We start from the raw sequence: 55,267 nt of genomic DNA, 5'->3' as shown, positions 1-55,267 counted from the left end.
GCCGTGGTAGTCGGTTACACCGACCGTATCGGTTCCGACGCCTACAACCAGAAGCTGTCCGAAGCCCGTGCCCGCACCGTGGCCGACTTCCTGGTCGGCAAGGGTCTGCCGGCAGGCAAGGTCGCCATCGAAGGCCGTGGCGAAGCGAACCCGGTCACCGGCACCCAGTGTGACGGCGTCAAGGGCAAGAACCAGCTGATCGCCTGCCTGGCACCGGATCGCCGCGTCGAAGTGCGCGTCACCGGCGTGCAGGAAGTCCAGCAGTAAGCGGTCAACCCGCACCTGAAAAAAAGGGGCCGTACGGCCCCTTTTTTATTCATCAGTCAGCCCCTCCCACCCCCGTTCCGGGGCGAAACAGTTGTCACCTTCCTCACAGATTTTCCATACGGGGGCGCCACTTAAGTGGTTAAACGTCTCATATGGCCTATACATAATGTTGGTTATACATAACAAAGGGCTGGGAGCCCTATAACACCCAACATCGACGAGGAAACGCGATGAACATTAGACTGAAACCGGTATGGATTGCACTGGCATTGGCGACGGGAGCGGCACAGGCGGCGCCTATGCACGACTGGTATATAGGGGCGGGGGCGGGCTGGGCATGGGCCCATGATCTCGATGATTTCAGCAAGGATGTCAGCAACGATGACACTGCGTACAACGCCTTCGCCGGATACAACTTCACCGAAAACCTGGGCGCCGAACTGGGCTATCTGTCGGGCGGGGACTGGGACGTCAATGGTCACGAGTTCAGCAACCAGGGGGCGACCCTGTCGATCCTGGGCCGCCTGCCATTGAACGACATCTTCTCGGTGTTTGCCGAGGGTGGCGGCTACCTCTACAGCGTCAAGTCCATCAACGGCAGCGAGGACAACCTGGCGCCGCTGGCCGGGCTCGGCATGACCGCCAGGCTGCACGACTGGATCGACATCCAGGCCCGCTATCGCTACATGGTGCGGGTGGGGGATGACTCGGACAACGACAAGCTGGGCAGCGGCACCCAGCGCTGGGTCAGCGACATCAGCACCGCCACCCTGGAGCTGGTGCTGCACCCCAACCGCACCGTGGCCGCAGTGCCGGTGGCCGCCCCCCTGGTGGTGACCCCACCGCCGCCTCCCGAGCCGGTGGATCAGACCTTCAACCTGAGCTCTGACGTGCTGTTTGCCTTTGGCAAGGCCGAGCTCAAGCCGGAAGGCATGTCCGCCCTGGACGATCTCTACCAGCAGATAGTCGACGTCAAGCCCAAGGATGGCAACGCCCTGGTGATGGGCTATACCGACCGCATCGGCTCGGATGCCAACAATCAGGCACTGTCGGAGGCCCGCGCCAGCACGGTCGCCAACTTCCTCATCGGCAAGGGTCTGCCCGCCGACAAGGTGAGCATCCAGGGCAATGGCGAGAGCAATCCGGTCACCGGTACCCAGTGCGATGACGTCAAGGCGAGAGCCGCCCTCATCGACTGCCTGGCCCCGGATCGCCGGGTCGAGATCCGGGTGACCGGCGTGCAGGCCGCCGCACCAGCGGCCACCGAGCCCGCGGCCGAACCTGCTGCCGAACCTGCTGCCGAGCAACCGGCACAATAACCCCTCATCCGCCTCTGCCGTGCACAAAAAAAGGGATGCTTGCGCATCCCTTCTGCTTTTGCGGCCTCTTCGATCAGAACGAGGTGCGACGATAGCGGCGGTATTCCGGCCGCCAGAAGTTCGCTTCGATGGCCTGATCTATCACATCATCGGGGGTCTGTACCGCCTTGCCCTGCAGCATGGCGGTCTTGGCCACCATCTTGGCGATGTAGCGGGAGACCCGATGGATATCCGCCAGATCCGGCAGCAAGGAGCCCTCCTCTCCCTTCACCAGCGGCGAGCACTCCGCCAGCGCCCGGCTGGCGGACATCAGCATGGCGTCGGTCACCCGGGTGGCGCCCGAGGCGATGACGCCAAGGCCAATCCCCGGGAAGATGAAGGAGTTGTTGCACTGGGCGATGACGTAGCGCTTGCCCTTGTACTCCACCGGCGCGAACGGGCTGCCGGTGGCCACCAGCACCTGGCCGTCGGTCCAGCGGATGAGATCCGCCGGCGTCGCCTCCACCCGGGAGGTGGGGTTGGAGAGCGGGAAGATGATGGGGCGGGCGCAGTGCTTGTGCATGGTCTTGACCACCTCTTCGGTGAACAGGCCAGGCTGGCCGGAGACCCCGATCAGGATGTCCGGACGACCGTGCTCCATCACCTCCAGCAGGGAGATGTTGTCCCCCACCGGCCACTCCTTGATCCGCTCCAGCGGCTGGGAGAGCTTGCGCTGGAAGTCGAGCTGGTTGGGGATCTTGTCGGTGATGAGGCCGAAACGGTCCACCATGAAGACCCGGCCGCGGGCCTCCGCATCATTCAGCCCTTCGGCCTTCATCTGCGCCACTATCTGCTCGGCGATGCCGCAGCCGGCGCTGCCCGCACCGAGGAAGGCGACCCGCTTCTCGGAGAGCTTGGCTCCCGAGGCCTTGCAGGCGGCGATCAGGCTGCCGAGAGTCACGGCGGCGGTGCCTTGGATGTCGTCGTTGAAGCAGCACAGCTCGTCCTTGTAGCGGTTGAGCAGCGGGGTGGCATTGCCCTGGGCGAAGTCCTCGAACTGCAACAGGATCTCGGGCCAGCGGCGCTTGACCGCCTGGATGAAGGCATCGACGAACTCGTCGTACTCCTCGCCCGAGATGCGCGGATGGCGCCAGCCCATGTAGAAGGGATCGTTGAGCAGTTGCTGGTTGTTGGTGCCCACGTCCAGCACCACCGGCAGGCAGTAGGCGGGGGAGATGCCGCCGCAGGCGGTATAGAGGGAGAGCTTGCCGATGGGAATGCCCATGCCGCCGATGCCCTGATCCCCGAGGCCCAGGATCCGCTCGCCGTCGGTGACCACTATCACCTTGACGTTCTGCTTGGTGGCGTTTTGCAGCATGTCATCGATCCTGTCCTTGTCCGGATAGGAGATGAAGAGGCCGCGGGCGCGGCGGTAGATGTTGGAGAACTCCTCGCACGCCTTGCCCACGGTCGGGGTGTAGATGACCGGCAGCATCTCGGTCAGGTGGTTGTTCAGCAGGCGATAGAACAGGGTTTCGTTGGTGTCCTGGATGTTGCGCAGATAGATGTGCTTGTCCATGTCGTTGCCGAACGCCATGAACTGGCGATAGGCGCGTTCCGCCTGTTCTTCGATGGTTTCGATGTTCTGGGGCAGCAGGCCTTCCAGATTGAAGCTGCTGCGCTCCTCGCTGGTGAAGGCACTGCCCTTGTTGAGCAGCGGGGTCTCCAGCAGGGCCGGGCCGGCGTAGGGAATGTAGAGGGGACGTTTCTGATTATTATCTTCAAACATGGATCTGTACCTTGACTGTGTGGCCCGCCGATCCTATGGGCTTGGGCCAACAATTTCAAAGGGTTTGCACCTCAGTGACAACAGGTTTGCGACCCAGGCGACGAAAGGCGCCGGGGGTCTGACCAGTGAGGCGGCGAAAACGGTTCGCAAAGTTGGCGCCGTCGCTGTAACCGACCCGGCTGGCCAGCTCAGCCAGCGGCCAGTTGGTATAGAGCAGCAGCTGGCGCGCCTTGTTCATCCGAAGCTGAGTCAGCCAGGCCATGGGCCCCATGCCGAACACCTGCTGGCAGAGCCGATGCAGATGGGGCACAGAGCAGGCCATCTGGTCGGCCAGCAACGCCACGCTCCAGGGTTCATCGAGGCGCGCCTCCACCCGGCGAAACAGCGCCTGCAGCCTGAGCTCGGGGGTGCCGCGCACCTCCCCCTGCAGGGTCCTGTCCAGCAGGGCCAGCAACAGGCTGAGCAGCTGGGGCTGCAAGGGCGATCGCACCCCCTCCCCCTGCATCAGGCTGAGCAGATGGTAGAGCTGCGCCCCCTCCTCCCCCTGCCAGATCCGGTGGCCGAGCCGGTGCAGGTGCTGCCAGCGCGGCACGTCATCCAGCAGGATCCAGCTTGTCTGCCAGCCCTCGCCAATGAGCCTGAGCCCCCCCGGTACGGCCGCCGGCAGGAAGATGAGCGAGCCCGCGGGGATGGGCTGCTCCCCCTGATCAGTCAGCAGGGCCCCGCCCTCGTCGTGGCTCACCATCAGGATGTGGAACTCGGGTCTGTTGCGGCGAATGAGGTAGTGATCCCGCAAGCGGGAGAGGCCGGTCAGGAAGATGCCGGCCTCCCCCAGCAGGGGCAAGCCTTCACGCCCCAGCATCCGCTCCTCGCAGCCGGGAGCTATCTCAAGACACTCGCTGACAAATGCCATAACGCCTCAACATGATAGTTTTGAACAAGAAAGCCGAGAGGTGCTCACAGTGGCTCCTCCCGCTACTACCCCTATCATACCCATGACAAACCTTGCTTTTCACATACCCGGTTAACATAAATGAATTATTGGCAAGCGATTTTAAAACAAACCACCGATCGTGAGTTCATGACCCGACTGTGGCGGCTGGCCCTGCCGGTGTCGCTGCAATCCATGATGTTCTCCCTGCTCGGTCTCATCGACATCATGATGGTGAGCCAGCTTGGCACCACGGCTGTGGCGGCGGTCGGCTTGGGTAACCGGGTCTTCTTCTTCAACCTGCTGGTGATAGCGGGGCTCTCTGGCGGGGTCTCGGTGTTGGCGGCGCAATACTATGGCCGGGGCGAGCTGGCCGGGGTGCGCCGCTCCCTGGCCCTGGCCCTGGTGGGCGCCCTGCTGGTGAGCCTGCCGTTTGCCCTCGTCTATGTGCTCTCGCCGGGCAGCGTGCTCGGCTTTGCCAGCCAGGATCCCGCGCTGCGCCTGCTGGCCGACGAGTTCCTGATGATCACAGGTGCCACCATCCTCTGCACCGCCGTGGTGGTGCCCCTGGAGGCGGCCCTGCGCTCGGTGGGCAACGCGGCGGCGCCGACCCGGATCGGCATCATTGCCATCATCGCCAACGTCATCCTCAACTACGCCCTCATCTTCGGCAACTTCGGCTTCGAGGCCATGGGGGTCGCGGGCTCGGCCTGGGGCACCACGATTTCACGACTGCTGCAGACGGCGCTGCTGCTTGCCTATGTGTGGCGCCAGGAGCCGCGCCTGGTGCCGCGCCGACAGGACTGGTGGGACGCCTTTCGGCGCAAGGAGGTGGTGCGCTTCACCCTGATCGCCCTGCCGCTCCTGTTCCATGATGGGCTCTGGGCCTTCGGCATGCTGCTCTACGGCTTCCTCTACGCTCATCTGGGCACCGACTCCCTGGCCATAATGACCACCCTGGGTACCTTGGAGAGCATCCTTATCTCCCTCTTCTTCGGGCTGGCGGTGGCCTGCTCCACCCTGCTCGGTCACCGGCTCGGGGCCGAGGAGTACGAGGCGGCCTGGCAGCACTCCCAGCTGTTCCTGCTGCTCGCCCCCATAGGCGCCCTGCTGGTGGGGATAGCCGTCTGGCTGTTGCAGACCAACCTGCTGCAGTGGGTCGGCAACCTGCCGGGGGAGCTGATGGGGGAAGCGGGCCAGGTGCTTGCCATCATGTGCCTCGGCATGTTGCTCAAGGTGTTCAACATGGTGGGCATAGTCGGGGTGCTGCGCTCGGGGGGGGACGTGAACTACAGCATCTTCATCGACATAGTCGCCATGTGGTGCATAGGCCTGCCGCTGGCCTGGGTCGCGGTCAGTCTGCTGGGCTGGCCCCTCTCCTGGGTGGTGGCCGTGGTGCTGCTGGAGGAGCTGTGCAAGGTGCTGCTGGTGCAGCGCAGGATCCGCCAGCGTCACTGGCTCAAGAATCTGGTGATGGGGTGACGGCAGCCCGCAGCCGGGCAAAAAAGCGGGGTCATATCAATGACAGAAAATCCCCCCTTGCAGTATGCTAACCGCCTCTTCAATCAGCGGCGGGGCACACCACGCCCTGCCAGTAGTCGTTTAAGGAGACGCACATGCAACCACAAAAAGAGCTGATCACCGAGACTGCCCTGCTGGAGATGGCCAACGGCATCATCAAGAGCCACGAAGACTTCATCCACGGCATGCGTGCCGATGCGGTGGAGCAGAAGGGGGAGATCCTGGTGTTCAAGGGGGAGTTCTTCCTGGCCGAGGATGGCACCCCGACCGGCAAGACAATGGCGGTGTTCAACATGTTCAAGCTGCTGGCCCAGCAGTTGTCAGGCAAGTACCGGCTGAACTGATAGCGCCCCCTGACAAGATGCCGCCCTCAGGCGGCATCCGTCTTTGCGGACCCGGGCTTGCACGGCGTCTTCGCCAGCTCGCCCACCACGCAGTTTCGCCCCGCCATCTTGGCCATGTAGAGGCACTCGTCCGCCCGGTTGAGCAGCTCCTCGACGCTCTCCCCGCGCAGGGACAGGGTCAGGCCTATGCTCACCGTCACCTCCAGCAGTTCATCCGACGTCGGGCTCTTCACCAGCCGCGCCTCCACCGCCACCCTCAGTCGCTCGGCGATCCGTTTCGCCTGGGCCAGATCGGCGCAGTTGGGCAGCAGTATGGCAAACTCCTCGCCGCCGTAGCGACCGAGCACCATGCCGGGCTCCAGCTGCTCCGCCAGGGTCGCCGCCACCTCCTTGAGCACGGCATCCCCCGCCAGATGGCCGAAGGTGTCGTTGATGCGCTTGAATCTGTCCAGATCCAGCAGCAGCACGGCAAAGGATGCCTGCTTGCGGATCATGCTGACCCTGGCCTTCTCGAGCCGCTTCATCAGCAGGCGGCGGTTCATCATGCCGGTCAGCTCGTCCGTGGTGGACTCCCGATAGAGCTGCAGCAGCATGTTGAGCTGGCCGCACTGCACCCAGGCACTCGCCACCGTGAAGAGCCCCAGCAACCAGACCTGGTTGAGGGTCTGCACGCTCAGGAGCGGCTGGCCCACCAAGAGCCAGTTGCCCGCCAGCATGGTGATCAGTATGCCTCCCGCCAGTTGCAGGCTGAGGGAGAGCGGTATGGGGAAGATGGCAAACAGGCTGATGAGCAGATAGGGGAAGGCCATGTAGCCCGCCTGCAGCTCCTGATCCGTCCCGAAGCTGTGCAGACAGATGAGGGAGAAGAGCATCATCACCGCCATCAGGTAGCCCAGGGCCAGCTTCATGCGCTCGCGCTTGAAGTGGATGAGATAGGAGAGGGGGATCAGGGGAGAGAGGGCCAGCAGGCAGAAGATCCTGACCTGAAACAGCTCGTCAAACTGGGTGGCCGGCAGGGTCAGCCAGTCCACCAGCGCCCAGGCAGGCAAGCCCACCATCAGCAGGCAGGTGAGCAGGCGCAGACGCACCGTCATAAAGCCCATGCGGGTCAGGGTGAAATCTTCGGAGTGGGCACGGGCACTCCAGAACTCCGACAGCTTCAGCATCCAGAGTCTCCATTTTACAACTGAGGGCTCATTCTACACCGTCCCTCCCTGGATGCATCAGCATGTCCCCCATTTATAACGAGAACTGCCTCACACAAACCGGCGGATCATAATCGCCGCGCGCAAACGTTTCAACCCATCGAAAAATAAACCGGTTATTGCTCCAATTAGCGCTGGTCAGCCCAGGTTCAGCCACTAGAATAGCGCCCAATTTTCTCCCCCTCCCCACACTCAGAGGTATTTATGGAACAGGCTGCCGCCGTGCGCGCGACTCCAGAGACCCACCCCCCCAGGCGAGCCCACAGCGAGCTCATCTACGGCATAGACGAGGTTCCGCCCCTGCCCCAGACCCTGTTCGCCGCCCTGCAGCACATGCTCGCCATGTTTGTCGCCATCATCACTCCGCCCCTCATCATCGCCAATGCCCTGGGTCTCCCGGCCGCCGACACCCGCTACATCGTCTCCATGTCCCTGGTCATGTCCGGCATCGCCTCCTTCATCCAGACCCGCCGCTTCGGCCCCCTCGGTTCGGGCCTGCTCTCGGTGCAGGGCACCAGCTTCAACTTCCTCGGCCCCATCATCGCCTCCGGCCTGGCCCTCAAGCAGGCCGCCATGCCCACCGAGGATCTGCTGGGCACCCTGTTCGGCACCATGCTGGCGGCCGCCCTCACCATAGTGGTGATGAGCCGCTTCCTGCATCTGGTCAAGCGCATCATCACCCCCCTGGTGACCGGCATAGTGGTGCTGCTCATCGGCCTGACCCTGATCAAGGTGGGCCTCATCAGCATGGGTGGCGGCTATGCCGCGCTCTCGGACGGCAGCTTCGCCAGCCACACCAACCTCTTCCTCTCCCTGCTGGTGCTCGGCCTCATCGTGTTGCTGCAGCGCAGCCGCAACCCCTGGCTGCGCCTATCCGCCATCATGATCGCCATGCTGGCGGGTTACGCCGTCGCCCTGCTGCTGGGCAAGGTCAGCCCTCCCACCTTCGAGGGCCCCCTGGTGATGGTGCCCATCCCGCTTCACTACGGCATCGGCTTTGACTGGCAGCTGTTCGTGCCGCTCGCCATCATCTTCGTGGTGACGGCGCTGGAAGCCATAGGCGACATGACAGCCACCTCGGACATCTCCGGCGAGCCGCTGGACGGGCCCGTCTACATGGCGCGGATCAAGGGGGGCGTGCTGGCCGATGGCGCCAACTCCATGCTGGCGGCTGTCTTCTCCACCTTCCCCATGTCCACCTTCGCCCAGAACAACGGCGTCATCCAGCTGACCGGGGTCGCCAGCCGCCACGTCGGCCTCTTCATCGCCGCCATGCTGGCCCTGCTCGGCCTGTTCCCGGCGGTGGCCAGCCTGGTGCAGCAGATCCCCGAGCCCGTGCTGGGGGGCGCCACCATCGTCATGTTCGGCACCATAGCCGCCGCCGGGGTGCGCATCATCTCCCGCGAGGAGCTGGACCGCCGCGCCCTGATGATACTGGCGGTGTCGCTCGCCATGGGGCTGGGTGTCGCCCAGGTGCCCGAGGTGCTGCAGCACCTGCCGGAGCTGGCCAGAAGCGTGCTCTCCTACGGCGTCGCCACCGGCGGCCTCACCGCCATCGTGATGAACCTGCTGCTGCCCAAGCGCGGCGGCGCCCAGGCCTGACGCGCTCCAGAGCGAACAGGTAAAGCCCCGCCGTGCGGGGCTTTACCTTGTTTGTCGCCCCGGGTACTGTGCTGGCAGCCTCTGTTCAGGATGCCCTACATGCCCTATACCCTGCTTTCCCCCCTGCCCGCCCGCCACACCCCGGATCAGATACTGGCCGAGGAGCAGCGCTGGCTGCGGGAGTGCGCCCATGACGGCCAGCCCCGCGCCCACCTCTGGCAGGCGCCCCAATGCCTTATCGTCACCCGCAAGGACGTGCGCCTGCCCCGCTATCAGGCGGCCTGCGAGCAGCTCGCCAGCGAAGGCTGGCCCGTCCATGTGCGGGACAGCGGCGGCACCGCCGTGCCCCACGGGGCCGGCATCCTCAACATGTCTATCTTGCTGCCCCGTACCACCACGGATCTTGGCCACTACTACCATCTGCTAGGCGCGCCGCTGCTGGCCCTGCTGGGCGAATACAGTCTCGAGGGAAACTATGACTTCGTGCCCGGATCCTTTTGCGACGGCCAGTACAATCTGGTGATCGGGGGCCGCAAGGTCACCGGCACAGCCCAGCGCTGGCTGGCGCCGGGGCAGGATCACGGGGGCGCCGTGCTGGCCCAGGCCATGTTACTGGTGGCGGGGGATGTGGACGAAGGCACCCGGATGGCGAGCCGCTTCTACGAGCTGGCGGGCGGGGAGCTGCGCTTTGCACCCGGCACCTCCACTACCCTGGCGCAGCAGATCCATTGGCAGGGGAGCGAGGAAGCGCTGGTGGAGAGAGTGCGAGGGCGGCTGGCGCGACTGCTGACAGAGAGTCCGATGCCCTTACCCTGAGCCCTCGGAGGGGGCGCCTCCTCCATGCGCCATTCATAAAAAAGCCACAACCCGGGTCGTGGCTTTGCTTTTCCGCATTGGTCGGGCGCAGATTCAGGCGGTCTGCGGCTCGGGCTCGGACTCCGTATCGCTGTCCCGGTCCCGACTGAAGTAGGCCCGGGTCTCGGCGATCACCACGTGACGCAGGCCGATGAGGCCGATGAGGTTGGGTACCGCCATCAGGCCGTTGACGATGTCCGCCAGCAGCCAAATCAGGTCCAGATGGAGGAAGGCGCCGCTCGCCACCAGCACCAGATAGACGATGCGATAGGGCTTGATCGCCTTGACCCCGAACAGGTACTCGGTGCAGCGCTCGCCGTAGTAGTTCCAGCCGAGGATGGTGGTGAAGGCGAAGAACAGGAGGCCGATGCTCACCAGATACTGGCCTATGTGGGTATCCAGTCCCTGGGCAAAGGCCTGGCTGGTCATGGCGGCGCCACTCAAGTCCCCGCTCCACACGCCTGTCACCACCAGGGTCAGGCCCGTCATGGTGCAGATGATGATGGTGTCGATGAAGGTGCCGGTCATGGAGACCAGCCCCTGCTCCACACAGGAGTCCGTCTTGGCCGCCGCCGCGGCTATGGGGGCCGAGCCCAGCCCGGATTCGTTGGAGAAGACCCCCCGTGCCACCCCGGACTGGATCGCCAGCATGATGCCGGCCCCGACGAAGCCGCCGGTGGCCGCATGGCCGGTGAAGGCGCTCTCGATCACCAGCATGACGGCGTCGGGCAGGGCGCCGGCGTTGTTCACCAACACGCCGAGACAGGCGAGTATGTAGAAGATGGCCATGAAGGGGACCACCTTGCTCGACACGCTGGAGATGGACTGGATGCCCCCCAGGGTCACCAGGGCCACTATCAGGGTCAGCACCACCGCGGTCACTTCACGGGGTACCGAGAAGGAGAGGCTCATGGCATCACTGATGGCGTTGACCTGAGGGAAGGTGCCGATGCCGAAGAAGGCGACGCCTATGCCGAACAGGGCGAACAGCTTGGCCAGCGGCCTGGAGCCCAGCCCCTTCTCCAGATAGTACATGGGGCCGCCCGCCATCTGGCCGTTGGCATCCTGCTCGCGGTATTTGACCGCCAGCAGGCACTCGGCGTACTTGGTGGCCATGCCGAACAGGGCCGCCATCCACATCCAGAACAGGGCGCCGGGGCCGCCGAGCTTGATGGCGGTGGCGACACCGACGATGTTGCCTGTGCCTATGGTGGCGGAGAGGGCGGTGCACAGGGCGGCGAAGCTGGAGACATCCCCCTGCTTGCCCTGACCCTGATCCCGGCCAAAGACAAGCTTGAGGGCGAGCGGCAAGCGCACGACCTGAAGCAGACCCAATCGCCAGGTGAGATAGATACCGGTCCCGACCAGCAGGATCAGCAGGGGTGGACCCCAGACAAAGCTATCGATGGCGGCGAGCGCCGATTGAATTGATGACATGCATCCTCCTTAAAAAACAACGATTAAGGAGGAGAAGGATGATCTTCCCATTAGGTGTCGCGATCGGCCAGAGGCGATCGGATGCGGGCCAAAAACGTGCTCACACTCTTACTGCGAGGCCGTGATCAAGGCTCATGCGCTGCTCGGAAGCCTCATGTATTCACATACACTCCGGTTCCTGCGCTGCTCTTTACCTTGCTGACGACCTCTCGTGACAGATCGTGAACAGTTCTAAGCTCAGGTACAACCATCCCATCCCCTCTGTCCTTTTGCCTGAGAGTTTCCGGCGCCAGCCAGCCCTTGCGGGTCGTCATGGTGCCTTGCTCCTTCGGCGCCCGATCTAACGGGTCTCTCCAGAGTATCGTCCAGTAGCAGTCCACACCGGTTGCCCGGTACCTGAAAGATTCACTTCTTCGGTGGATGGTCCCCCATCGCTCTCCTGCTACCTTCATCCGAACTAGTTTGGATTAGGAAGCGGGCATGTTAATCCAAAAAATGTGAGCTGTCTCCCACTCGGCCAGCCTCGGCGCCGCTTTTTTCTGTCCAGGCCATGAGCGGAGCCATGTTAAATGCTCATTAACTATCAATAGCTTATGAAGTCTTCTCTGCCAATGCTGCGCACCGGCAGGGGCAGAGTGCCCCATATCAAGATGATGTTTCGTCTCGACCAGAAATACTTGCCAACATATCCAATCAAAATGCTTGCACACAAACTCAATAAGTCGATAATCCCGCGCATAACTAAGCACTTTGCAAGGGAGTTATGCATTGTGCCTGGTCGGTCCCTCCGGACCACTCGCCTGAGCCGGCCGTCGCCGGTTCAATCGCATATGGCTTGGGCATATCACGCCCCCTAAGGATGATCAAAAGAGAATGAACGAGACCCTGGTCGCACAAGATTATCGTCAGCTGGTTGAACAATTTGGCTCCCCCCTGCTGCTGCTCGACAAGGCAGCCGTCCGCAAACAGTATCGGGCCCTGGCCGCCGCCCTGCCCGATGTGCGCTTGCATTATGCACTCAAGCCCCTGCCCCATGAGGCTGTGGTCTCTGTCTTGAAGGAAGAGGGGGCCTGTTTCGATCTGGCCACCAATGGCGAAGTGGATCTGGTGCGCAGCCAAGGGGTTCGCCCGGGACGCTGCATTCACACCCATCCCATCAAGCGCGACAGCGACATCCGTTATGCGCTGGAATTCGGCTGTACCGTGTTCGTCTATGACAACCCGCTGGAGCTGGAGAAGTTCCTGCCCTACAAGGACGAGGTCAAACTGCTGCTGCGCGTCAGCTTCCCGAATCCCGAGACCAAGGTCGATCTCTCCAAGAAGTTCGGCTGCACCCCGGAGCAGGCGCTGCCGCTGCTGCAACTGGCCCAGGCCAAGGGGATCAAGGTGATGGGGCTGTCGTTCCACGTCGGCTCCCAGGTGCCCCACCCCCGTCGCCACGTCCAGGCCATCGACGCCTGCCGCGAGATCATGGAGCAGGCCTGGGATCTTGGCCTCAAGCCCTGGGTGCTGGACATCGGCGGCGGTTTCCCGGTCGACTATGAGGGCGGCGAGTTCGACATCGACGGCTTCTGCGCCCCGATCCGCGAGGCGCTGGCCAAGCTGCCCGCCACGGTACAGAAGATTGCCGAGCCGGGCCGTTTCATCAGCGCACCGGCCATGACCTCGGTCGCCAGCGTGATGGGCAAGGCCCACCGCGGCGACAAGATCTGGTACTACCTGGATGACGGCCTCTACGGCAGCTACAACGGTCAGCTCTATGACCACGTCACCTACCCGGTGAGCACCCCCTACGCCCAGGGCCAGCTGCACAATGCCGTGCTCTCCGGCCCCACCTGCGACAGCGTGGACGTCATTCGCGACGGCATCATGCTGCCGGATCTCGCCATCGGCGAGCTGGTCATAGGCCGGGTGATGGGTGCCTACACCTGGGCGTCGGCCTCCACCTTCAACTTCTTCCCCAAGGCGAGCATCCTCATCCTGGACAGCGCCCAGAAGCAAAAGCTGGTGGCAGTGGCCTGATCGGTTTGACCACGCAGTCAACATAGAGAAGGGGAGCCATTGGCTCCCCTTCTTGTTTGTCCTGTCATGCCCTATCAGAACTGGCTGGTCAACAGCCAACCGGTATAGGCGACGAAGATGCAGAGCAAGATGCCCCCTTCCACCCTGTTGATGCGGCCCTGTCCCTTGCGGCCCAGGCACATCACCAGCAGCAGCAGGGTCAGCCCCATCATCAGGCTCCAGTCGCGGGAGAGCACCGCAGGGTCCACGTCCAGAGGCGCTATGCCGGCGGCGATGCCCACCACGGCCAGGGTGTTGAACAGGTTGGATCCAAGCACGTTGCCGAGGGCCAGATCGTGCTCCTTCTTCTTGATGGCCATCAGGGAGGAGGCGAGCTCCGGCAGCGAGGTGCCCACCGCCACTATGGTCAGACCGATGATCAGGTCGCTGATGCCAAATGCCTGGGCTATGGTCACCGCGCCCCACACCAGCAGGCGGGAAGCACCCACCAGGAGTACCAGGCCGACGATCAACCAGAAGATGGCCTTCTTGAGCGGCATGGCTTCGCTGTCGAGCTCCACGTTCACGTCTTCGTCCAGGGCGTCTCCCTTGCCCTTGATCCCGGTCCAGATGGACCACCCCAGCAACGCGATGAAGACGCCACCCAGAATGAGGGCGTCGCCACGCCCCAGGTGACCATCGATGAGCAAGGCACCGGTCAGCAGGGTGATGCCGAGCAGTATGGGGATCTCCTTGCGCACCACCTGGGAGGAGACGGCGATGGGGCTGATGAGGGCTGTCAGCCCGAGAATGAGGGCGATGTTGGTGATGTTGGAACCATAGGCGTTGCCGAGCGCCAGGCCCGGGTTACCCTGCATGGATGCCAGGGCCGAGACCACCATCTCGGGAGCCGAGGTACCAAAACCGATGATCACCATGCCGATCAGCAGCGGCGGCATGCCGGCATAACGGGCGGTGGCGGCGGCGCCGTCCACAAATTTATCCGCACTCCAGACCAGCAACGCCAGTCCGGCAATCAGGGCAACAAAAGCCAGGGTCATATTCTTCCATCTCGTCGACTGCAAACACGAGAGCCAGGCGGCTAGCCTGGCTCCATCCAAACGCGGCCTCAGTGTATCGAGCCGCCTTGCTATTTCAAGCTGAAATCAAACGACGATTAACAATTCACAAGGCGGCCAGCAGGCTCTGTGCATCCGACACCTCGAACTTGCCGGGAGCCTCCACAAACAGTTGCTCGACCACGCCGTCATTGGCGATCAGGGCAAAGCGCTGAGCACGCAGGCCGCCGAAGGCGCCGGTCTCCTTGGCAAGGCCGAGGGCCCGGGTCCAGCTGCCGTCCCCATCCGCCAGCATGGTGATGGCGTCGGCATTCTGGGCCGCCTGCCACGCCCTCATCACGAAGGCATCGTTGACCGACAGACAATAGAGGGCATCGACGCCCTTGGCCTTGAACTGATCCGCCAGCACCACATAGCCGGGCAAGTGGGCGTTGGAGCAGGTGGGGGTGAAGGCCCCCGGCACCGCGAACAACACCACCTTCTTGCCCGCAAACAGGGCCTGGGTATCCTTCACCTGCTTGCCCTCGGCGCTGATGAAGGTAAATTCTCCTGCGGGCAGGGATTGACCGACCGTGATCATGATGACTCATCCTTCTGTGGTTCAAAGAGGCCCAGTCTACCCCAATCCACCCACAGGTGAACGGGTTCATCCGGGCGCAGTAAAGAGAACGCGCAACAAGCGTTTGCGGCCGCTAACCCTGGCCCGCTTGCGAACGTCGCGCCTGCCAGGTGGCGATGGCCAACAATGAATCCGGCGTGAATTCATCGGCCCGCTCAGCTATCTCGGCCAGGCTCATCCAGTGCACCTCGCTCACCTCTTCGGCCTGCAGTTGCAGCGGCCCCTGATAGTGACAGCTGAACAGACCGCCCCAGACCCGATAGCCTCCCCCGCTCGCCTCCCCTTCGGCGTAGAAGGTGCCAAAGTCGTGCAGGGGCACGTCGTGGATCCCCAGCTCTTCGGCCAGCTCGCGCCGGGCGGAGGGCTCCATCGCCTCCCCAGTGGTCACCACGCCACCGGCGCAGGCGTCCAGCATGCCGGGGCAAAAATCCTTGCTCGGAGTGCGCCGCTGCACCAGCACGCGCCCGGCCTCATCGAGCACCAGGATATAGCTGGCGCGATGGCGCAAATTCTCCTGACGCACCCGGGTGCGCTCGGCCACCCCGATCACCCTGTCCTGCTCGTCTACTACGTCCACCCACTCCACGTGCGGCACCTTGTCCATCCTGCGATGGCCGCAGTATATCGGGGCCGGGGCCGGGGGCTGCACTACTTTTTCAATGCCGGGAGCAGGGGGATGGCACGCCATAACAAGGATTCATACAAACCTTCATCAAGTGTCACATCAGTGTCATGGTGAGACGGCATAGTGTGCCCTGTCCAAACAACAGGGTCTCTTGCCATGAAGGTGTTCAAGCAGTTGTCTCCTCGTCGAATTGCCCGCTATATCAAAAGCTTCCATCACGGCAGCTTCATGGTAGAGGCACTGGGACGATTCGAGTTTCAGGGGGGAGTCATCGATGTGAAGACGCTGGACTGCCGTCAGGCATTGAGCCTGGCCCGGCAGATCAATCTGGCCGTGCGCGATCTGCGCACCAGTACCCTGTTGCCGGGCTGACATACTCCTTTCCGTTTGTAGTCTGCTTTCATGCATGTCTTTGCCCGCCGCTCACCGAGCCGGCGGGCTATTTTCAATGGGGTTGGCCCCGCCTGACCCGCCTCAGTGCTGCAGGATCTGGGAGAGAAACAGCTTGGTCCGCTCCGACTGGGGGTGGTCGAAGAACTGATCCGGCACGTTCTCCTCGATGATCTGGCCGCGGTCCATGAAGATCACCCGATCCGCCACCTGCTTGGCAAAGCCCATCTCGTGGGTGACGCAGAGCATGGTCATCCCCTCGTGGGCCAGCTCCACCATGACATCCAGCACCTCCCGCACCATCTCGGGATCCAGCGCCGAGGTCGGCTCGTCAAACAGCATCACCTGGGGATTCATGCAGAGGCTGCGAGCGATGGCGACCCGTTGCTGCTGACCGCCGGAGAGCTGGCCCGGGTACTTGAGGGCCTGCTCCGGGATCCTGACCCGGCGCAGGAAGGTCATGGCGATCTCCTCGGCCTCCTTGCGTGGCAACTGCTTGACCCAGATGGGGGCCAGGCAGCAGTTCTCCAGCACCGTCAGATGGGGGAAGAGGTTGAAGTGCTGGAACACCATGCCCACCTCCCGGCGTACTGTCTCTATGTTCTTGAGATCCGACGTCAGGGCCGTGCCCTTGACCAGGATGTCACCGCTCTGATGCTCCTCCAGCCGGTTGATGCAGCGGATCATGGTGGACTTGCCCGAGCCAGACGGCCCGCAGATGACGATCTTCTCCCCCCTGCCCACCTGCAGATTGATGTTGCGCAGCACATGAAACTCACCGTACCACTTGTTGACATCCTTGAGTTCTACCACAGCGTCCGTTTTCATCTCGAAACTACTCCTAATGCTTGTGACCGGTGTTGAGTTTGCGCTCCAGATAGATGGAGTAGCGGGACATGCCAAAACAGAACATCCAGAAGATCATGGCGATGAACACATAGGCCTCGGTGGAGAATCCCAGCCAGGCCGGATCCGCCAGCGCCACCTTGGAGATGGCCAGCAGATCGAACAGCCCTATGATCAGCACCAGGCTGGTGTCCTTGAACAGGGAGATAAAGGTGTTCACCAGGGAGGGAATGGTGATCTTGAGGGCCTGGGGCATGATGACCAGTCCCATCACCTTCCAGTAGGAGAGCCCCAGGGCTTCACCCGCCTCGTACTGTCCCTTGGGGATCGCCTGCAGCCCGCCCCTCACCACCTCGGCCACATAGGCCGCCTGGAACAGAATGATGCCGATGAGCGCCCTCAGCAGCTTGTCGAGCTCCACCTCGGTACTCATGAACAGCGGCAGCATGACGGAGGCCATGAAGAGCACCGTGATGAGCGGCACTGCCCGCCAGAACTCGATATAGACGGTGGAGAGGCTGGAGATGACCGGCATGTGGGAGCGGCGTCCCAATGCCAGCAGGATGCCGAACGGCAGGGCAACCACTATGCCCACCACCGCCAGCACCAGGGTCAGCATCAGGCCGCCCCAACGGTTGGTTTCCACCACCTCGAGACCGGCCCCGCCGTGGATCAGCACGAAGGCGATGACAGGGAACACCAGCAGGGTAAAGAGCGCCAGCCAGCCCTTGCGCGGGGTGCGCGGCCAGATCAGCAGCGCCAGCAGCACGGCCAGACCGGCGAAGGCCAGATTGATGCGCCAATACTGATCGACCGGGTAAAAGCCGTAGAGGTATTGCCCCAGACGGCTCTCGATAAAGACCCAGCAGGCCCCGCCCTGGGCGCAGTCGGCACGGCTGCTCCCCTGCCAGTTGGCGGAGAAGATAGCCCAGTCCAGCGCCGACCAGAGCAGTGGCAGCAGCAGGTAGGCCAGCACCAGGGTCAGCAGGCCGTTCCACCAGTTGGGGAAAAGGTTCTGCCTGATCCAGGCGACCAGCCCCCGGCGATGATTGGGAGGCGGCAGCGCCTCCTGCAACTCGTTCACAAACATGACAGCTCCCTAGCGCTCGACCAGCGTCATCCTGCGGTTGTAGATGTTCATCAGGACTGAGGTGGTGATACTGATGATGAGATAGACCCCCATGGTCATGGCGATCACCTCGATGGCCTGCCCGGTCTGGTTGAGGGTGGTGCCCATGAACACAGAGACGAGGTCCGGATAACCGATGGCGGTGGCCAGCGAGGAGTTCTTGGTGAGGTTCAGGTACTGGCTGGTCAGCGGGGGAATGATGACCCGCATCGCCTGGGGAATGACCACCAGCCGCAGCGTCTTGGTGGACGAGAGCCCGAGGGCGGAAGCGGCCTCGGTCTGCCCCTTGCTGATGGCCAGTATGCCGGATCGCACTATCTCGGCGATGAAGGCCGCCGTATAGATGGTGAGCGCCAGCAGCAGCGCCGCGAGTTCCGGCAACACCGTCAAGCCCCCCCGGAAGTTGAAGCCCTGCAGTATGGGCACGCTCCAGGAGAGCGGGCTGCCTGCCAGCAGGAAGGCGATGGCGGGGAGCAGGATCACCAGAGCGGCCGCACAGCGCCAGAACGGGAAGATCCTGCCGGTCAGCGCCTGACGGCGCCTTGCCCAGCGACTCAGCCCCCAGCTCAGGACGACAGCGACCAGCAGGGCCCAAAGCACATAGCCAAATCCCTCTTCAAACAAGGGTTTGGGCAGATAGAAGCCCCGCACGTTCAAGAAGGCGAGCCCTCCGAGCTCCACGCTCTCACGGGGAGACGGCAGGGTACGCAGCACCGAGAAGTACCAGAAGAAGATCTGCAGCAGCAGCGGAATGTTGCGAAACGTCTCTATGTAGACGGTGGCTATCTTGGCTACCAGCCAGTTGCGGGACAGACGCGCTATCCCGAGCACGAAGCCGAGCAGGGTGGCAAACAGGATGCCGAGCACCGAGACCAGCAGGGTATTGAGCAGGCCGACCACGAAGGTGCGACCGAAGCTATAGGTCTCGTCGTAGGGGATCAGGCTCTGCAGGATGCCGAACCCGGCGGTGTTGCCCAGAAAATCGAAACCTGTGGTGATGCCACGGGTCGCCAGATTGGTCAGGGCATTGTTGATGATGTAGAACAGAAACGCGAGAACGGCCGCAATGGCCAGGCACTGGAAGATCTGCGCCCGCACCTTAGCGTCATACCACCAGCGGCCCTGTTCTTTCCTATGGTTTGATGCTTGTATCGCCATGAGGATGACTCCGACAAAGCCAGGGCAAGGGGAAATGGGGGGCCAGGCCCCCCGACAGCTGTCTAGTTAGCGGATGGGCGGGGCATACATCAGGCCACCCTTGTTCCAGAGCGCGTTGATGCCGCGGTCGATCTTGAGGGGAGAGCCGGCGCCGACGTTGCGATCGAAGGACTCGCCGTAGTTGCCGACCTGCTTGACGATGTTGTAGGCCCACTTGTCATCCAGCCCCAGCACATTGCCCTTGGGCTCTTCCAGCCCCAGCAGGCGACGGATATCCGGGTTGGTGGATTTGAGCATCTCGTCCACGTTGGCGCTGGTCACACCGGCCTCTTCGGCGTTGAGCATGGCGTAGAGACTCCAGCGCACCACCTTGAACCACTGCTCGTCACCCTGGCGCACCGCCGGGCCCAGCGGCTCCTTGGAGATGACCTCGGGCAGCACCAGGGCATCTTCCGGCTTGGTCAGCTTGATCTTGAGGGAGTAGAGCTGGGATTGATCCGAGGTCAGCACGTCACAACGCCCCGCCTCGAAGCCCTTGACGGTCTGATCCGAGGTGTCGAACACCACAGGGGTATATTTCATGCCGCCGTTGGCGCGGAAGTAATCCGCCAGGTTGAGCTCTGTGGTAGTGCCGGACTGGATGCAGACGGCGGCTCCGTCCAGCTCCTTAGCGCTCTTGACCCCGAGGGACTTGTTGACCAGGAAGCCCTGACCATCGTAGTAGTTCACCCCGGCAAAGGTGAGGCCCAGCGAGCCGTCCCGGGTCAAAGTCCAGGTGGTATTGCGCGACAGCAGATCCACTTCACCGGATTGCAGGGCGGTGAAACGCTCCTTGGCGGTGAGGGAGACATACTTGACCTTGCTAGCATCCCCGAGCACGGCCGCGGCGACCGCACGGCACACGTCCACGTCGAGCCCTGTCCAGGTGCCCTTGGCGTCCGGGTTAGAGAACCCGGGCAGGCCATCACCGACCCCGCACTGCACGAACCCCTTCTTCTTCACGGCATCCAGGGTACCCTCTGCCCAGACATTGGCTGCCGCCAGCGACAGCACTATCACCATACCTGCCTTGTGTATCTGCTTCATGTCACTCTTCCCTGTGGTTTGATTCGAATTGGCACCCAAACCGAGCAAGATGCCATCGTTTCCCTGCTTTTTTGCAGCTTATCCAGCGCTTCAAAAACCTGTCAATCGGTGCAACCCGGCACAACTGTGGTGCAACAGCACAAAATATTCGAACGATGTGATATGCACTCTCAGAATCAAAAGTAGACCCTTATTCACCAAATAGCCTGCTGTTAAAGGCCATTCCCACTGTGAGGATTATTTTCACAAAAAAATGGGACGCACCGGGATGGGGCAGCGAAATCGGACTCCAACTGACTCATCAGACTCACTTTTCTATCGGCAAGCCCCAACGCGGGGAGTCAGGGGCAAATATTGGGCTGCGTCGAAATGGTGCCATGGCGGGGGGAGAACAGGCTCCAACACTCAATCTTCGGGTGGGAGACGCGGCCGGGACAAGGGGCCTCAAGATCGGAGCGCCGACCCGGGGTCGGCACTCAGTGGCTCAACCGCCGCGGGGGCCGTCTTCAATCTCGGTGATGACGCCGTTTTCGACGGTGACAAACTGCATGAATTCGCTCCTGCCGAAGTTGTAGGTCCAGCGCTCGGCATACTTGACCGTCATCCGCGCCCCGAAGCCGTTCTCCTCGTAGCGTGTCAGATCTTCCTTGAGCATCGGCTGACCACAGCGGATCAGCAGCTCGGCCGTGGTGTCTCCCTCGGTCAGCAGGGCGCTCTTGCAGCGCAGGGTGCCGGCATCCACCGGCAGCGTCGCCACCAGCAGCAACCACAGTATTGGTTTCATTTTGCGCTCCATTTGAACAATGCCGCCCCCAGCATGATACACACCAGGGCAAACACCATGACCTGGGCCAACATCCCCGCCACCGTCTGCCAGCCCGCCCCTTCCAGCATGACGGCGCGGGCCGCCTCGATGATCTGGCTGAGGGGTAGACGGGCTGCCACGGCCTGCAACCAGGGGGGAGATCCCTCTAGCGAAAACCAGACGCCGGACAAGAACATCATGGGCAAGCTGATGAGATTGAGCAAACCGCTCGCCAGCTCCTCGTTCTGAATGCGGGCGGCGATGAGCAACCCGAGGGAGGCCATGGCGGTCCCGCCGACCAGGGCGATGAAGAGCAGCAGCCAGCCAGAGCCGAGCAGGGGCACATCCAGCAGCCAGTAAGCCACCAGGAAGACCAGCAGACTCACCACCAGGGTGATCAGCACCCGCGACAGCAACTGGGCGCAGAGAAACTCGGCCGCCGACAGCGGGGTGGCGCGCAAGCGCTTGAGCACCCCGTTCTTGCGATAGCGCACGATGACGAAGCCGACCCCGAACAGGCCGGAGAACATCAGGTTCATGCCGATCACCCCGGGCAGCAACCAGTCGCCATAGCGGATGGCCCGGCCGCTCAGGGCCTCTCGTTGCAAGGGCTCGCGCACCGCCTGGCGCAGCAGGTACTCGGCCATGGCCCCCTGGGGCGCATCCGGGTTGACCCAGTAGTGGCCGCGCGCCGGTGACAGCAGCAAGTCCAGCTGATGGTGGCGCACCTTGAGGATCCCTCTCGCCTCGTCGTCATAGGGGAGGAGCTTGAGCAGCGGGATATGGGTCAGGGGCTGATAGGCCGTCGTCAGCTCCCCTACCACCCCTATCTGCACCAGCGGCTTGGGGGGGCCCGAGAAGATGAGGGAGAAGCCAATCACCAGCAGGAGCGGAAAGAGCAGGTTCCAGACCAGGGCTGCCCTGTCGCGCACGAATTCCAGGGTGCGGGCATAAAAGAGGGCGCCTATGCGCCTTAGGGATCCCGTCATTTTTCGCTCCTTGCACAGGCTGACTTCGGCGGCATGCCGGCAGGTGCCGCAGTTGGGCGCTGCCATGGGGCGGCGTTCATGCACCGCTCCGGAGGCTGTGGCCGGTCAGGTGCAGGAAGAGATCCTCCAGATTGGGAGAGCGCACCTGCATGCCGGTCAGCGGCACCCCCAGGCCCAGCAGCCGCGGCAGCAAGGCCGCCACGTCGGGGCAGTTAAGCTCCACCTGATCCCCGTGGGGCCGCAGCGGATAACCCAGGCTGGCGAGGGCCGGGTGATCCGCGAGGCGCACCAGCACACCGTCGAAGTGCCGCGCCAGCAGGGCCGCCGGCGTGTCCAGGCTGAGCAGATGGCCGTGGTCCACGATGGCGATGCGATCGCACAGTTGCTGGGCCTCGTCCATGTAGTGGGTGGTGAGCACCACCGTCTTGCCCTGGGCCTTGATCGCCTCGATCCGCTGCCAGAAGTGGTGACGAGCCTGGGGATCCAGCCCTGTGGTGGGTTCGTCCAGAAACAGCAGTTCGGGATCCCCGAGCAGGGCCAGGGCCAGCAGCAGGCGCTGACGCTGGCCGCCGGAGAGCTTGCGGCTGTCCCTGTCGATGAACTCCCCAAGGGCGCACAGATCGATGAGCAGTTCCCGTGGCAGGGGGTTGGGATAGAGGCTGGCGAACAGGCGCAGGGTGTCGCGCACCGTCAGAAAATCCTGCAGCGCCGTGTGCTGGAACTGGATGCCGATGCGGGAGCGATAATCGGGGCCGCGGGGGGCGCCATGAAACAGGATCTGGCCGCTGTCCGGGGTGAGGATCCCCTCGAGCAGCTCTATGGTGGTGGTCTTGCCCGCCCCGTTCGGGCCGAGCAGGCCGAAACAGCTCCCGGCGGGAATGGCAAAGCTGAGTCCGTCCACCGCCCTGACACCGGGAAAGTGCTTGATGAGATCGACGACTTCGATGATGGCAGCCATGGCCTGTCTCCCTGGGTGGCCGAGAGTGCGACGTCCTGACTATATCCAAATCTCCCGAGAAGGCCATGGCTCATCCACCAGGGCGTGGCGGCGCGCAAAAACAAACGGCGACCCAGGGGTCGCCGTCTGCATCACGCCAGCCGGATCACAGGATGTCCAGCAGCTCCACTTCGAAGACCAGAGCGGAGTACGGCGGGATGGAGCCGGCGCCACGGGCACCGTAAGCCAGATCCTGCGGAATGTAGAGCTTCCACTTGGAGCCAACCGGCATCATCTGCAGCGCTTCCACCCAGCCGGCGATGACGCCGGTGACCGGGAATTCGGCAGGCTGGCCGCGAGCGACCGAGCTGTCGAACACGCCACCGTGGGTGAAGGTACCGTGGTAGTGCACACGCACGGACTGACCGGCCACCGGCACGGCGCCGTTGCCTTCTACCATGACTTCGTATTGCAGACCGGAGTCGGTCACTTTCACGTCGGCGCGCTTGGCGTTGTCGGCCAGGAAGGCTTCGCCATCGGCGGCGGCGGCCTTGGCGACGGCTTCCTGCTCTTCCTGCATGCGGGCGGTGATGACCTGGAAGGCATCATTGATATCGTCACGGCTGACCGCGAACTCCAGGCCGTTCAGGGCATCTGCCAGACCTTGTTGCAGGGCAGGGATATCCAGACCGGCGAAGGCTTGCTGCGCCAGCTGATCACCCATGTTGCGGCCGATGCCATAGCTGGCCTTCTGTTCGATAGAGTCGTATTGGGACATTGAGATGTTGCTCCGGGTCCTGAGGGTAAAAGAGACGGGATAATATCAGACTTTTTGGCGAGGTGCTGCCGGCGGCCGTCCTGATTTCCCCGCCCGTGGGAGAGACTTCACACAAGAAGGGGATGAACGCCGCCCATCGGCGGCGATCTGCTCAGACGCGATCCAGCAAGGCCCGCACCGCGGCCACCTTGGCACCGTCGGTGATATTGACCCGGCCGTCGTCCGAGGTGCCCATGTTCACACACATGAGGAGGCACCATGCCGCCGCGCGGCACCTATCAGGCCTTGTCCAGCAAAGCCCTCACCGCTCAGGCCTTGTCCAGCAAGGCCCGCACCGCTGCCACCTTGGCGCCGTCGGTAATATTGACCCGGCCGTCGTCCGAGGTACCCATGTTCACTCCGTGGGGCACCATGCCGCCGCGCCAGCCCATGCCGGACATGTGCACCTCGCTCACCCCGGTGAACTCGAGTATGGTGCGCACGTTGTCGGCATTGACCCCGGCGCCGGGCATCAGGCTGGCGCGGCCCGCCAGGGTCTGCTGCATCGCCTGCAGTGTCTCCAGACCCGCCAGGGCGGTCGGGGCATGGCCGGAGCTCAGGATCCGCTCACAGCCGGCCGCCACTATGGTCTCCAGATCGGCGCGCCAGTTGGAGCTGAGATCGATGGCGCGATGGAAGGTGACCCCCAGGGGACCGGCCGCCTCGACTAGCTGTTGCAACTGGGCGGCAGGCACCCTGCCCTCCTCGTCGAGCAGACCCACCACCACCCCTTGCAGGCCCGCAGAGCGCGCCGCCGCAATATCCAGCAGCATGAGTTCGAACTCGGCGGCACTGAAGCAGAAATCCCCGGCACGGGGGCGGATCATGGCGTAAACCGGCACGCTGGCGTGGCGGGCAGCAAGCTGCATGAAACCATAGGAGGGGGTGAGACCACCCAGCCCCAGCGCAGAGCAGAGCTCGATGCGATCCGCTCCGGCTTTCTGGGCGGTGAACAGGGATTCCAGGTTGTCGATGCAGATTTCAAGACGGGTCATGATGACTCCTTATCCGGGGAGATCAGACCCAGTGCCTGATCTCATAAATTGAGCAGGGCGGCGCCACGCACGCCACCGGCGCCGCCGAAGCGGGCCTGGCGGATAGCCGGCAGGGCGACACCGGGCAGCAGATGGCCGGGCAGACGCCTGGGCAGCTCCTCATAGAGGGCGGGCAGCCCGCTGAGGCCGCCCCCCAGCACCACCACCTCGGGGTCTATCACCGAGATGGCGGTGGCGAGCCCGGCGGCCAGGATCTCCAGCCAGCAGTCGATGGCCGAGAGCGCCGCAGGTTCCCGGGCCTCGGCACGGGCGACTATCTGGTGGCCGCTGGCGCGCTCGCCGCGAAAGTGGTGATAGAGCCGCTCCAGGCCGGTGCCCGAGGCGTAGGTTTCGAAACAGACCAGGCGGCCGCAGCCGCAGCGGGGACGGGGCAGGTCGGGGTATTTCATCAATATGGTGGCCGGCAGCGGGTAATGGCCTATCTCCCCCGCCAGCCAGTTGCGACCCTGGATGAGCCTGCCCGCCAGGTAGACGGCGCCACCTATGCCGGTGCCAATGGTCACCCCCAGCGCACTCTCGGCCGCGGCGGCGGCACCCTGATGCACTTCGGACCAGAGGAAGCAGTTGGCGTCGTTGTCGACGCTGACGGTGCGCGCCAGTCGTGCGGCCAGATCCGCGCCCAGATGACGACCGTGAATGGCGGGCAGGTTCGCCGCCACTATGCTCCCATCCAGGCGATTGATGATGCCGGGAAACCCGATGCCGACGGCGCCTTTCGCACCGAAGCGGGCATCCGCCGTCTCGACCCGCGTCAGGATCAGCTGCAACAGCCCCTCGTAATCATTGCCGGGGGTGCTCATGCGCTCTTCGTGACAGAGGTTCAGGCCACCGTCATACACCGCGAAGGCAATCTTGGTACCACCAATATCAAATCCGTAATACATGCCACACTCCCTTGCCGGTGAACCGGGTCACCTCAGTCTGTCCAGATGGGGCACATTGTATTAATTCGCAAAAAAAATAAAGTAACCATGGGCGAAAAACGGGAGCCAGCTCAAAGCAAACGGAACATTTGTCGCTGAAGACAGGGTTGTCCCAGGCTCGTCAGGGTGCGCTCCTGGCCGTCAAACACGAAGCCGCGGCGCAGGTAGAACCCCTCGCCGATGTGATTGCCATCGAGCAGCCAGAGCCTGACGCACTCGCAACCGGCCCGGCGCATCTGCACCGCCACCGCCTGCCACAGCCGCTTGCCATGGCCCCGACGCCAGTGTTCCGGGTGCAGATAGAGCGCCCGGATGCGCGCCGTCATCATCCCCTCCTCATGGGCTGGGTGCCAATAGAGCAGGCCGATGACGACCTCGTCCTGGCAGAGCAGCATGGGAGCGGGGGCCGGCTCGGCGAGCCGGCGGCGCCAGATCTGCAGATGCTCGGTGACCGCCAGCTGGGCCAGCAGATCCTCACCGAGCACGCCGCCATAGGCCGCCAGCCAGCTGGCCCGCTGCATCACCGTCATGGCGGCGGCATCGGCGGGACGGGCCAGGCGCAGGCTTATGCCTTGCACTTGGGCTCCAGCCCTGCGGCTCGCGCCTGCTGATACAGAGGCTGCACTTCGGCCTGCTGGGCCTGCAGTTCGGCGATGCGGTTCTCGTCGCTCGGGTGGGTAGAGAGCAGCTGCGGCGGCGCCTTACCCCCGGCGGCGGCACTCATGTTCTGCCACAGGGGGATGGCCTCGGCCGGGTTGAAACCGGCGCGGGCCATCAGCTCCAGTCCCAGCCGGTCGGCCTCGCTCTCCTGGGTCCTGCCATAGGGCAGGGTGATCCCCACCTGAACCCCTAGCCCGAGCGCCGCCATGGTGGCACCGCCCCCCTGGCTGCTGCCGATGGCCGCATCGGCCACCGCCAGTCCTATGCCGGTCAGCTGATCCCGGGAGAGGCGTTCGTTGGAGTGCTGTGCCAGCACGTGGGTCAGCTCGTGGCCGATGACGGTGGCGAGCTGATCCTGATTCTTGGCGACCTTGAGCAGGCCACTGTAGACGCCGATCTTGCCCCCAGGCAGGGCGAAGGCGTTGACCTCCTTGGAGTCAAACACCACCACCTCCCAGCTGGTGATGCCATAGCTGGCAGGCACCTGGGCGGTGACCGCCTTGGCCACGCAGGAGACATAGGCATTCACCCTGGCATCCTTGCTCACCTTCTCCTGCTTCTTCATCTGCTCGAAGGAGTCGGCCCCCAGCTGGTTCATCTGCTGAGGGGAGAAGAGCAGCATCTGGCTGCGGCCGGTCGGCGACTGGGCACAGCCAGCCAGCAGGGCACTGCACAAGGCCGCCAGGCCGAATTTTGACAGGGAAGATGCACGCATGAGAGGGTCCTTTACCGTGAAGTTGCCCTATTCTCGGGAATGCCGCCCTCCGGTGCAAGCCAGGCGCCACCCCATGCGACCAAAAAGATCCCGTGGCGCCAAAATAAAAACGAGCCCGTGCGGGCTCGTTTGTTTGCGGTGCAGAAGCGGGATTACATGATGCCCAGCTTCTTCAGATCGGCTTCGGCGATCTTGGCTGGAACCGGTACATAACCATCCTTGGCGACTATGGTCTGGCCCGCCTTGGAGAGCATCATCTTCACAAACTCTTGCTCCATCGGAGAGAGCGGCTTGTTCGGAGCCTTGTTCACGTAAACGTACAGGAAGCGGGAGAGCGGGTACTTGCCGGTCAAGGCGTTGTCTGCGGTCGCTTCGACGAAGGTCGTGCCGTCCTTGGAGAGCGGTACGGCGCGCACGCCGGAGGTGACGTAGCCGATGCCGGAGTAGCCGATGCTGTTCAGGGAAGCGGAGACGGATTGCACCACGGAGGCGGAGCCCGGCTGCTCGTTCACGCCGCTCTTGAAGTCACCGTTGCACAGGGCGTGCTCCTTGAAGTAACCGTAGGTGCCGGAGACGGAGTTGCGACCGAACAGTTGCAGATCCTTGCTGGACCAGTTGCCATCCAGACCCAGATCGGACCATTTGGTGGCGGCCTTGGCTTCGCCGCACTTGAGGGTGCTGGAGAAGATGGAGTCAACCTGCTCCATGGTCAGCCCCTTGATGGGGTTGTCCTTGTTCACGAACACCGCCAGGGCATCGACCGCGACGCGGATGGCAGTCGGCTTGTAGCCGTAGCGCTTCTCGAACGCCTCTTCCTCACCGGCCTTCATGGCACGGCTCATGGGACCAAACTGGGCGACGCCCTCGGTCAGGGCGGTCGGGGCAGTGGAAGAACCGGCGGCCTGGATCTGCACGTTGACGTTGGGGTAGACACGCTTAAATTCTTCGGCCCACAGGGTCATCATGTTGGCCAGGGTGTCCGAGCCCACGGAGGACAGGTTGCCCGAGATGCCACTGGTCGGGGCGTAATCCGGCAGATCTTTATCCACACCGGCAGCCAGGGCGCTGACGGAAAACAGGGTTGCTGCGGTGAATCCGATTACACCAGCCAGTTTGTTGAGTTTCATCCAATCTCTCCAAAGTTACAGAAGGCAATTGCCAATACATGGCGCCGATTAACACTGTCTTGCGGTGGTCAACCCGACTGCATCAGTCAGATTGCTGAGTTCTATTCCGTCCCCTCTTTCCCAAGGTGACGCTGGGTCTGTTCTTAAGACGGCGCCAGTATCTGACCTGGCAGTGACAAATTTATGGAACTTATATGACACTTTGATGACATGGGCCGGGCGCGGCACAAATGCCAAGGGGGCCGCTCTCGCCGCCCCCTTTCTTATTGCTAACCCTTTGTCAAAAAAGACTATTTAACCACCACCATACGGCCGGGAATGAGGAAGCTGAAACGGCTGCCCTGGCCGACCCGGCTCTCTATCTCGAGCTGGGCATCGTGATGACTCAGGGCATGCTTGACGATGGCGAGGCCAAGGCCGGAGCCGCCGGTGTGGCGGGATCTGGCCTTGTCGACCCGATAGAAGCGCTCGGTGAGCCGCGCCAGGTGTTCCGGGGCTATCCCCTCCCCCTCGTCCTGCACCACAAAGAGCGCCATGGCCCCCTGCTTGCGCCACTCCACCGTGATCTTGCGACCGGCCGGGGTGTAGTGAATGGCGTTGTAGACCAGGTTGGAGACGGCGCTGCGCAGCTGGTCCCTGTCCCCCTTCACGAACAGATTGGACTGCACCTGGAACTCTATCTGATGGGCACTCTCTCCCGACAGGGCCCGGGCCTCCTGCTCCAGCAGCCCCAGCATGGCGGGCATGTCCACCAGATGGGAGAGATCCACGGTCGGGGCCGCCTCGATGCGCGACAGGGTGAGCAGCTGATTGACCAGGTTGTCCATGCGGATGGTCTGCTCCATCATCACCTTGTGCGCCTTGGCCCACATGGCGGGGGGTGGCGGCTCCTCGGTCATCTCCAGATAGCCCTTGAGCACGGTGAGCGGGGTGCGCAGCTCGTGGGAGACGTTGGAGACGAAGTGCTTGCGGGTCTTCTCGAGGCTGCGCAGCCGGGTCACGTCCCGCACCACCAGCATGGCCTGATCCTCGGCATAGGGCATGATGCGAAACTCGAGAAACTTCTCCTCGTTGATGGGGGAGCTCATCTCGAACGGCTCGTCATACTGCCCCTTGCCGAGGTAGGCGACGAAACCGGGGTGACGGATGAGGTTGCCGATGTGCTGGCCGGCATCCTCGGGCCAGCGAAAGCCGAGCAGCTGCTCCGCCAGCCGGTTGCACCAGAGGATGCTGCCGTCGGTGCGAAACACCACGGCGGCATCGGGCAGGGCCTCAGCCCCCTCCCGAAACCGGCGGATGAGACCCGCCAGCTCGCGGCGCCTTGCACGGTGGCGCTGCTGCAACTTGTAGATGCCATTGAAGATGTATTCCCAACTGCCGCTGCCATGGGGCGGCACCAGGCTGCGATCGTGCCACAGCCAGTCCGACAGCCGCTTCTGGAAGCGGTAGTGCCAGCCCAGGTGCAGCACGGTCGCCACCAGCAGGCAGAGGGAGAGGTGTTCTATCAACCAACCTACCAAGACGAAGGGGGCGTAGAAAAACGCCATTCGCCACAACTGTCGCCGCCAGGCGTAAGGTTGCAACATGTTATCCCCTAGAGACGGGTTGAGAAGCGGTATCCGGCTCCACGCACCGTCTGGATCAATCTGTCGTGCCCGGTCTCTTCAATGGCCTTGCGCAGGCGACGGATGTGCACGTCCACCGTCCTGTCTTCTACATAGACATTGGTGCCCCAGACATTGTTCAGCAGTTGCTCGCGGCTATAGACCCGTTCGGGATGGGTCATGAAGAAGTGCAGCAGCTTGAACTCGGTCGGCCCCATGTCCAGCGCCTTCTCCTCGGCGCTGACCCTGTGGGAGACAGGATCCAGCTTGAGCCCCTGCACCTCGATCACCTCGTCCACCGAGGTGGGAGAGACCCGGCGCATCACTGCGTGCAAGCGGGCGGTCAGCTCCTTGGGAGAGAACGGCTTGGTGATGTAGTCGTCGGCACCCGCCTCAAGGCCGCGCACCTTGTCCTCCTCCTCGCCGCGGGCGGTCAGCATCACCACCGGGATCTGGCGGGTCACCTCGTCCTGCTTGAGCTGCTTGATGAACTGGATGCCGCTGCCGCCTGGCATCATCCAGTCCAGTACGATGAGCTCGGGGTAAGGTTCACGCACCTTCGCCAGTCCATCGGCATAATCTTCTGCCTCAACCGTCTCATATCCTTTTTGCTCGAGCACGAAGCAGAGCATCTCGCGGATTGGTGCCTCGTCCTCGACCACCAGAATTCGCTTAGCCATATCCCTTCTCTCTCCTCTGTGAAGATGGGTGCGCCAATTATTAGAACTTTCTGTGACACTTTTATGACTTTATGACAGGCCGGATGATAAACGTTTTCAGATTCAACTGGCAGCAGCGAGTTGCAGCAGGTCCCAGCGGTTGCCACTGATGTCCTCGAACACCACCACTGTACCGTAGGGCTCCTGGCGGGGCTGTTCACAAAAATGGACACCGTACGCCTGCATGCGCTGGTAATCCCCCCAGAAGTCGTCGGTCTCGAGGAACAGGAAGACCCGGCCTCCTCCCTGCCGCCCGATGGCGGCCTGCTGTTCGGGGCTGGCCGCACGGGCCAGCAGCAGGGCAGAACCGGGAGCGCCTTGCGGAGCGACCCGCACCCAGCGCTTGCCCGGTTTGCCCGGCTCGTCGAGGGGCGTGTCTTCGAGCAGCGCGAACCCCAGCCCCTGGGTGAAGAAGGCGATGGCCTCGTCATAATCGGCCACCAGCAGGGCCAGGGCGCCCAGGTGTTGTGACATGGAGATACTCCTCGATGGATGAGTGAAGGGGGCCAAGCCCCGACCGGGGCGCATCATAACGGCTGCAAGGCCAGTGCTCCAGCCGCAATCACCTGCGCGAAGGCAAGGCACTGCGCCGGTTGGCAGGCCTGCGCCCTAGCCCACCTCGACCCGGTTGCGACCCCGCTCCTTGGCCTGATAGAGCGCCTCGTCCGCCCGCTTGAGGGTCAGCTCAAGGGAGTCACCGCGCCGCTCCGCCACCCCGAAGGAGGCGGTGATCCTGAGCCCCAGGGGCCACTCCCTGTAGGCTTCCAGCGCCCCCCTCAGCCGCTCGGCCAGCCTCTCGGCCCTCGCCTGCTCATGGTGCAGGCAGACCAGCACGAACTCCTCTCCCCCCCAGCGCACCAGGCGGCACAGGCTGTCACAGTGGCGCAGCAGCTCGCTCACCATGTGCTTGAGCACCTCGTCCCCCATGGGGTGGCCGTGGGTGTCGTTGACCCCCTTGAAGTGATCGATGTCGATGTAGATGAAGGAGAGCGGCATCTCCCCCAGCTCGCTCAAGAGCTTCTCGCCACCGAGCCGGTTGAGGGCCCCGGTCAGGGGATCGTAGCGGGCCTCCTCCTCGGTGCGGCGGTACTGCTCGCACAGGCTCTGGCTGAGCGCCTCCGCCGCCAGCCGCGCCTCGCGGGCCTTGCGCAGCTTGTCTCCCATCAGCAGGTACTGGGTCAGAAACAGCAGTATTCCGTATACCAGCCAGCCCAGCAGCAGCTGGCGGTAGAAGTCTCCCGGCTTGCCCCAGCGGCCATAGAACTCCAGCTTATCCAGGATCAACCGGTAGTCCCCGGGCTGCATCCTGTCGTCGGTGGCAAGCTCGATGGCATAGACATGGTGCAGATCCGTCCCCTGCTGCGCCAACGGGATCCGGTACTGCTGCACCCACCAGGAGCTGGGGGCGAACACCTTGAGGGGGATGTCCTGGATGCGGCCGTAATCGTCGGGACGAAAGAGTACCTCGTTGAACTTGTGGGAGATCTCGTCCCCGGCTATCGAGTAGGCGGGATCATAGTTGCGCAGATAGAGGCGCCAGCTCTGCGGTTCGCCCCCCTCCACCCTCAGCTTGACCCGCACGCCACTGAAGTGGGAGAGATCCAGCCCCCACTCGGGGGCTGACAGGGTCAGGATCAGCTCACAGAAGGGGGAGCTGTGGCCCGCGCGCAGCTTGCAGTCGATGGCAGGCTTGTCGCCCCCGGCGATCAGCGTGGTGACCGATTGGCCCCCATGGGCGCGGTCATCCTGGGCCCTGGCGGCTATGCTGGCCTGACCCAGTATGTCCAGCCGCTGCTCTGGCCCGAACTCGAACACCAGGATGGCCAGCAGGCTGCCGAGCAGCAGGCTCCAGAACAACATATTGGTCACGCGGGAATAGGATGGGGTCATGGCGATCACACCTGAAAAAGAGCTTTTACTCTACACCTTGGAATTCCGCACCGTTCTGATCCAGATCCAAGGTTATTACACACGCCCTCGTGGGCGCAGGGGCATTGGTCGGCTCAGCCCGCGCGCAGGGCGTCGCCTGCCATCCGCCGGGCTGAATCCTGTCGGCATTGCACCGCAAGAGGCGGACGCCAGCTCCTGGGGAAGCGGGTTCCCGATGTCATCATTCCTTTCACCACTGAGCGCTCCATGCCATGGAAAAATAAAGAAAAATCATCGCAGAGCCCCAGTCTACACAAGCAAGCGGTACGGCAACACCCCCTAGCCCTCTTCCCGCAGCGCCCGATAGAGGGTGGTGCGGCTGATGCCGAGCCGGCGCGCCGCCTCGCTCACATTGCCACCGCACTCCGTCAGGGTCTGCTGCACCCGCAGCCGGCTCTGCTCGCGCAAGGTGGTGGCGCCCCGGGGAGCCGGCATGGCGGCCACCTCGGGCAGGTGCAGGTGGGCGGGGTCAATCCAGCCCTGCCCTTCCGCCAGCACGCAGGCCACCTCCAGCGCCTGCTTGAGCTGGCGCACGTTGCCGGGCAGGGGATGGGCCAGCAGCTGTTGCTCCGCCTGCGGCGTCAGTTGCAGGGCCGGGTCCATCTCGAGGAGCAGGTGCCGGATCAAGCCCAGACGCTCGCCCTGGGGCCAGGCCCGCAGCGGCGCAAGCTGCTGGCGCCAGCCGCAGATGCGGTAATAGAGGTCTTCGCGAAACCCGCCGCCCTGCACCATGGCCGCCAGATCCCGGTGGCTGGCGCTCACCAGCCAGAAGTCCACCGGCTCAGGTCTGTGGCTGCCCACCGGGGTGACGGTGCGCTCCTGCAGCACCCGCAGCAGCCGGGTCTGGGCCGGGAGCGGCAGCTCGCCGATCTCGTCCAGCATCAGGATGCCCCCATGGGCGGCGCGCAGATAACCCTGGCTGCCCTGGCTGCGGGCGCCGCTGAAGGCCCCGCCCACGTAGCCAAACAGCTCGGCCTCCACCAGATCGGCGGGCAGGGCGCCGCAGTTGACGCACACCAGGGGCTTGTCCCGTCGGCTCGACGCTCGGTGCAGGACACGCACCAGGTGCTCCTTGCCGCTGCCGGTCTCCCCCTCGATGAGCAGGGAGATGCCCCGCTCCAGCATCTTGAGGGGCACCCCGGCGGTGGCGGGCGGCGTTGCCGGCAGGGACTGGGTTTCGGTTTTAATCACCACGGGATCGGGCACCAGCCGCAATCCGCGCCGATCCCGCAGCAACTGCTTGCCGTCAAACGGGTGCTGGCCTAGCCAGAGCCGTCCGGCCCGGTTGGCCCCGAGCAGCTCGCCCCCCTCCCCCAGCAGCAGGCGGGCAGACCAGAGACTCTGGGGATCGAGATCCACCAGCCAGCCCGGCTGGCGCGCCAAGAGTGCGTTCTCGAGCGTCATGGCCAGGAGCCGCACCGTGCCCAGCATGTCGCCATCGTGGTGGGCCGCATCGGTGGAGATGTCGAGCACCCCCAGCAGTTGCCCGTCCGGCCCGAGCAGGGGGCAGGCGCTGCAGCTGAGGAAGCTGTGCTGGGCGAAGAAGTGCTGGGCCCCCAGTACCTGCACCTCGCTCTGCTCGGCCAGCGCGGTGCCGATGGCGTTGGTGCCCTTGCTCGCCTCCCCCCAGCGGGCGCCGCTGCGCAGGAAGATCCGCTCGGCGTGGCGGGCAAAGCCGTCGTCCCCGCTGGCGGCCAGAATGGCCCCCTCACCGTCACACAGCAGCAGGCGACAGGGCCTGCCCGCCAGCAACTGGGCAAACAGCGGCAACACGAAGCGCTGAAAGCAGGTGATAAGGGTTCTGTGTTGCTCCTGGCGGGCCGACAGCTCCCCCTGGGGCAGCAGATCCAGCTCGGCGCTCTGCTGACGGAGCAGGCCCTGATGCAGGCAGCGCTGCCAGGAGCGCTGGATCGGGCTGGGGCTGGGACTGGATTGAGGTAACTCGCTCATCACGCCTCCTGTTCACAAAGGGCACAGTGTCACGGTCACTGTCCAGAAACGGCACAGTCTCATCGGCACCGCCGCGGTCACTGGTTAATCAAGATACGCCGCCGCACCCCGTTTGATAACGTTTTTGTAACTTTTCGCCCTCTGGTCAGACCCTCTGGCACGGCCCTTGCGATACGGAGAAGCAACCGGACTGCCCGCCAGGCCGGTCAGGACCACACACACATAAGGATGATGAGATGATTTATACCGCTCCCGGTCAGGCAGGTGCCCTGGTCAGCTTCAAGTCCCGTTACGACAACTTCATCGGTGGCGACTGGGTGGCGCCGCGCGCCGGCCGCTATTTCGAGAACGTCTCGCCGGTGGATGGCCGGGTGTTCTGCGAGGTGGCCAGATCCGACGCCGCCGACATCGAGCTGGCGCTGGATGCCGCCCACAAGGCGTTCGCCAGCTGGAGCAAGACCAGCGTCACCGAGCGCAGCAACCTGCTGCTGCGCATCGCCGATCGCATCGAGCAGAACATCGAGGTGCTCGCCGTCGCCGAGACCTGGGAGAACGGCAAGGCGGTGCGCGAGACCCTGGCCGCCGATCTCCCCCTGGTGGTGGATCACTTCCGCTACTTCGCCGGCTGCATCCGCGCCCAGGAGGGCTCGGCCGCCGAGCTGGATCAGCACACCGTCAGCTACCACTTCAAGGAGCCCATCGGCGTGGTCGGCCAGATCATCCCCTGGAACTTCCCCCTGCTGATGGCCGCCTGGAAGCTGGCCCCGGTACTGGCCGCCGGTTGCTGCAGCGTGCTCAAGCCCGCCGAGCAGACCCCGGTCACCATCATGCTGATGATGGATCTCATCAAGGACATACTGCCCCCCGGCGTGGTCAACGTGGTCAACGGCTTCGGCGCCGAGGCGGGCCAGGCGCTCGCCACCAGCGACCGGATCCAGAAGCTCGCCTTCACCGGTTCGACGGAAGTGGGCGCCCATATACTGCGCTGCGCCGCCGACAAGCTGATCCCCTCCACCGTGGAGCTGGGCGGCAAGTCCCCCAACATCTACTTCGCCGATGTGATGCAGCACGAGAGCAGCTACATCGACAAGGCGGTGGAAGGGATGCTGATGACCTTCTTCAACCAGGGCGAGGTGTGCACCTGCCCCTCCCGCGCCCTGGTGCAGGCGAGCATCTATGACGACTTCATGGACAGGGTGCTGGCCCGCGCCCGCACAATCGTGCAGGGCAACCCGCTCGATACCAATACCCAGGTCGGCGCCCAGGCGTCCCGCGAGCAGTTCGACAAGATCCTGAGCTACATGGAGATAGGTCGCGGCGAGGGGGCCAGGATGCTGATCGGCGGCGGCCCGGCCACTGTGAATGGCCTGGAGGGGGGCTTCTACATCCAGCCCACCATCTTCTCGGGCCAGAACAAGATGCGGGTGTTCCAGGAGGAGATCTTCGGGCCGGCCCTCGGGGTCACCACCTTCAAGGACGAGGCGGATGCACTGGCCATTGCCAACGACACCCAGTACGGGCTGGGGGCGGGCCTCTGGACCCGGGACAGCAACCTGGCCTGGCGCATGGGGCGCGGCATCCAGGCCGGCCGGGTCTGGGTCAACTGCTACCACGCCTACCCGGCCCACGCGGCCTTCGGCGGCTACAAGAAGTCAGGGATAGGCCGCGAGACCCACAAGATGATGCTGGACCACTACCAGAACACCAAGAACCTGCTGGTGAGCCACGACATCAACCCCCTCGGCTTCTTCTAAGCCCATCCCGTGATCCACAAGGGCGCCTGCGGGCGCCCTTTTTCATGCAGCTCAGGCCACGGGTTGGCCCAGCTGCTGGCGATAACGCTGGGGGGCGCATCCCTGTTCCCGCTGGAACATGGCGATGAAGGCCGAGGTGGAGGTGTAGCCCAGACGCCAGGCGATCTCCTGCACCGGCATCTTCCCCCGCAGCCAGTCCAGCGCCTTGACCAGCCGCAGCCGGGTGCGCCACTGGCCGAAGCTCATGCCGAGCTCCTTCTGGCAGCGACGCGCCAGGGTGCGCTCGGTGGTGTGCAGCACCCTGGCCCACTCGGCCAAGGTGCGATTGTCCTCGGGGGCCGCCTGCAGGGCGGCCAGCAACGGTGCCAGCAGGCGGTCGCGACTCTGGGGCAGGTAGCTCGGCTGGCAGCGGGTGCGGGCCAGCTTCTCGATGAAGAGCTCCCCCTGGCGAGCGTCCCACTCGTCTTCCAGATGGCCGACCCGGCGCTGGGTAAAGTCCTCCAGCAGGGCACGCAGCAAGGGAGTCAACGCCAGCAGCTGGGGTTCCCTTGGCAGGCGCGGCGCCAGTGCGTGGCCCACGTAGATGGAGGTGTAGTCCAGGGTCTGCTCGTTGAAGGCGCTGTGGGGCAGGTTGGCCGGCACCCAGATGAGGTAGTCGGCCGGCGCCACCAGCCGCTCTCCCCCGACCTCCACCACCATGACCCCCAGGCTGATGAGGCTGAGCTGGCCCCAGGGGTGGGCGTGCTCGGCGCAGGCGTTGCCCCCCTGGATCTGGCTGTAGCGAAAATAGAGGGGGTTGGGGTCGGCCAGCAGGCGATCCTGCTCGGCCAGGGTGAGGCTGCCCATGAAGATTGTCCCAAAGCGGTTATGACATGTCTTATTTACGCTACTTGCATCGTTCAAGACAAGGCTAGACTCTCCCCATCGTATCAAGGAGTGCCTATGCCCTTTCTCTTTCCCCTGTTCGCCATCCTGATCTGGGCCGCCAATACCGTGGTCTCCAAGGCCGCCGCCGGCGTGCTGGATCCCGCCGCCATCTCCTTCTACCGCTGGGTGATCGCCGCCCTGGCGCTCTCCCCCTTCTGCCTGCCGCAACTGTGGCGCCGCCGGCGCGATCTCCGCCCCTGGCTCGGCAAGCTGCTGGTGCTGGCAGCCCTTGGCATGGTGCTCTACCAGTGCCTGGCCTACTACGCCGCCCACAGCACCTCGGCCACCAACATGGGGGTCATCGGCTCCCTCATCCCGCTGCTGACCCTGCTGCAGAGCGCCCTCTTCTTCGGCCAGCGCCCGGGCAAGCAGGCGCTGCTCGGCATGAGCCTCTCCCTGTTCGGGGTGCTCTGGCTGCTCGGCAAAGGCAACCCTCTCGCCCTGCTGCACGACGGCATCAATCCGGGGGATGGCCTCATGCTGCTCGGCTCCGCCAGCTATGCGCTCTATGGCCTGCTGATCCGCCGCTGGCAACTGCCGTTCGGCCCCTGGCTCAACCTCTATCTGCAGATCCTGCTGGCGGTGCTGCTGCTGATCCCGGTCGCCCTGAGTGCGGACTCCCTGGCGGTGCCTGCCGAAGGCTGGGGTCTGGTGCTGTTCGCCGGGCTCGCCTCCTCCCTGCTGGCGGCCTACTGCTGGATGCGCGGCCTGGCCAGCCTGGGGGCGGAGCGCACCTCTGTGTTCATGAACCTGATGCCCCTGTGCACGGCGCTGATCGCCGTCATCACCCTGGGGGAGCCCATCCACGGCTATCACCTGCTGGGCGGCGGCCTGATCCTGACCGGCGTCATGATCTCCCAGTTCAAGCCAAGGCTTCGCCGCCCTCTGCCCGAAGGGGCATAAGCGTGCGAACGCCGCTCTGGCGAGATGAAAGAAGGGAGCCTCAGGCTCCCTTCTTTCATCTGCGGGTTAGAACGCCCTCAGCTGCTGCGGCGCCAATGGTAGCGGCGCTCGGGGCGGCCGCGCTGGCCGTAGTTGAGATCCACGTCCAGCTTGTCCTCGGACTCCAGAAATTCCAGGTAGCGGCGCGCCGTGGTGCGGCTAAGCGACAACCGCAGCGCCACCGTATCGGTGGAGAAGGCGGTGTCCGGCTCCCCCGCCAGCAGCTCCAGCACCTGGCGCAAGGTGATGGCGTCTATGCCCTTGGGGGTGTCGCGCACCTCCCTCGGCTGAATGCGCCCCTTGCCCATCAGGCGGTCGAGATCGCTCTGCTCCAGCAGGCCGCGCTCGCACAGGCGGCGATGCAGGGTCAGGATCTCGTCCAGGCTCTGCTGGATGCGAAACAGCCGCAGCGGCTTGATGATGTAGTCCTGCACCCCGAGATTCAGGGCCTGCTGTATGGTCTCCACGTCGCAGGAGGCGGTCACCATGACCACCAGCACCTCCCGGTTGTGGCTGCGCAGCCGGTTCACCCACTCCAGGCCCGAGCCGTCTGGCAGGGAGATGTCCACCACCAGCAACTGGGGTTCGGTGGCACGCATCATGAGATCGGCCTGGGCCAGGCTCTCGGCCCGCCCCAGCAGGGAGTAGCCCGGGGTCGAGGAGATAAGCTCGGCCAGGATGGCGCCGATCCGCTCGTCGTCCTCGATAACAAGAGTGAAAATTGGCTTCATGACTCACACCAATTGGTTTTTATTCAAATAGATACCGAACAAGGTCGTCTGTTCGGCGGTGCGGCGCCATTCTATCACACCCCCACGGCGGGCCACCGTCTTCTTGACCAGGAAGAGGCCGACCCCGTGATCCCCGGTCTGGCGGCTGACCCCATAGTCGAACAGGTGATCCGCCAGCGCCTCGTCCACCCCCTCGCCACTGTCCTCCACCTCGATCACCAGCCGACGCCCGAAGTCATCCACCGAGATGAGCACCCGGGGGGCGCACCGCTGGCGGTTCGCCCAGGCGGCCCTGATGCCGTTGTCCAGCAGGTTGCCGATGCAGGTGATGAGATCCGCCGACACCTCGGCCGGGTACTCCCCGAGCGCCGAGCCGGGATCCAGCACCAGCTCGACCCCGAGCTCCCGCGCCCGGCTGAACTTGCCGAGGATGAGGCCGGCCACCGGCTTGTTCTCGATGGAGCGCAGCAGATCCTGCAGCATGGTCTGGCAGGCCTCGTTCTCCTGCTGGATGAGCTCCACCGCCTGATCCACGTGACCGAGCTGCAGCAGGCCGGAGAGGCTGCTCAGCTTGTTGGCAAACTCGTGGGTCTGAATGCGCAGCATCTCGGCATACTGGCGCAGGTGGGTCACCTGCATGCCGAGGCTGCCGGTGCCGTCCGGCCGGCTGAAGATGAGCATGCGCCCCGGCTCGCGGCCGCCGAGCTCCTGCCAGTGGCCGACGAAGGCCTCACCCTGCACGGTGAAGTTCACCCCTCCCTCCTGCTCCAGGGCGGGCAGCAGGCCGGGGGCCAGCTCGGCCAGGGAGTGCCCCAGCAGGGCGTGGCGACCGGTGCCCGGCAGCCGCAACTGGTAGAAGGCCGCGCTGTTGAGCATCTTGATGCGATGGTTGCCATCGAGGGCCACTATCCCCTCCGAGATGCTCTCCAGCACCAGATCCTGCTGGGCGAAGCGGTTGACTATGGTCTCCGGCTCCAGATCCAGCAGGGTGCGCCGCAGCCGGTGCTGCAACCAGAACGCCAGCAGCAGACCGCAGCCCAGCACGGCGCCGATGGCGCTGATGAGCAGGGCGATCCGCTCCAGATAGGTGCCCTCCACCGTGCGCATCAGGTAGCCCACCGCCACCGCGCCTATGGCGCGCCCGTCCGCCCCTATCACAGGCGAGAAGCAGCGGATGGCCGGGCCCAGGGTGCCCGCGTCCCTGGAGCAATAACTGCGCCGCTCGTGGATCGCCGGCCAGATATCCTCGCCACGGAAGGTCGCGCCGACCAGCTCGGGGGAGGGATGGCTCAGGCGGCGGGCATGCTCGTCGGTCACCACCATGTAGGCGGCATCGGTGCGGCTGCAGATCCCCTGCACATAGTCCCGCAGGCCGGGATCCCTGCCCTGCTGCAGGGCCTGCACCACCCGGCCGTCCGCCGCCAGCACCCGGGCCAGATCGCTCCCCTTCTCCTCCAGGTTGCTCTCCAGCAGGTGGCGAATGAAGAGGGCGAGCAGGCCCCCCAGGATCAGGATCAGCAGCAGTGACAGCCCGAGGGAGAGAGTGACCAGTTGGTGGCGCAGTTTCATCGATTCACCTTGCAACGTCAGGAGGCGGACCAATAGTGCGGGCGCCACCAGGTCTGGTCAATGAGCGGCGCGGGATCACCGTCAAAATCCGCCAACCCCTCCTCGCGGGCGGTCAGGGCCACGGCCCTGGCGACGGCGCGGGCCACCTCCCCCACCTCCTCTATGGGGGGCAGCAACCGCCCCTCCGCCAGCGCACAGGCGCCCACCGCCCGCACCGCCGCCTGCAACATGCCATCGCTGATGCGCCGCGCCTTGACCGCGCAGGCCCCGAGGCCAATGCCCGGGAACACATAGACGTTGTTGCACTGGGAGACCACCCGCAGCTCCCCTGCCACCTCGACCGGGGCGAAGGGACTGCCGGTGGCGAGCAGGGCGCGCCCTTCGGTCGCTCGCCACACCTGCTCCGGGGTCGCCTCGGCGCTGCGGGTCGGGTTGGAGAGGGGCAGTATCACAGGGCGCTCACACGCCTCCCCCATGGCCGTCAGCACCGCCTCGTCAAACAGGCCCCCCTGGCCGCTCACCCCGATCAGCACCCCGGGGCGCAACCGGGCGATAAGCTCGGGCAGGGAGGTGCAGGCCTCCTCTGCCGGGCGGGCGAAGGGCTGCTGGGAGGGAGTCAGGTTGGCCCTGTCCAGGCAGACCAGGCCGTCCTGATCGAACAGCTGCACCCGCTGCGGGCTGCCCGCCAGCCGGGCCAGCATGGCGGCGATGCCGCAGCCCGCCGAGCCAGCCCCGACGATGAGCACAGGGGTATCGGCGAGCGTGCTGCCCGCCTGTTGCAAGCCTGCCAGCACGCAGGCGGAGGCGACCGCCGCCGTGCCCTGGATGTCGTCGTTGAACATGGAGAGCTCGTCCCGGTAGCGGGCCAGGAGGTTGGCGGCATGCTTGCCGGCGAAGTCCTCGAACTGCAGCACCACCTGGGGCCAGCGCGTGCGAATGGCCGCCACCACCTTGTCCATGAAGCTGTAGTAGGTCTCGCCGTCGATGCGCGGGGCCTGCCAGCCGAGGTAGGAGTCATCCTCCAGCAGGGCCGGGTTGTTGGTGCCCACGTCCACGCACAGGGGCAGGGTACGGGCCGGGTTGATGCCACCGGCGGCGCTGTAGAGCGCCAGCTTGCCGATGCAGATCCCCATGCCGCCGATGCCGAGATCGCCGAGCCCCAGCACCCGCTCCCCGTCGGAGATGACGATGACGTCCACCTCCTGCTCCACCGCGGCGAAGATGGCGTCCAGCTCGTCCCTGTCGTGCCAGGAGAGGTAGAGACCGTGGCTGCGCAGGTAGAGATCGCTGTGGCGCTGGCAGGCCTCCCCCACCACAGGGGTGTAGATGATGGGCAAGAGCTCCGGCAGGTGGTGGCGCACCAGATCGTAAAACAGCACAGGGTTGTCCTCCTGCAACTGGCGCAGCAGCAGGTGCTGGTCGAAGGGGCTCTGCATGGCCGAGACCAGGCGGTAGATGCGGCGGCGCTGCTGGGAGAGGGACTCCTCCTTGTGGGGCATGCGCCCCATCAGGCCCTGACGCTTGCGTTCGGCATAGGGCAGGCTGGTGCCCATCATGATGTCGTTCATGTCGTTTTCCTGTATCCGGTCGTCACGCGAGCAGAGAGATGAGGGCGGTGGCCAGGATCAGCATCACGGCCCCGCCGAGGCGAGAGGAGATCTGGGCGAAGGGCATCAGCTTCATGCGCTGGGCTGCCGACAGCACGGCCACGTCACCTGTGCCCCCCATGTTGGCCATGCACAGGCCGCCGGTGATGGCCGCCTCTATGGGATAAAAACCTATCATGCGCCCCACCAGGGCCGCCCCCAGGGCGCCGCCCACCACTGTGGTCAGCACCATGATGAAGTAGTTGACCGAGAAGGCGCCGATGAGCTCGGGGATGCTGGTGTAGGCCACCCCTATGCCCACCAGCAGGGAGGGGGTGAGGTTGCTCACCACGAACTGGTACCAGTCGGCGGCCGCCTGCTCATAGCGGCGCGGCAATACACCGCTCACCTTGATGAAGGCGACCGCCAAAATCATCAGGGCGAAGGGGTGCATGGGGATGAAGTTGCCGAGCAAGGAGCCCAGCACGAACATGCTGGAGCTGATGAAGAGGCCGAGCCCCAGACTCTGCAGGGTCGGCGCCTCGGCCTGCTCGTCGGCGACGCTCTGGCTGCTTTCCTTGACCATCAGCTTGCCGTTGCCGGTCAGGGAGGGGTAGCGGCGACCGAGGCGCGCCAGCAGGGAGCCCACCAGTATGGCCAGGGTGTTGGCGATCACCACGGCGGGCACCATGCGCGACAGCAGGTCGGCACTGGACATCTGCAAGGGGCCGGAGAGGATCTCCACCAGCGGCACGGCGCCGGCGCCCATGCCGCCCCCCATGATGGGCAGGCCGATGAGCAGCACCGCATTCTTGAAGCCGTACCCCATCAGGGAGCCGACCAGGCCGACGCTCAGCAGCGCCAGCGCCACGCCTCCCAGGATCACCGGCAGGTAGCGCATGGCGGCGTTTTTCAGCAGGGCGCCGCTCATGCCGAACACCGAGCCGGTCACCAGGCTGGCGATGAAGAAGTTCAAAAAGCCCCCCTCCTTCATGAAGCGGGTGATCACCTCACCCGCCTCGGCCGGCAGTATCCTGTACTCGAACAGGGCGGCGCCGCCGAAGATGGCGAGTATGGTGCCACCCCCCAGGTACTCCCGTATCGGGGGGATCCGCTCGCCCAGCTCGCTCAGCAGGGTGCCGAGCACGAACATCAGCGCCAGGGCGCCGACCATGCCGAGCGGCAATGAGCCGTTCCAGCCGGCGTAGAGGACGCAGGTGGCGAGCCCGAGGAAGATCATCATGGGCATGCCAGCGATCTGCTGGTCGCCCCAGGCGCCCTTCATCTGTACTTCGGAGGTAGAGAGGTTTTTCATTGTTATGCTCCAGCTTGTGGTGTGGCGCCACTCTACGTATCCCCTCCTCTGCTGTCGGTTAGCGGCCCTGCAAAGCCATATAAAAACATTGAAACCTTAAGCACCATTGCCCTCCCCGCGGCCCCGAGACTTAATGTGAGCTGAATCACGCTTTACTTAGCCTGCTAAATAAATATAATGCTTAGCAGGCTAAGTATATGAGGTGTCTGCCATGAAAAAGGATCTGGAGATGTTGCGCGAGCTCTCCCTCGCCGAACGAGTCGGACGATTGCACCGACTGTGGCGCACCGTGGCCGATATCGAGCTGGCCCCCTTGGGGTTGACCCATCCGCGCTGGACCGCGCTCTGGAAGCTGAGTCGCCTCGGCGGCCACCTCAGCCAGAAGACCCTGGCCGAGGCGCTGGAGATAGAGCTGCCCTCCCTGATGCGCACCCTGGGCCAGCTGGAAGAGCAGGGACTGGTGGAGCGTCACTGCTGCAGCCAGGACAAGCGCGCCCGCATCGTCACCCTGACCCCGGCCGGCAAGGCGCTGCTCGACAAGATCGAGGATCGCATCATGGAGATACGCCGGGAGCTGCTCGCCGGCATCAGCCAGCAGGAGCTGGCCCAGTTTGAAGAGATAGTGCACCGGATCTCCGCCAACGCCCTCGGCAAGATCGGTGCCCAGCATGAAGAGAGAGAATAAGATGACCCCGGATCAACAATTCAAGCGCTGGATCAAGTGGGCCATGGCCTGCTTCGTCCTGGTGTTCGGCTACTTCCTGCTGGCCGACATCAAGATGCCCCTCACCCCCCAGGCCATGGCTACCCGGGTCGTCACCAAGATGGCGCCCCAGGTCAGCGGCAAGGTGGTCGAGGTGGCAGTGGTGAACAACCAGCACGTCAAACAGGGGGATCTGCTGTTCGTGCTGGATCCGGCCCCCTTCGAGCTCGCGGTCGAGCAGGCCAGACTCGCCCTGGATCAGGCCGAGCAGCAGAATCGCCAGCTGGATGCGACCCTGAACGCCGCCGCCGCCGACTTCAGCTCGCTGCAGACCCAGACCGCCCAGAAACAACGGGAGGCCGAGCGCATCGATACCCTCTATCGCCGCCACATGGTGTCTGAGCAGCAGAAAGATGACGCCGACAGCGCCGCCCGCACCGCCCGTGCCAACCTGCTTGCCAGCCAGGCCCGCATGGAGCAGGCTCGCGTCAACCGCGGCCTGGCCGGTGACGACAACCTGCTGCTGCGCCAGGCGCGCAACCGCCTCGCCCAGGCCGAGCTGAACCTCACCTACAGCCAGGTCCATGCGAGCCAGGATGGCATCATCACCAATCTGCAGCTCAAGCCGGGCAGCGTGGCCACGGCGGGCGCTCCCCTGCTGGCCCTGGTCTCGGAGCAGGTGGACGTGATCGCCGATTTTCGCGAGAAGAGCCTGCGCCACATCACCCCGGAAAGCCGCGCGCTGGTCGCCTTCGACGGCGAGCCAGGCCGCCTCTATCCGGCCCGGGTCGCCAGCCTGGACGCCGGGGTCAGCGCGGGCCAGTTCGACGCCAACGGCCTTTTGGCCAACCCCATCGAGTCCGACCGCTGGGTGCGGGATGCCCAGCGACTGCGCCTGCACCTGACCCTGGATCAGTTGCCCGCCCATCTGCCGGCCGGGGCCCGCGCCACTGTCCAGCTGCTGCCGGACAACGCCCTGAGCGCGTTCTTTGCCCGCGGCCAGATCCGCCTGCTCAGCCTGCTGCACTACATCTACTGAGATGACGACCATGAACCTGTGGCACAGACCCCTCACCGCCAACGAGCTGCGCCAGTGTCTGCGCATCGCCTTCGGCTGCACCCTGGGGTTTGTACTGTGCAAGATCTTCGGCTGGAGCAACGGGGTCTTCTTCACCGTCACCCCCGTGCTGCTGCTCGGCATGATCCCCGTGATGAACGGCCACGCCGCCCGCCAGCTCATCGCCTCGGCCGCCATGTGCGGGCTGGAGGTCGGCCTGCTGGGCGGCCTGTTCGGCAGTCATCCCGGGCTGATGACCCCCCTCGTCTTCCTGCTGTTCCTCTACCGTTTCGCCGCCATGTCCCGGGGCAGCCTCTTCCTGTTTGGCGCCAACGGCGTGCTCAGCCTCAGCATCATGCTGCACTTTGCCAGCTATCCCGGGACAGATCTGAACGATCTCATCTTCAGCAACCTCTGGGCCAGCGTCCTGTCGGTGCTCATCGCCTACCTGATGACGGCCCTGATCCCGGACGTAGAGCCCCGGCCCGCCCCCGCCCCCTCTCCCAAGGCGCCCCACCGGATGCGCCACGAGGCCCTGCTCGGCGCCAGCATCGCCACCCTGTCGTTCATGGTCTTCCAGCTGTTCGATCTGCGCGACTCCATGTCCGCCCAGGCGACCACACTGCTGGTGCTCTTCCCCATGCACTGGGACGGGGCCCTGAGCTACGCTCGCAAGCGCGCCATGGGCACCCTGCTGGGAGTGAGTTTCGGCATCCTGGGGCAGCTGGTGCTCTACGACTGGTCAGGTCTGCTCCTGCTGGTCACCCCCCTGCTCTGGCTCGGGGCCATGCTGTTCAGCCATGCCCATGTGAAGGAGGCGAGCGGCTCCGGGGTCGGCTTCGGCGCTCTCACCACCCTCGGCATCCTGTTTGGCCAGTACCTGACCCCGGGCAACGATCTGGTGTTCAGCGCCCTCTACCGGGTGAGCAGCATCCTCTTTGCCATCGTCGCCACCCTGCTGGCCTGCTACCTCATTCACCGTCTGCTCAACCGTTTCGAGGCGACCCGTTTCGGTTATTGATCCCCTTTCCAATGGCCAAGGATGTGCTGTCTTTCGCCCCGCAACCCTGCGGGGCGTTTTTTTGCCCGCCGGTTGCACAGGGGACGGACGCATCCCGACGCACGGCCCCCACCATGAGGTTGCACTCATCCTCCAGCCTGTTAGGCTCAACTCCATATGACACCGACAAAGGATGCGACATGAAACACGCCAAGCTCTTTCTACTGGGGATGGGGGGTATGATCCTGCTCGGCGGCTGCGATCTGGGGGCCGGCAAGCTGGGGGTGACAGGGGGCGATCCCGTCACCTATCTGTGCGAGCAGAACCAGAAGGTGCAGGTGCGCTACTTCTCCCTCTCGGACGAGAGCCTGAACTTCGTCAAGCTCGCCCTGCCCGATGGCAAGGATTACACCCTGCCCCAGGCGGTCTCCGCCTCCGGCGCCCGCTACACCGACGATCACGAGGTGGTCTGGTGGAACAAGGGGAAGGAAGGCTTCGTGGAGATGCGCGATGACGCCGGGGAGTGGCAGAGCCGCTACAACGACTGCAAGGAGCAATAAGCCCCGCAGGCAACAGCGCCCCCGCAGTGACAAAGACCCCGGCCAAGGCCGGGGTCTTTGTCATCTCACTTCGACGTCATATCGGACCACAACCCGTACCGGGATGGCTTGCGGATTCTGCTCGGACACCCGATAACGCACCTGCGCCAGCCCTGAGATGGCGATGAGATCCAGCACGCCGGGGGGCTCGGACTCCAGCACCTCGGGACTGAACAGATCGCCATTGGAATCGATGAGGTAGCGAAGGGTCACGCAGCCCTTCACCGGCCTCTCTTTGGGCAGTCCACCGACCGGATTGAAGTCGCCTATCTGCCCCACCTGAACCCAGTATCTGGGCAGATCTTCCCAGACGATATCCACCGGAGGCTGATTCAGCTTCGCGGTGGGGCTGGCGCAGCCCCCCAGCATCAGGGCGACCCCCAGCAGCACTAGCTTCAAACCCATTCAACTCTCCTTGTCCTGTGACCGCTCGGCTCCTTGAACGGCCAGCCAGTGTCAGACAGTGAGGCTCATTCGGGAAGTCCCCATCTGGCGAGGCACTCTCGCGGGCAATAAAAAGGCCAACCCTGGGGTTGGCCTTGTTCGCACGGGGATGACTCAGGCGCGCTTGTCGCTGACCACCAACCAGAGCGCGTGGACCATGCCGGGCAGGCCGCCGAGCAGGGTCAGCACTATGTTGATGAAGAAGTGCAGGCTGAGCCCCACCTGGATAAAGGCACAGACCGGCGGCAGAAAGATGGCCAGCAGGATCTTGAGCAAATTGTTCATCTCATGGTTCCTCATGAAAGATGTCATGTGATTCGGATGGGCTAACCATAAACAGCCTTGCCCACAACTGCAAACCACAGCGAACAGCTTTCGCGCCTTTCTCGCCCGGGATTGAGCCCGGGTTCAGCTGACAGTGGCTGGCGCGCACCTAGCCCCCGGGAAGCGCAATGATCAGGCCAGTAGCTGGCAAGGGATCCGGCTCTTATGCTCTCGCTCCCGCCAGGCGTTGAGGTCGTGGATGATCTGGTTGCTGCTATTGTCACCCCAGTAGCTGGCAGGGGATCCGGCTCTTATGCTCTCGCTCCCGCCAGGCATCGAGATCGCGGATGATCTGGTTGCTGCTATTGTCACCCCAGTAGCTGGCAGGGGATCCGGCTCTTATGCTCCCGCTCCCGCCAGGCCTTGAGGTCGTGAATGATCTGGTTGCTGCTGCCGCGCCAGAGCAGGCCGGGGTCCGCCAGCCCTTTTTCGAACTTGCCGTCCACCAGCACATCCAGCAGGGCGACCAGCTCGCACTGGGCCGGGCTAAGCTCGCTTAAGCGATAACCGGTCCAGCACCAGATGTCCTTGCCGGGGCACTCTGCCCGCACCCGTCTCACCAGCGCCAGCACCTGGGGCAGGTTGGCGGGGTGGAGCGGATCGCCGCCCGAGAGCGACAGACCTCGCCGCTTGATGCGTGAATCCTTGAGATCCCTGATGACGCGATCGCTCATCGCCTCATCGAACGGCTTGCCGCCATCGAGACGCCAGGTGCTCTGGTTGTAGCAGCCCGGGCACTGGTGCTCGCAGCCCGAGACGAACAGGGTGGCCCGGGTACCTGGGCCGTTCACCACATCGACCGGGTAGTATTGGTGGTAGTGCATCTTCTCTCTTGCTCAACAATGGCTGTCACTTATCCCGGCCTCGGGTTGGAGTGGTCTCCCCCTCATCCCCAGCCCTTCTCCCGCAAGGGGAGAAGGGAGCAGTTCGGCGCCAACAGCTCCTCGATCGGTCCCCTCTCCCCCCTGGGAGAGGGTTAGGGGAGCCGGCTTGCCCCTTGTTAAGGGGAGGCTGGGATCCGCTCTGGACTCACATATGCTTGACCCGGCGCTTCACCTCTTCCTGCTTGCCCGCATTGAAGGGGCGCGCATCCGGGCTGCCGAGGTAGCCGCACACCCGGCGGGTCACCGACACCTTGGCGGGGTCGTGGTTGCCGCAGCGCGGGCAGGTGAAGCCCTTGGAGGTGCACTCGAACTCGCCGGTGAAGCCGCAGTCGTAGCACTCGTCTATGGGGGTGTTGGTGCCGTAGTAGGGCACCTTGTCATAGCTGTAGTCCCAGACGTTCTCGAGCGCCTCCAGGTTGTGCTGGATGTTGGGGTACTCGCCGTAGCAGATGAAGCCGCCGCTGGCGATGGGCGGATAGGGCGCCTCGAAGTCCAGCTTGTCGTAAGGGTTCACCTGCTTCTCCACGTCGAGGTGGAAGCTGTTGGTGTAGTAGCCCTTGTCGGTTACGCCTGCCACCACACCGAACTCCTTGGCGTCGATGCGGCAGAAGCGGGTGCAGAGATTCTCGCTCGGGGTGGAGTAGAGGCTGAAGCCGTAGCCTGTCTCCTCCTTCCACTCGTCGGTGGCCGCCTTGAGCCGCGCTATGATGGCGATGGCCTTCTGGCGCAGGGTGTCGCTGTCGAACAGATGGACATCGGTGCCGAACAGGGCGTTGATGGTCTCGTGCACCCCGATGTAGCCGAGCGAGATGGAGGCGCGGCCATGTTTGAAGATCTCGCTGACGTTGTCGTCGGCCTTGAGGCGCACGCCGCAGGCCCCCTCCATGTAGAGGATGGGGGCGACCCGCGCCTTGACGCCATCCAGTCGCTTGATGCGGTACATGAGCGCCGTCTTGGCCACCCGCAGTGCCGCATCCAGCTTGTCCCAGAAATCCGCCTCGTCACGGGATTTGAGCGCGATGCGCGGCAGGTTGAGGCTCACCACCCCTATGTTGTTGCGCCCTTCATGAATGAGCTCGCCATTCTCCTCGTAGGCACCGAGGAAGGAGCGGCAGCCCATGGGGGTCTTGAAGGAGCCGGTCACCTTCACCACCTGGTCATGGTTGAGGATGTCCGGATACATCCGCTTGGAGGCACACTCCAGCGCCAGCTGCTTGATGTCGTAGTTGGGATCTCCCAACTTGTGGTTGAGGCCATCCTTGATGGCGAACACCAGTTTCGGGAAGACGGCGGTCTTCTTGTTCTTGCCCAGGCCGGCGATGCGGTTGCCGAGGATGGCGCGCTGGATGAGGCGCGACTCCCAGCTGTCGCCGAGGCCGAAGCCGAAGGTGACAAACGGCGTCTGACCGTTGGCGGTGTGCAGGGTGTTGACCTCGTACTCCAGGGACTGGAAGGCGTCGTAGCACTCCTTCTCGGTGCGGGCCATGGCGTAGGCGTCCACGTCGCTGATGCCCCACTCCTCGGCCACTTCCCGGTGTTTCTGCCAGCTGATGGTCACATAGGGAGCCAGCACCTCGTCGATGCGGTTGATGGTGGTGCCGCCATAGATGTGGCTCGCCACCTGGGCGATGATCTGGGCGGTCACGGCGGTGGCCGTGCTGATGGATTTGGGGGTGTCTATCTCCGCATTGCCCATCTTGAAGCCGTGGGTCAGCATCCCCTGCAGATCGATCAGCATGCAGTTGAACATGGGGAAGAAGGGGGAGTAGTCGAGATCGTGGAAGTGCAGATCGCCGCTCTCGTGGGCCTGCACCACCTCGCGGGGCAGCATGTGGCTGATGGCGTAGTGCTTGGCGACTATGCCCGCCAGCAGGTCGCGCTGGGTCGGGATCACCTTGGAGTCCTTGTTGGCGTTCTCGTTGAGCAGAGCCGCGTTGGTCTGCTCCACCAGGCCACGGATCTCCTGGGCCAGCCGGCCGCGGGCCTCGCGGGCCTGATCCCGGTCGTGACGGTACTCGATGTAGGCGCGGGCGATGGCCTTGTCGTCGGACGCCATCAGATGGTTCTCGACCCGGTTCTGGATCTCGTGGATATCCACCTCGCCCCGCCCTTCCAGCTCCTGGCTGACCGCGCCTGAGATGCGCAGTGCCAGCGCCGGATTGGCCTGATTGACCGCTTCCGCCGCCCGGCTCACCGCCTCGGCGATCAGCTGGCCATTGAATGGTGCGCGACATCCATCACGTTTGATCACTACCGGTTTCATCGATTTTCCCCGCATTAAAGGCCTGGCAGCCACCCTGGGCTCACCCTTGTTGAGTCCCCTTCTCCACACCCTATCCCCGGCGCACATGCATTCAGCCGGGGCCTGAGAGGCCCGGGCTGACGCTGAGAGGGAGACGACTTATGCACAGCTTTATAACACTATATATGGGTATTTTTTTTATGGTAACCCCTATATGTGGTAGCTATTAGGCCCCAAAGCGATGACCCGTTTCTTGATCCAGGACAGGTTTTGGAAGGAGTGGCGCAGTTCACAGTCAGCGTCAAAAGAGGCCATTTGTGCGCATCCCAGACGGGGTGCGGGCTGGCGCCCGATGGAGAGCCCCGGGGGAGGATGGCACCATCTGACAACAATTGACCGAGGCAACCCGCAGCCGGAACGCACATAATGGGTGCAGTGTCCTGCCAATGGAAAATGAACGTGACCAAGGTGTGGCTCCTGTTAGCCCTATTCCCGCTCCAGCTACTGGCCGCCGAGATCCTGGTGATCAGCAGCTACCATCAGGCCAATCTGTGGGATCAGAGCTACAGCGCCGGCCTGAAGACACACCTCAAGGGCGAGCACCACATCAGCCACCTCTACCTGGATACCAAGCGTCAGCCTCACCAGACGCAGGAGCAGCTCGTCAGCCAGGGGATGGCGGCCTATCAGGCGTGCAAGCCGGCCCTGGTAGTGCTCGGGGATGACAACGCCATCAACGCCCTCGCCCGCCCCATCGCCGCCCTGGGCACCCCAGTGGTGTTTCTCGGCATGAACGAAAACCCGCGCCCCAAGGGGCTGGTCGGCCACCCTCTGATCACCGGCGTGCTGGAACGCCCCCTGCTCAAGCGCAACATCAGCGAGATGAGCCAGCTGATGGGCGGCATCGGCAAGGCGCTGGTGCTGTTTGACGAGAGCGAGGTGTCGCGCACCGCCATCGAGGAGGAGTTCAAGGGGCGCAGCGAGCTGCGGGTCGGCCAGACCCGGGTGAGCAGCCGGCAATTCAACGACTACGGGCGCTGGCAGGAGGCGGTGCTCGCCAGTCGGCAGAACGGCTATGAGGCTCTCTTCCTCGGCCTCTATCACACCCTCACCGACGAGCAGGGGCTGCATGTGAGCGAGCAGCAGGTGCTGGACTGGACCAGCGCCCACAGCCCCGTGCCCCTGTTCGGTTTCTGGGAGTTTGCGGTGGGGCCGGGCCGCACCATAGGCGGCCTGGTGCTCGATGGTCGCACCCAGGGGGAGAAGGCGGCAGAGCTCGCCAATGCCATACTGGCGGGTACGGCGCCACAGGCCCTCTCCCCCCGCGCCGCCCAGCGCGGTGAATACCTGTTCAGCAAGAGCGAGCTGGCACGCTGGCAGCTTGAGGCCCCATCAAGATGGCAGGGGCGGGTGGGCTATGTCGACTGAGCCCGAAAACGACAGACCCGGCCATCTGGCCGGGTCTGTTTTATTGTGCCCCTGTCAACTCAGGGCTGGATCGCCGCCTGCAACTCTTCTTCGGTCCAGATGGTGATGCCGAGCTCCTGCGCCTTGGCGAGCTTGGAGCCGGCGGCTTCCCCTGCCACCAGCACATCTGTCTTGGCCGACACCGAGCCCGCCACCTTGGCCCCCAGGGCCTGCAGCGCCGCCTTGGCATCGTTGCGGGACAAGGTGGTGAGGGTACCGGTCAGCACGAAGGTCTTGCCGGCGAAGGGCTGCTGTGCAGCCTCCTTCTGCTCGATGGCTGGCCAGTGGATGCCGGCGGCCAGCAGGGCGTCGAGCACCTCGATGTTGTGGGGCTGGCGCAGGAAGTAGTAGACGTGCTTGGCCACTATGTCCCCCACGTCGGCCACCTCGAGCAGTTGTTCCACCGAGGCGGCGCGCAGGGCATCCAGGGTGAGGAAGTGGTTGGCCAGGTTCAGCGCCGTCGCCTCTCCCACCTCGCGAATGCCCAAGGCAAACAGGAAGCGCGGCAGGGTGGTGCTGCGGGCCTTGTCGATGGCGGCCACCAGATTGAGGGCAGATTTTTGCCCCATCCGCTCGAGACCGGCCAGCTGGATGGCGTTGAGGCTGAACAGATCCGCCGGGGTCTTCACCAGTCCCTTGTCCACCAGCTGCTCCACTATCTTGTCACCCAGACCGTCCACATCCATGGCGCGCCGCGCCGCGAAGTGCTTGATCGCCTCCTTGCGCTGCGCCTCGCAGAACAGGCCGCCGGAGCAGCGGGTCACCGCCTCCCCTTCCAGCCGCTCCACCGCCGAGCCGCACACCGGGCACTGGGTGGGGAAGAGGATCTCGCGGGCATCCGCGGGGCGCTGGGCCTCTACTACGGCCACTATCTGCGGGATCACGTCCCCCGCCCGGCGTACTATCACGGTATCGCCGATCATGACGCCGAGGCGCGCTATCTCGTCCGCATTGTGCAGGGTGGCGTTGGAGACGGTGACGCCGCCGACGAACACCGGCTTGAGCTTGGCCACCGGGGTTACGGCGCCGGTACGGCCCACCTGGAACTCGACGTTCTCAAGCTCCGTCATCTCCTCTTCTGCCGGGAACTTGTGGGCCGTGGCCCAGCGCGGGGCCCGGGCCACGAAGCCGAGCTCCTGTTGCAGCGCTATGTCGTCCACCTTGTAGACCACGCCGTCGATCTCGTAGGGCAGCTCGCTGCGACGGGCCCGGATGTCGTCGTGGAACGCCTGGCAACCGGCGGCGCCTTCTTTCAGCTTCACCTCGGGGCTGAGCGGCAGCCCCCAGGCCTTGAGCTGGTTGAGGCGAGCGAAGTGGGAATTCCCCAGCTCGTCGCCGCCTATGCCCACGCCATAGGCGTAGAAGCTCAGGGGACGGCTGGCGGTGATGCGGGAATCGAGCTGGCGCAGGCTGCCGGCGGCGGCGTTGCGCGGGTTGACGAACACCTTCTCCCCTGCGGCCAGCGCCCTGGCATTCATCGCCTCGAAACCGGCCTTGGGCATAAAGACTTCGCCACGCACCTCCAGTCGCGCAGGCCAGCCTGAGCCCCGCAGGACGAGTGGAATGGCCTTGATGGTGCGCACGTTCTCGGTGATCTCCTCTCCCGTGGCGCCATCCCCCCGGGTGGCCGCCTGCACCAGCTGGCCGTCCACATAGAGCAGGCTGACCGCCAGACCATCCAGCTTGGGCTCGCAGCAGAAGGTGAAGTTCAGCTCGCGCTTGAGGCGATCGCGCATGCGCTGCTCGAAGGCCTGCAGCTCTTCGTCACTGAAGACGTTGTCCAGGCTCAGCATGGGGATCTCGTGGCGCACCTGGCTGAAGGCAGAGAGCGGCTGGCCGCCGACCCGCACGCTGGGAGAGGCCGGGGTTTTCAGCTCGGGGTGCTCGGCTTCCAGCGCGATCAGCTCGCGCATCAGGCGATCGTATTCGGCGTCCGGCACCGTGGGGTTGTCCAGCACATAGTACTGATGGCCATATTCGGTGAGCAGTTCACACAGTTGACGGTGGCGGGAGAGGATGTCGCTCATGAAGAAGTCTCGAAGTGTGATGGAACAATCAGTCTGGGGCAGAAATGAAAATGCGGCACCTGGGTACCGCACTTTTCATGGCTGAGGCCAAATGGCGCATCAGTCGCGGCTGGCCTCGTAGGCGGCCAGCTCATGGCGATAACGGGCAATGTCGTCGTCGCTGAGCGGGCTGCGCGAGGCATCGGTCAGCATGGCATCGAGATCGCTCGCCAGCTGATCCGCCGCCTGCAGCATGTGCTCGAACGCAAAGGCCGCGTTGCTGCGCAGGGGCAGCTGCATGAAGAGGGACACACCCGGAGTGCTGAACTGCTCCATGCGGTAGGGGTTGAAGGTACCCGGCTTGACCATGTTGATCATGGAGAAGAGCACTTCACCCTTGCCGTTGAGATCCTCGTGACGGTGGAAGATGTCCATCTCGCCAAACTTGAAGCCCAGCGCCAGCAGGGAGGAGAGCAGGGTCGCCCCTTGCAGATCGTGACCAGGACGGGCCATCAGGTTGATGACATAGACATCCTGCCAGATCTTCTCGACCGGCGGCAGCTCCTGGACGGGCTCGGCCACCTGGACCGGCTCTTCGTAGGCGGGCTCGTCATCATAATCGGGCTCTTCGTACGCAGGCGCGGGCTGGGCATAGCGGGCTTGCTGCTGCGGCGCGGGCTCGCGGGCACCGAAGGTCGGCGCCTGGGCGTAGGCCGGCTCCACCAGTGGCTCGTCGTCCAGTGGCTGCATCATGGGTTCACGCTGGGGGCGGGAGCGGTGCACCGGAGTGCGGCGGATCACCTGGGCAGGCTTGCGTACCGGCGCGGCAGGCACCTCTTCGACAGGCTCGGCGCTCGGCTCCTCATACTCGTCTTCTTCTTCATAGACGGGGGGCGGCGTCACCGGACGGGGGGCAGGCTTGCGCACCACAGGCGGTGGCAGATCGTCATCCTCGTCCTCATCGAAGGCGGGTACTGTGGCGGCACGGCGGGGTTCCGGCTGATGGGCCTCGTCGTTGCGCAGCTTGGGCTCGGCACGACGGCCACCGCTGACCACGCGCACCTGACCGATGCCATCGCTGTCAAACGCATCGCTGTCACGATCCCGTGACTTGGATTCCATCCGACCCAGGGGTTTTTCCTTGATCGGTGCCTGACGGTTCTTTCTGTTGCTCCACAACCCGTGAATGAGCAATGCCGCGATGGCAATACCGCCCAGGGCAACCAAGATGTAACGCAATTCCTGCATTAGCTGCTTCTCTTTCTAGTTTTGCTCAGCCAAAGCGACGGCTTCACCGATGTCAAC

52 protein-coding genes, 1 pseudogene and 1 riboswitch (2 of these 54 running past the window's edge) are annotated in these 55,267 nt (G+C 64.2%); of the genes and pseudogenes, 15 read left to right on the top strand and 38 right to left on the bottom strand.

Annotated elements, in window-relative coordinates; genetic code table 11:
• Positions 1–267, top strand: the end of a protein-coding gene (gene ompA, locus AC3WR3_RS11425; RefSeq protein ID WP_139438212.1) for a porin OmpA. 735 nt of this gene lie to the left of the window's left edge; 267 of the gene's 1,002 nt are visible here — the last part of the coding sequence; its start codon lies beyond the left edge, outside the window; it ends in the stop codon at positions 265–267.
• A 230-nt stretch (positions 268–497) separates the two neighbouring features.
• Positions 498–1,586: an OmpA family protein gene (locus tag AC3WR3_RS11420; RefSeq protein WP_492291896.1), complete on the top strand. Its 1,089-nt coding sequence runs from the start codon at positions 498–500 to the stop codon at positions 1,584–1,586.
• 73 nt (positions 1,587–1,659) lie between these two features.
• Here the strand turns inward: AC3WR3_RS11420 and AC3WR3_RS11415 are convergent, their stop codons facing one another.
• Both AC3WR3_RS11415 and AC3WR3_RS11410 read right to left on the bottom strand, forming a co-directional pair.
• On the bottom strand, positions 1,660–3,354 hold the full coding sequence (locus AC3WR3_RS11415; RefSeq protein WP_139438208.1) for an NAD-dependent malic enzyme: 1,695 nt from the start codon (positions 3,352–3,354) through the stop codon (positions 1,660–1,662).
• A 55-nt stretch (positions 3,355–3,409) separates the two neighbouring features.
• A complete protein-coding gene (locus AC3WR3_RS11410) occupies positions 3,410–4,267 on the bottom strand; it encodes a helix-turn-helix transcriptional regulator (RefSeq protein WP_429158628.1) in 858 nt (285 codons plus the stop codon).
• A gap of 120 nt (positions 4,268–4,387) precedes the next feature.
• Between AC3WR3_RS11410 and AC3WR3_RS11405 the strand changes: the two genes are divergently transcribed.
• A complete protein-coding gene (locus AC3WR3_RS11405) occupies positions 4,388–5,767 on the top strand; it encodes an MATE family efflux transporter (protein ID WP_492291895.1) in 1,380 nt (459 codons plus the stop codon).
• 134 nt (positions 5,768–5,901) lie between these two features.
• Positions 5,902–6,150, top strand: a complete 249-nt coding sequence (locus AC3WR3_RS11400) for a DUF2498 family protein (RefSeq protein ID WP_139438204.1) — start codon at positions 5,902–5,904, stop codon at positions 6,148–6,150.
• Between the two features lie 26 nt (positions 6,151–6,176).
• On the opposite strand, the gene AC3WR3_RS11395 is transcribed toward AC3WR3_RS11400, so the two are convergent.
• The gene (locus AC3WR3_RS11395) at positions 6,177–7,316 is read right to left on the bottom strand and encodes a GGDEF domain-containing protein (protein ID WP_492291894.1); all 1,140 of its coding nucleotides are present in this window, start codon (positions 7,314–7,316) and stop codon (positions 6,177–6,179) included.
• A 243-nt stretch (positions 7,317–7,559) separates the two neighbouring features.
• Between AC3WR3_RS11395 and AC3WR3_RS11390 the strand changes: the two genes are divergently transcribed.
• Together AC3WR3_RS11390 and AC3WR3_RS11385 are read left to right on the top strand one after the other, a co-directional pair.
• A complete protein-coding gene (locus AC3WR3_RS11390) occupies positions 7,560–8,957 on the top strand; it encodes a nucleobase:cation symporter-2 family protein (RefSeq protein WP_139438201.1) in 1,398 nt (465 codons plus the stop codon).
• A 99-nt stretch (positions 8,958–9,056) separates the two neighbouring features.
• Positions 9,057–9,773, top strand: coding sequence for a lipoyl protein ligase domain-containing protein (locus AC3WR3_RS11385; RefSeq protein WP_492291893.1), 717 nt, complete (start codon positions 9,057–9,059; stop codon positions 9,771–9,773).
• Between the two features lie 93 nt (positions 9,774–9,866).
• Here AC3WR3_RS11385 and AC3WR3_RS11380 read toward each other — a convergent pair whose 3' ends face one another.
• The gene (locus tag AC3WR3_RS11380) at positions 9,867–11,249 is read right to left on the bottom strand and encodes an alanine/glycine:cation symporter family protein (RefSeq protein ID WP_492291892.1); all 1,383 of its coding nucleotides are present in this window, start codon (positions 11,247–11,249) and stop codon (positions 9,867–9,869) included.
• A gap of 251 nt (positions 11,250–11,500) precedes the next feature.
• A riboswitch (glycine riboswitch) is annotated at positions 11,501–11,616 on the bottom strand.
• A 506-nt stretch (positions 11,617–12,122) separates the two neighbouring features.
• Here AC3WR3_RS11380 and AC3WR3_RS11375 point away from each other — a divergent pair.
• Positions 12,123–13,271, top strand: a complete 1,149-nt coding sequence (locus AC3WR3_RS11375; RefSeq protein WP_492291891.1) for a type III PLP-dependent enzyme — start codon at positions 12,123–12,125, stop codon at positions 13,269–13,271.
• Positions 13,272–13,345: 74 nt separating this feature from the next.
• Here the strand turns inward: AC3WR3_RS11375 and AC3WR3_RS11370 are convergent, their stop codons facing one another.
• The 3 genes from AC3WR3_RS11370 to yfcD all read right to left on the bottom strand — a co-directional run bounded on the left by AC3WR3_RS11370 (position 13,346) and on the right by yfcD (position 15,552).
• The gene (locus AC3WR3_RS11370; RefSeq protein ID WP_265436863.1) at positions 13,346–14,311 is read right to left on the bottom strand and encodes a calcium/sodium antiporter; all 966 of its coding nucleotides are present in this window, start codon (positions 14,309–14,311) and stop codon (positions 13,346–13,348) included.
• Positions 14,312–14,435: 124 nt separating this feature from the next.
• Positions 14,436–14,909, bottom strand: coding sequence for a peroxiredoxin (locus AC3WR3_RS11365; RefSeq protein WP_404836937.1), 474 nt, complete (start codon positions 14,907–14,909; stop codon positions 14,436–14,438).
• A gap of 112 nt (positions 14,910–15,021) precedes the next feature.
• Complete coding sequence (yfcD, locus tag AC3WR3_RS11360; protein WP_319917206.1) at positions 15,022–15,552, bottom strand: NUDIX hydrolase YfcD; 531 nt, start codon at positions 15,550–15,552, stop codon at positions 15,022–15,024.
• Between the two features lie 177 nt (positions 15,553–15,729).
• Here yfcD and AC3WR3_RS11355 point away from each other — a divergent pair, with 177 nt between their 5' ends.
• Positions 15,730–15,945: a DUF1107 family protein gene (locus AC3WR3_RS11355; RefSeq protein WP_139438188.1), complete on the top strand. Its 216-nt coding sequence runs from the start codon at positions 15,730–15,732 to the stop codon at positions 15,943–15,945.
• A gap of 102 nt (positions 15,946–16,047) precedes the next feature.
• Here AC3WR3_RS11355 and AC3WR3_RS11350 read toward each other — a convergent pair whose 3' ends face one another.
• The 19 genes and pseudogenes from AC3WR3_RS11350 to AC3WR3_RS11260 all read right to left on the bottom strand — a co-directional run bounded on the left by AC3WR3_RS11350 (position 16,048) and on the right by AC3WR3_RS11260 (position 34,412).
• Positions 16,048–16,791 (bottom strand): amino acid ABC transporter ATP-binding protein, encoded by a 744-nt coding sequence (locus tag AC3WR3_RS11350; RefSeq protein ID WP_005328952.1) that lies wholly within the window; start codon positions 16,789–16,791, stop codon positions 16,048–16,050.
• 13 nt (positions 16,792–16,804) lie between these two features.
• Entirely contained in the window at positions 16,805–17,899 is a 1,095-nt protein-coding gene (locus AC3WR3_RS11345) for an amino acid ABC transporter permease (protein ID WP_319913198.1), read from the bottom strand.
• Positions 17,900–17,908: 9 nt separating this feature from the next.
• On the bottom strand, positions 17,909–19,096 hold the full coding sequence (locus tag AC3WR3_RS11340) for an amino acid ABC transporter permease (RefSeq protein ID WP_492291890.1): 1,188 nt from the start codon (positions 19,094–19,096) through the stop codon (positions 17,909–17,911).
• A gap of 66 nt (positions 19,097–19,162) precedes the next feature.
• On the bottom strand, positions 19,163–20,182 hold the full coding sequence (locus tag AC3WR3_RS11335; protein ID WP_492291889.1) for an amino acid ABC transporter substrate-binding protein: 1,020 nt from the start codon (positions 20,180–20,182) through the stop codon (positions 19,163–19,165).
• Between the two features lie 484 nt (positions 20,183–20,666).
• A complete protein-coding gene (locus AC3WR3_RS11330) occupies positions 20,667–20,966 on the bottom strand; it encodes a DUF2845 domain-containing protein (protein ID WP_139438182.1) in 300 nt (99 codons plus the stop codon).
• Positions 20,963–21,976 (bottom strand): ABC transporter permease, encoded by a 1,014-nt coding sequence (locus AC3WR3_RS11325; RefSeq protein ID WP_492291888.1) that lies wholly within the window; start codon positions 21,974–21,976, stop codon positions 20,963–20,965. Before AC3WR3_RS11325 ends, AC3WR3_RS11330 begins: the two co-directional genes overlap by 4 nt.
• A 76-nt stretch (positions 21,977–22,052) precedes the next feature.
• Positions 22,053–22,934: an ABC transporter ATP-binding protein gene (locus AC3WR3_RS11320; protein ID WP_265436858.1), complete on the bottom strand. Its 882-nt coding sequence runs from the start codon at positions 22,932–22,934 to the stop codon at positions 22,053–22,055.
• Positions 22,935–23,079: 145 nt separating this feature from the next.
• The gene (bamJ, locus tag AC3WR3_RS11315; RefSeq protein ID WP_005324672.1) at positions 23,080–23,691 is read right to left on the bottom strand and encodes a BamJ family beta-barrel-assembly machinery protein; all 612 of its coding nucleotides are present in this window, start codon (positions 23,689–23,691) and stop codon (positions 23,080–23,082) included.
• Between the two features lie 151 nt (positions 23,692–23,842).
• Positions 23,843–23,960 (bottom strand): annotated as a pseudogene (locus AC3WR3_RS11310) (copper homeostasis protein CutC); the annotation flags it as partial.
• A gap of 39 nt (positions 23,961–23,999) precedes the next feature.
• Entirely contained in the window at positions 24,000–24,725 is a 726-nt protein-coding gene (locus AC3WR3_RS11305) for a copper homeostasis protein CutC (RefSeq protein WP_429107346.1), read from the bottom strand.
• 41 nt (positions 24,726–24,766) lie between these two features.
• Positions 24,767–25,669, bottom strand: coding sequence for an ROK family protein (locus AC3WR3_RS11300; protein WP_429107344.1), 903 nt, complete (start codon positions 25,667–25,669; stop codon positions 24,767–24,769).
• A gap of 110 nt (positions 25,670–25,779) precedes the next feature.
• Positions 25,780–26,286 (bottom strand): GNAT family N-acetyltransferase, encoded by a 507-nt coding sequence (locus tag AC3WR3_RS11295; protein WP_247627029.1) that lies wholly within the window; start codon positions 26,284–26,286, stop codon positions 25,780–25,782.
• Positions 26,274–27,083, bottom strand: coding sequence for a M48 family metallopeptidase (locus AC3WR3_RS11290; RefSeq protein ID WP_043131085.1), 810 nt, complete (start codon positions 27,081–27,083; stop codon positions 26,274–26,276). The genes AC3WR3_RS11295 and AC3WR3_RS11290 overlap by 13 nt, the downstream gene beginning before the upstream one ends.
• Positions 27,084–27,235: 152 nt before the next feature.
• Entirely contained in the window at positions 27,236–28,210 is a 975-nt protein-coding gene (locus AC3WR3_RS11285; protein ID WP_342058113.1) for a PstS family phosphate ABC transporter substrate-binding protein, read from the bottom strand.
• 290 nt (positions 28,211–28,500) lie between these two features.
• On the bottom strand, positions 28,501–29,796 hold the full coding sequence (gene phoR / locus AC3WR3_RS11280; RefSeq protein WP_042648619.1) for a phosphate regulon sensor histidine kinase PhoR: 1,296 nt from the start codon (positions 29,794–29,796) through the stop codon (positions 28,501–28,503).
• Between the two features lie 8 nt (positions 29,797–29,804).
• A complete protein-coding gene (phoB, locus tag AC3WR3_RS11275) occupies positions 29,805–30,494 on the bottom strand; it encodes a phosphate regulon transcriptional regulator PhoB (protein WP_041206225.1) in 690 nt (229 codons plus the stop codon).
• 102 nt (positions 30,495–30,596) lie between these two features.
• On the bottom strand, positions 30,597–31,007 hold the full coding sequence (locus AC3WR3_RS11270) for a VOC family protein (RefSeq protein WP_427231365.1): 411 nt from the start codon (positions 31,005–31,007) through the stop codon (positions 30,597–30,599).
• 135 nt (positions 31,008–31,142) lie between these two features.
• On the bottom strand, positions 31,143–32,423 hold the full coding sequence (locus tag AC3WR3_RS11265) for a GGDEF domain-containing protein (protein ID WP_247627030.1): 1,281 nt from the start codon (positions 32,421–32,423) through the stop codon (positions 31,143–31,145).
• A gap of 318 nt (positions 32,424–32,741) precedes the next feature.
• Positions 32,742–34,412, bottom strand: a complete 1,671-nt coding sequence (locus tag AC3WR3_RS11260; protein WP_492291887.1) for a sigma-54-dependent Fis family transcriptional regulator — start codon at positions 34,410–34,412, stop codon at positions 32,742–32,744.
• 236 nt (positions 34,413–34,648) lie between these two features.
• Here AC3WR3_RS11260 and exaC point away from each other — a divergent pair, with 236 nt between their 5' ends.
• Positions 34,649–36,166, top strand: a complete 1,518-nt coding sequence (exaC, locus tag AC3WR3_RS11255) for an acetaldehyde dehydrogenase ExaC (RefSeq protein WP_265436850.1) — start codon at positions 34,649–34,651, stop codon at positions 36,164–36,166.
• A gap of 51 nt (positions 36,167–36,217) precedes the next feature.
• Here the strand turns inward: exaC and AC3WR3_RS11250 are convergent, their stop codons facing one another.
• A complete protein-coding gene (locus tag AC3WR3_RS11250) occupies positions 36,218–37,012 on the bottom strand; it encodes an AraC family transcriptional regulator (RefSeq protein ID WP_492291886.1) in 795 nt (264 codons plus the stop codon).
• A 96-nt stretch (positions 37,013–37,108) separates the two neighbouring features.
• On the opposite strand from AC3WR3_RS11250, the gene AC3WR3_RS11245 reads away from it, so the two are divergent.
• Positions 37,109–37,996, top strand: a complete 888-nt coding sequence (locus tag AC3WR3_RS11245; protein WP_492291885.1) for a DMT family transporter — start codon at positions 37,109–37,111, stop codon at positions 37,994–37,996.
• Positions 37,997–38,073: 77 nt separating this feature from the next.
• Here AC3WR3_RS11245 and AC3WR3_RS11240 read toward each other — a convergent pair whose 3' ends face one another.
• The 4 genes from AC3WR3_RS11240 to AC3WR3_RS11225 are packed head-to-tail and all read right to left on the bottom strand — an operon-like array spanning position 38,074 to position 43,236.
• Complete coding sequence (locus AC3WR3_RS11240; RefSeq protein ID WP_005324712.1) at positions 38,074–38,766, bottom strand: response regulator; 693 nt, start codon at positions 38,764–38,766, stop codon at positions 38,074–38,076.
• A 3-nt stretch (positions 38,767–38,769) separates the two neighbouring features.
• Positions 38,770–40,335: an ATP-binding protein gene (locus AC3WR3_RS11235; RefSeq protein ID WP_492291884.1), complete on the bottom strand. Its 1,566-nt coding sequence runs from the start codon at positions 40,333–40,335 to the stop codon at positions 38,770–38,772.
• Between the two features lie 17 nt (positions 40,336–40,352).
• On the bottom strand, positions 40,353–41,903 hold the full coding sequence (locus AC3WR3_RS11230; protein ID WP_492291883.1) for an NAD-dependent malic enzyme: 1,551 nt from the start codon (positions 41,901–41,903) through the stop codon (positions 40,353–40,355).
• Between the two features lie 22 nt (positions 41,904–41,925).
• Positions 41,926–43,236 (bottom strand): 2-hydroxycarboxylate transporter family protein, encoded by a 1,311-nt coding sequence (locus AC3WR3_RS11225; protein WP_319917195.1) that lies wholly within the window; start codon positions 43,234–43,236, stop codon positions 41,926–41,928.
• A 211-nt stretch (positions 43,237–43,447) separates the two neighbouring features.
• Between AC3WR3_RS11225 and slyA the strand changes: the two genes are divergently transcribed.
• From slyA to AC3WR3_RS11205, 4 genes are all read left to right on the top strand, one after another.
• Positions 43,448–43,921 (top strand): transcriptional regulator SlyA, encoded by a 474-nt coding sequence (gene slyA, locus AC3WR3_RS11220; RefSeq protein WP_139438144.1) that lies wholly within the window; start codon positions 43,448–43,450, stop codon positions 43,919–43,921.
• Position 43,922: 1 nt separating this feature from the next.
• A complete protein-coding gene (locus AC3WR3_RS11215) occupies positions 43,923–44,978 on the top strand; it encodes an HlyD family secretion protein (protein WP_202047145.1) in 1,056 nt (351 codons plus the stop codon).
• A gap of 10 nt (positions 44,979–44,988) precedes the next feature.
• Positions 44,989–46,017 (top strand): DUF2955 domain-containing protein, encoded by a 1,029-nt coding sequence (locus AC3WR3_RS11210; protein WP_492291882.1) that lies wholly within the window; start codon positions 44,989–44,991, stop codon positions 46,015–46,017.
• 179 nt (positions 46,018–46,196) lie between these two features.
• Positions 46,197–46,556, top strand: a complete 360-nt coding sequence (locus tag AC3WR3_RS11205) for an MliC family protein (RefSeq protein WP_139436481.1) — start codon at positions 46,197–46,199, stop codon at positions 46,554–46,556.
• A gap of 60 nt (positions 46,557–46,616) precedes the next feature.
• On the opposite strand, the gene AC3WR3_RS11200 is transcribed toward AC3WR3_RS11205, so the two are convergent.
• The 4 genes from AC3WR3_RS11200 to nrdD all read right to left on the bottom strand — a co-directional run bounded on the left by AC3WR3_RS11200 (position 46,617) and on the right by nrdD (position 50,510).
• A complete protein-coding gene (locus AC3WR3_RS11200; protein WP_139436483.1) occupies positions 46,617–47,000 on the bottom strand; it encodes an energy transducer TonB in 384 nt (127 codons plus the stop codon).
• A gap of 153 nt (positions 47,001–47,153) precedes the next feature.
• Entirely contained in the window at positions 47,154–47,324 is a 171-nt protein-coding gene (locus AC3WR3_RS11195; RefSeq protein ID WP_025327864.1) for a YqaE/Pmp3 family membrane protein, read from the bottom strand.
• Between the two features lie 347 nt (positions 47,325–47,671).
• On the bottom strand, positions 47,672–48,187 hold the full coding sequence (gene nrdG / locus AC3WR3_RS11190) for an anaerobic ribonucleoside-triphosphate reductase-activating protein (RefSeq protein ID WP_492291881.1): 516 nt from the start codon (positions 48,185–48,187) through the stop codon (positions 47,672–47,674).
• A gap of 205 nt (positions 48,188–48,392) precedes the next feature.
• Complete coding sequence (gene nrdD, locus AC3WR3_RS11185) at positions 48,393–50,510, bottom strand: anaerobic ribonucleoside-triphosphate reductase (RefSeq protein WP_492291880.1); 2,118 nt, start codon at positions 50,508–50,510, stop codon at positions 48,393–48,395.
• Between the two features lie 432 nt (positions 50,511–50,942).
• On the opposite strand from nrdD, the gene AC3WR3_RS11180 reads away from it, so the two are divergent.
• A complete protein-coding gene (locus tag AC3WR3_RS11180; protein WP_492291879.1) occupies positions 50,943–51,917 on the top strand; it encodes an ABC transporter substrate-binding protein in 975 nt (324 codons plus the stop codon).
• Positions 51,918–51,976: 59 nt separating this feature from the next.
• On the opposite strand, the gene ligA is transcribed toward AC3WR3_RS11180, so the two are convergent.
• The 3 genes from ligA to AC3WR3_RS11165 all read right to left on the bottom strand — a co-directional run.
• Entirely contained in the window at positions 51,977–53,983 is a 2,007-nt protein-coding gene (gene ligA / locus AC3WR3_RS11175; protein ID WP_492291878.1) for an NAD-dependent DNA ligase LigA, read from the bottom strand.
• Between the two features lie 99 nt (positions 53,984–54,082).
• A complete protein-coding gene (gene zipA / locus AC3WR3_RS11170; protein ID WP_139436491.1) occupies positions 54,083–55,210 on the bottom strand; it encodes a cell division protein ZipA in 1,128 nt (375 codons plus the stop codon).
• 15 nt (positions 55,211–55,225) lie between these two features.
• Positions 55,226–55,267: the end of an AAA family ATPase gene (locus AC3WR3_RS11165; protein ID WP_492291877.1), read on the bottom strand. Its footprint extends 3,333 nt past the window's final position; 42 of the gene's 3,375 nt are visible here — the last part of the coding sequence; the start codon falls outside the window, past its right edge; it ends in the stop codon at positions 55,226–55,228.

It is taken from the genome of Aeromonas sp. EU05-FHT14A05 (assembly GCF_058791175.1).
Note: the sequence above shows the minus strand (reverse complement) of the source record. Positions and strands in the feature narration are given on the sequence as shown.

What these genes read in the sequence shown, in the direction of transcription:
- AC3WR3_RS11420 (WP_492291896.1), top strand. Translation starts at nt 498, where the DNA reads ATGAACATTAGACTGAAACCGGTATGGATTGCACTGGCATTGGCGACG.
- AC3WR3_RS11415 (WP_139438208.1), bottom strand. Translation starts at nt 3,354, where the DNA reads ATGTTTGAAGATAATAATCAGAAACGTCCCCTCTACATTCCCTACGCC.
- AC3WR3_RS11410 (WP_429158628.1), bottom strand. Translation starts at nt 4,267, where the DNA reads ATGGCATTTGTCAGCGAGTGTCTTGAGATAGCTCCCGGCTGCGAGGAG.
- AC3WR3_RS11405 (WP_492291895.1), top strand. Translation starts at nt 4,388, where the DNA reads ATGAATTATTGGCAAGCGATTTTAAAACAAACCACCGATCGTGAGTTC.
- AC3WR3_RS11400 (WP_139438204.1), top strand. Translation starts at nt 5,902, where the DNA reads ATGCAACCACAAAAAGAGCTGATCACCGAGACTGCCCTGCTGGAGATG.
- AC3WR3_RS11395 (WP_492291894.1), bottom strand. Translation starts at nt 7,316, where the DNA reads ATGCTGAAGCTGTCGGAGTTCTGGAGTGCCCGTGCCCACTCCGAAGAT.
- AC3WR3_RS11390 (WP_139438201.1), top strand. Translation starts at nt 7,560, where the DNA reads ATGGAACAGGCTGCCGCCGTGCGCGCGACTCCAGAGACCCACCCCCCC.
- AC3WR3_RS11385 (WP_492291893.1), top strand. Translation starts at nt 9,057, where the DNA reads ATGCCCTATACCCTGCTTTCCCCCCTGCCCGCCCGCCACACCCCGGAT.
- AC3WR3_RS11380 (WP_492291892.1), bottom strand. Translation starts at nt 11,249, where the DNA reads ATGTCATCAATTCAATCGGCGCTCGCCGCCATCGATAGCTTTGTCTGG.
- AC3WR3_RS11375 (WP_492291891.1), top strand. Translation starts at nt 12,123, where the DNA reads ATGAACGAGACCCTGGTCGCACAAGATTATCGTCAGCTGGTTGAACAA.
- AC3WR3_RS11370 (WP_265436863.1), bottom strand. Translation starts at nt 14,311, where the DNA reads ATGACCCTGGCTTTTGTTGCCCTGATTGCCGGACTGGCGTTGCTGGTC.
- AC3WR3_RS11365 (WP_404836937.1), bottom strand. Translation starts at nt 14,909, where the DNA reads ATGATCACGGTCGGTCAATCCCTGCCCGCAGGAGAATTTACCTTCATC.
- yfcD (WP_319917206.1), bottom strand. Translation starts at nt 15,552, where the DNA reads ATGGACAAGGTGCCGCACGTGGAGTGGGTGGACGTAGTAGACGAGCAG.
- AC3WR3_RS11355 (WP_139438188.1), top strand. Translation starts at nt 15,730, where the DNA reads ATGAAGGTGTTCAAGCAGTTGTCTCCTCGTCGAATTGCCCGCTATATC.
- AC3WR3_RS11350 (WP_005328952.1), bottom strand. Translation starts at nt 16,791, where the DNA reads ATGAAAACGGACGCTGTGGTAGAACTCAAGGATGTCAACAAGTGGTAC.
- AC3WR3_RS11345 (WP_319913198.1), bottom strand. Translation starts at nt 17,899, where the DNA reads ATGTTTGTGAACGAGTTGCAGGAGGCGCTGCCGCCTCCCAATCATCGC.
- AC3WR3_RS11340 (WP_492291890.1), bottom strand. Translation starts at nt 19,096, where the DNA reads ATGGCGATACAAGCATCAAACCATAGGAAAGAACAGGGCCGCTGGTGG.
- AC3WR3_RS11335 (WP_492291889.1), bottom strand. Translation starts at nt 20,182, where the DNA reads ATGAAGCAGATACACAAGGCAGGTATGGTGATAGTGCTGTCGCTGGCG.
- AC3WR3_RS11330 (WP_139438182.1), bottom strand. Translation starts at nt 20,966, where the DNA reads ATGAAACCAATACTGTGGTTGCTGCTGGTGGCGACGCTGCCGGTGGAT.
- AC3WR3_RS11325 (WP_492291888.1), bottom strand. Translation starts at nt 21,976, where the DNA reads ATGACGGGATCCCTAAGGCGCATAGGCGCCCTCTTTTATGCCCGCACC.
- AC3WR3_RS11320 (WP_265436858.1), bottom strand. Translation starts at nt 22,934, where the DNA reads ATGGCTGCCATCATCGAAGTCGTCGATCTCATCAAGCACTTTCCCGGT.
- bamJ (WP_005324672.1), bottom strand. Translation starts at nt 23,691, where the DNA reads ATGTCCCAATACGACTCTATCGAACAGAAGGCCAGCTATGGCATCGGC.
- AC3WR3_RS11305 (WP_429107346.1), bottom strand. Translation starts at nt 24,725, where the DNA reads ATGACCCGTCTTGAAATCTGCATCGACAACCTGGAATCCCTGTTCACC.
- AC3WR3_RS11300 (WP_429107344.1), bottom strand. Translation starts at nt 25,669, where the DNA reads ATGTATTACGGATTTGATATTGGTGGTACCAAGATTGCCTTCGCGGTG.
- AC3WR3_RS11290 (WP_043131085.1), bottom strand. Translation starts at nt 27,083, where the DNA reads ATGCGTGCATCTTCCCTGTCAAAATTCGGCCTGGCGGCCTTGTGCAGT.
- AC3WR3_RS11285 (WP_342058113.1), bottom strand. Translation starts at nt 28,210, where the DNA reads ATGAAACTCAACAAACTGGCTGGTGTAATCGGATTCACCGCAGCAACC.
- phoR (WP_042648619.1), bottom strand. Translation starts at nt 29,796, where the DNA reads ATGTTGCAACCTTACGCCTGGCGGCGACAGTTGTGGCGAATGGCGTTT.
- phoB (WP_041206225.1), bottom strand. Translation starts at nt 30,494, where the DNA reads ATGGCTAAGCGAATTCTGGTGGTCGAGGACGAGGCACCAATCCGCGAG.
- AC3WR3_RS11270 (WP_427231365.1), bottom strand. Translation starts at nt 31,007, where the DNA reads ATGTCACAACACCTGGGCGCCCTGGCCCTGCTGGTGGCCGATTATGAC.
- AC3WR3_RS11265 (WP_247627030.1), bottom strand. Translation starts at nt 32,423, where the DNA reads ATGACCCCATCCTATTCCCGCGTGACCAATATGTTGTTCTGGAGCCTG.
- AC3WR3_RS11260 (WP_492291887.1), bottom strand. Translation starts at nt 34,412, where the DNA reads ATGAGCGAGTTACCTCAATCCAGTCCCAGCCCCAGCCCGATCCAGCGC.
- exaC (WP_265436850.1), top strand. Translation starts at nt 34,649, where the DNA reads ATGATTTATACCGCTCCCGGTCAGGCAGGTGCCCTGGTCAGCTTCAAG.
- AC3WR3_RS11250 (WP_492291886.1), bottom strand. Translation starts at nt 37,012, where the DNA reads ATGGGCAGCCTCACCCTGGCCGAGCAGGATCGCCTGCTGGCCGACCCC.
- AC3WR3_RS11245 (WP_492291885.1), top strand. Translation starts at nt 37,109, where the DNA reads ATGCCCTTTCTCTTTCCCCTGTTCGCCATCCTGATCTGGGCCGCCAAT.
- AC3WR3_RS11240 (WP_005324712.1), bottom strand. Translation starts at nt 38,766, where the DNA reads ATGAAGCCAATTTTCACTCTTGTTATCGAGGACGACGAGCGGATCGGC.
- AC3WR3_RS11235 (WP_492291884.1), bottom strand. Translation starts at nt 40,335, where the DNA reads ATGAAACTGCGCCACCAACTGGTCACTCTCTCCCTCGGGCTGTCACTG.
- AC3WR3_RS11230 (WP_492291883.1), bottom strand. Translation starts at nt 41,903, where the DNA reads ATGAACGACATCATGATGGGCACCAGCCTGCCCTATGCCGAACGCAAG.
- AC3WR3_RS11225 (WP_319917195.1), bottom strand. Translation starts at nt 43,236, where the DNA reads ATGAAAAACCTCTCTACCTCCGAAGTACAGATGAAGGGCGCCTGGGGC.
- slyA (WP_139438144.1), top strand. Translation starts at nt 43,448, where the DNA reads ATGAAAAAGGATCTGGAGATGTTGCGCGAGCTCTCCCTCGCCGAACGA.
- AC3WR3_RS11215 (WP_202047145.1), top strand. Translation starts at nt 43,923, where the DNA reads ATGACCCCGGATCAACAATTCAAGCGCTGGATCAAGTGGGCCATGGCC.
- AC3WR3_RS11210 (WP_492291882.1), top strand. Translation starts at nt 44,989, where the DNA reads ATGAACCTGTGGCACAGACCCCTCACCGCCAACGAGCTGCGCCAGTGT.
- AC3WR3_RS11205 (WP_139436481.1), top strand. Translation starts at nt 46,197, where the DNA reads ATGAAACACGCCAAGCTCTTTCTACTGGGGATGGGGGGTATGATCCTG.
- AC3WR3_RS11200 (WP_139436483.1), bottom strand. Translation starts at nt 47,000, where the DNA reads ATGGGTTTGAAGCTAGTGCTGCTGGGGGTCGCCCTGATGCTGGGGGGC.
- AC3WR3_RS11195 (WP_025327864.1), bottom strand. Translation starts at nt 47,324, where the DNA reads ATGAACAATTTGCTCAAGATCCTGCTGGCCATCTTTCTGCCGCCGGTC.
- nrdG (WP_492291881.1), bottom strand. Translation starts at nt 48,187, where the DNA reads ATGCACTACCACCAATACTACCCGGTCGATGTGGTGAACGGCCCAGGT.
- nrdD (WP_492291880.1), bottom strand. Translation starts at nt 50,510, where the DNA reads ATGAAACCGGTAGTGATCAAACGTGATGGATGTCGCGCACCATTCAAT.
- AC3WR3_RS11180 (WP_492291879.1), top strand. Translation starts at nt 50,943, where the DNA reads ATGAACGTGACCAAGGTGTGGCTCCTGTTAGCCCTATTCCCGCTCCAG.
- ligA (WP_492291878.1), bottom strand. Translation starts at nt 53,983, where the DNA reads ATGAGCGACATCCTCTCCCGCCACCGTCAACTGTGTGAACTGCTCACC.
- zipA (WP_139436491.1), bottom strand. Translation starts at nt 55,210, where the DNA reads ATGCAGGAATTGCGTTACATCTTGGTTGCCCTGGGCGGTATTGCCATC.